At 64.7% G+C, this 56,483-nt stretch carries 51 protein-coding genes and 1 tRNA gene (1 of these 52 cut by a window edge); 25 read left to right on the top strand and 27 right to left on the bottom strand.

What is annotated here, in order from left to right:
• From M9H71_RS06495 to M9H71_RS06510, 4 genes are all read left to right on the top strand, one after another.
• Nucleotides 1-731, top strand: partial view of a glycine--tRNA ligase subunit alpha gene (locus tag M9H71_RS06495; RefSeq protein ID WP_455404251.1) — the 3' portion only. 214 nt of this gene lie to the left of the window's left edge; only the last 731 of its 945 coding nucleotides appear in the window; its start codon lies off the left edge, out of view; its stop codon occupies nt 729-731.
• A gap of 91 nt (nt 732-822) precedes the next feature.
• Complete coding sequence (locus M9H71_RS06500) at nt 823-1,257, top strand: endonuclease domain-containing protein (protein WP_455404252.1); 435 nt, start codon at nt 823-825, stop codon at nt 1,255-1,257.
• Nucleotides 1,258-1,382: 125 nt separating this feature from the next.
• Nucleotides 1,383-3,617 (top strand): glycine--tRNA ligase subunit beta, encoded by a 2,235-nt coding sequence (glyS, locus tag M9H71_RS06505; protein WP_455404253.1) that lies wholly within the window; start codon nt 1,383-1,385, stop codon nt 3,615-3,617.
• A 686-nt stretch (nt 3,618-4,303) separates the two neighbouring features.
• Nucleotides 4,304-5,407, top strand: coding sequence for a hypothetical protein (locus M9H71_RS06510; RefSeq protein WP_455404254.1), 1,104 nt, complete (start codon nt 4,304-4,306; stop codon nt 5,405-5,407).
• Nucleotides 5,408-5,422: 15 nt separating this feature from the next.
• Here M9H71_RS06510 and M9H71_RS06515 read toward each other — a convergent pair whose 3' ends face one another.
• Nucleotides 5,423-6,709, bottom strand: coding sequence for an MgtC/SapB family protein (locus M9H71_RS06515; protein ID WP_455404405.1), 1,287 nt, complete (start codon nt 6,707-6,709; stop codon nt 5,423-5,425).
• A gap of 476 nt (nt 6,710-7,185) precedes the next feature.
• Between M9H71_RS06515 and M9H71_RS06520 the strand changes: the two genes are divergently transcribed.
• The 3 genes from M9H71_RS06520 to M9H71_RS06530 all read left to right on the top strand — a co-directional run bounded on the left by M9H71_RS06520 (nt 7,186) and on the right by M9H71_RS06530 (nt 12,193).
• Complete coding sequence (locus tag M9H71_RS06520) at nt 7,186-7,341, top strand: DUF3096 domain-containing protein (RefSeq protein ID WP_110787967.1); 156 nt, start codon at nt 7,186-7,188, stop codon at nt 7,339-7,341.
• A 91-nt stretch (nt 7,342-7,432) separates the two neighbouring features.
• Nucleotides 7,433-10,438 carry a pyruvate, phosphate dikinase gene (gene ppdK / locus M9H71_RS06525; protein ID WP_455404255.1) on the top strand — a complete coding sequence of 1,002 codons (3,006 nt, stop codon included), beginning with the start codon at nt 7,433-7,435 and terminating at the stop codon, nt 10,436-10,438.
• A gap of 324 nt (nt 10,439-10,762) precedes the next feature.
• Nucleotides 10,763-12,193, top strand: a complete 1,431-nt coding sequence (locus M9H71_RS06530; protein WP_455404256.1) for a cell wall hydrolase — start codon at nt 10,763-10,765, stop codon at nt 12,191-12,193.
• A gap of 76 nt (nt 12,194-12,269) precedes the next feature.
• Here M9H71_RS06530 and M9H71_RS06535 read toward each other — a convergent pair whose 3' ends face one another.
• From M9H71_RS06535 to nadA, 4 genes are all read right to left on the bottom strand, one after another.
• Complete coding sequence (locus M9H71_RS06535; RefSeq protein ID WP_455404257.1) at nt 12,270-12,932, bottom strand: hypothetical protein; 663 nt, start codon at nt 12,930-12,932, stop codon at nt 12,270-12,272.
• A gap of 167 nt (nt 12,933-13,099) precedes the next feature.
• A complete protein-coding gene (gene nadC, locus M9H71_RS06540; protein ID WP_415219622.1) occupies nt 13,100-13,975 on the bottom strand; it encodes a carboxylating nicotinate-nucleotide diphosphorylase in 876 nt (291 codons plus the stop codon).
• A gap of 15 nt (nt 13,976-13,990) precedes the next feature.
• Nucleotides 13,991-15,607, bottom strand: coding sequence for an L-aspartate oxidase (locus M9H71_RS06545; protein WP_455404258.1), 1,617 nt, complete (start codon nt 15,605-15,607; stop codon nt 13,991-13,993).
• Nucleotides 15,608-15,700: 93 nt separating this feature from the next.
• Nucleotides 15,701-16,813: a quinolinate synthase NadA gene (nadA, locus tag M9H71_RS06550; protein ID WP_455404259.1), complete on the bottom strand. Its 1,113-nt coding sequence runs from the start codon at nt 16,811-16,813 to the stop codon at nt 15,701-15,703.
• 354 nt (nt 16,814-17,167) lie between these two features.
• Between nadA and acuI the strand changes: the two genes are divergently transcribed.
• Nucleotides 17,168-18,154 carry an acrylyl-CoA reductase (NADPH) gene (gene acuI / locus M9H71_RS06555; RefSeq protein ID WP_455404260.1) on the top strand — a complete coding sequence of 329 codons (987 nt, stop codon included), beginning with the start codon at nt 17,168-17,170 and terminating at the stop codon, nt 18,152-18,154.
• 114 nt (nt 18,155-18,268) lie between these two features.
• Nucleotides 18,269-18,877 carry a hypothetical protein gene (locus tag M9H71_RS06560; RefSeq protein WP_455404261.1) on the top strand — a complete coding sequence of 203 codons (609 nt, stop codon included), beginning with the start codon at nt 18,269-18,271 and terminating at the stop codon, nt 18,875-18,877.
• Nucleotides 18,878-18,899: 22 nt separating this feature from the next.
• On the opposite strand, the gene M9H71_RS06565 is transcribed toward M9H71_RS06560, so the two are convergent.
• Nucleotides 18,900-20,237, bottom strand: coding sequence for an aminotransferase-like domain-containing protein (locus tag M9H71_RS06565; protein WP_455404262.1), 1,338 nt, complete (start codon nt 20,235-20,237; stop codon nt 18,900-18,902).
• A 389-nt stretch (nt 20,238-20,626) separates the two neighbouring features.
• On the opposite strand from M9H71_RS06565, the gene M9H71_RS06570 reads away from it, so the two are divergent.
• Entirely contained in the window at nt 20,627-21,370 is a 744-nt protein-coding gene (locus M9H71_RS06570; protein WP_455404263.1) for an alanyl-tRNA editing protein, read from the top strand.
• A 2-nt stretch (nt 21,371-21,372) separates the two neighbouring features.
• Here M9H71_RS06570 and M9H71_RS06575 read toward each other — a convergent pair whose 3' ends face one another.
• From M9H71_RS06575 to ygfZ, 6 genes are all read right to left on the bottom strand, one after another.
• Nucleotides 21,373-24,072, bottom strand: a complete 2,700-nt coding sequence (locus M9H71_RS06575) for a DUF2339 domain-containing protein (RefSeq protein ID WP_455404264.1) — start codon at nt 24,070-24,072, stop codon at nt 21,373-21,375.
• 51 nt (nt 24,073-24,123) lie between these two features.
• Nucleotides 24,124-25,104, bottom strand: a complete 981-nt coding sequence (locus tag M9H71_RS06580) for an NUDIX hydrolase (protein WP_455404265.1) — start codon at nt 25,102-25,104, stop codon at nt 24,124-24,126.
• The gene (locus tag M9H71_RS06585) at nt 25,101-25,607 is read right to left on the bottom strand and encodes a tyrosine phosphatase family protein (protein ID WP_455404266.1); all 507 of its coding nucleotides are present in this window, start codon (nt 25,605-25,607) and stop codon (nt 25,101-25,103) included. Before M9H71_RS06585 ends, M9H71_RS06580 begins: the two co-directional genes overlap by 4 nt.
• A 65-nt stretch (nt 25,608-25,672) precedes the next feature.
• Complete coding sequence (locus M9H71_RS06590) at nt 25,673-26,290, bottom strand: YfbR-like 5'-deoxynucleotidase (RefSeq protein WP_455404267.1); 618 nt, start codon at nt 26,288-26,290, stop codon at nt 25,673-25,675.
• Between the two features lie 351 nt (nt 26,291-26,641).
• A complete protein-coding gene (locus M9H71_RS06595; RefSeq protein ID WP_455404268.1) occupies nt 26,642-27,298 on the bottom strand; it encodes a DNA-3-methyladenine glycosylase I in 657 nt (218 codons plus the stop codon).
• Complete coding sequence (gene ygfZ, locus M9H71_RS06600; RefSeq protein ID WP_455404269.1) at nt 27,295-28,176, bottom strand: CAF17-like 4Fe-4S cluster assembly/insertion protein YgfZ; 882 nt, start codon at nt 28,174-28,176, stop codon at nt 27,295-27,297. The genes M9H71_RS06595 and ygfZ overlap by 4 nt, the downstream gene beginning before the upstream one ends.
• A 147-nt stretch (nt 28,177-28,323) precedes the next feature.
• Between ygfZ and M9H71_RS06605 the strand changes: the two genes are divergently transcribed.
• The gene (locus M9H71_RS06605) at nt 28,324-29,658 is read left to right on the top strand and encodes a dihydroorotase (RefSeq protein WP_455404270.1); all 1,335 of its coding nucleotides are present in this window, start codon (nt 28,324-28,326) and stop codon (nt 29,656-29,658) included.
• A 508-nt stretch (nt 29,659-30,166) separates the two neighbouring features.
• Nucleotides 30,167-30,322 carry a hypothetical protein gene (locus tag M9H71_RS06610; protein WP_165825304.1) on the top strand — a complete coding sequence of 52 codons (156 nt, stop codon included), beginning with the start codon at nt 30,167-30,169 and terminating at the stop codon, nt 30,320-30,322.
• A gap of 25 nt (nt 30,323-30,347) precedes the next feature.
• Here M9H71_RS06610 and M9H71_RS06615 read toward each other — a convergent pair whose 3' ends face one another.
• The 4 genes from M9H71_RS06615 to M9H71_RS06630 all read right to left on the bottom strand — a co-directional run bounded on the left by M9H71_RS06615 (nt 30,348) and on the right by M9H71_RS06630 (nt 32,117).
• Complete coding sequence (locus tag M9H71_RS06615) at nt 30,348-30,611, bottom strand: hypothetical protein (protein WP_455404406.1); 264 nt, start codon at nt 30,609-30,611, stop codon at nt 30,348-30,350.
• Between the two features lie 128 nt (nt 30,612-30,739).
• A complete protein-coding gene (locus tag M9H71_RS06620) occupies nt 30,740-31,117 on the bottom strand; it encodes a TIGR02301 family protein (protein ID WP_110788207.1) in 378 nt (125 codons plus the stop codon).
• Nucleotides 31,118-31,179: 62 nt separating this feature from the next.
• Complete coding sequence (locus M9H71_RS06625) at nt 31,180-31,623, bottom strand: NUDIX hydrolase (RefSeq protein ID WP_455404271.1); 444 nt, start codon at nt 31,621-31,623, stop codon at nt 31,180-31,182.
• Nucleotides 31,620-32,117: a hypothetical protein gene (locus M9H71_RS06630; protein WP_455404272.1), complete on the bottom strand. Its 498-nt coding sequence runs from the start codon at nt 32,115-32,117 to the stop codon at nt 31,620-31,622. Before M9H71_RS06630 ends, M9H71_RS06625 begins: the two co-directional genes overlap by 4 nt.
• A 61-nt stretch (nt 32,118-32,178) precedes the next feature.
• Between M9H71_RS06630 and M9H71_RS06635 the strand changes: the two genes are divergently transcribed.
• From M9H71_RS06635 to M9H71_RS06645, 3 genes are read left to right on the top strand one after another with little or no spacing between them, the layout of a single operon-like run.
• Nucleotides 32,179-32,952 carry an SOS response-associated peptidase gene (locus tag M9H71_RS06635; RefSeq protein WP_455404273.1) on the top strand — a complete coding sequence of 258 codons (774 nt, stop codon included), beginning with the start codon at nt 32,179-32,181 and terminating at the stop codon, nt 32,950-32,952.
• A gap of 25 nt (nt 32,953-32,977) precedes the next feature.
• Complete coding sequence (locus M9H71_RS06640) at nt 32,978-33,208, top strand: hypothetical protein (RefSeq protein ID WP_455404274.1); 231 nt, start codon at nt 32,978-32,980, stop codon at nt 33,206-33,208.
• The gene (locus M9H71_RS06645) at nt 33,205-33,501 is read left to right on the top strand and encodes a type II toxin-antitoxin system RelE/ParE family toxin (RefSeq protein WP_455404275.1); all 297 of its coding nucleotides are present in this window, start codon (nt 33,205-33,207) and stop codon (nt 33,499-33,501) included. Before M9H71_RS06640 ends, M9H71_RS06645 begins: the two co-directional genes overlap by 4 nt.
• A gap of 2 nt (nt 33,502-33,503) precedes the next feature.
• On the opposite strand, the gene M9H71_RS06650 is transcribed toward M9H71_RS06645, so the two are convergent.
• A complete protein-coding gene (locus tag M9H71_RS06650) occupies nt 33,504-34,931 on the bottom strand; it encodes an FAD-binding oxidoreductase (RefSeq protein ID WP_455404276.1) in 1,428 nt (475 codons plus the stop codon).
• Between the two features lie 118 nt (nt 34,932-35,049).
• Nucleotides 35,050-36,045, bottom strand: coding sequence for an L-threonylcarbamoyladenylate synthase (locus M9H71_RS06655; RefSeq protein WP_455404277.1), 996 nt, complete (start codon nt 36,043-36,045; stop codon nt 35,050-35,052).
• A gap of 230 nt (nt 36,046-36,275) precedes the next feature.
• Here M9H71_RS06655 and M9H71_RS06660 point away from each other — a divergent pair, with 230 nt between their 5' ends.
• The 5 genes from M9H71_RS06660 (at nt 36,276) to M9H71_RS06680 (ending at nt 40,396) form a co-directional block, all read left to right on the top strand.
• Nucleotides 36,276-37,178 (top strand): helix-turn-helix domain-containing protein, encoded by a 903-nt coding sequence (locus tag M9H71_RS06660; protein WP_455404278.1) that lies wholly within the window; start codon nt 36,276-36,278, stop codon nt 37,176-37,178.
• 125 nt (nt 37,179-37,303) lie between these two features.
• A complete protein-coding gene (locus tag M9H71_RS06665) occupies nt 37,304-38,590 on the top strand; it encodes an MFS transporter (RefSeq protein WP_012494805.1) in 1,287 nt (428 codons plus the stop codon).
• Entirely contained in the window at nt 38,583-39,485 is a 903-nt protein-coding gene (locus M9H71_RS06670; protein WP_455404279.1) for an amidohydrolase family protein, read from the top strand. The genes M9H71_RS06665 and M9H71_RS06670 overlap by 8 nt, the downstream gene beginning before the upstream one ends.
• 121 nt (nt 39,486-39,606) lie before the next feature.
• Nucleotides 39,607-39,683, top strand: a tRNA-Pro gene (locus tag M9H71_RS06675).
• Between the two features lie 305 nt (nt 39,684-39,988).
• A complete protein-coding gene (locus M9H71_RS06680) occupies nt 39,989-40,396 on the top strand; it encodes a hypothetical protein (protein WP_455404280.1) in 408 nt (135 codons plus the stop codon).
• Nucleotides 40,397-40,612: 216 nt separating this feature from the next.
• On the opposite strand, the gene M9H71_RS06685 is transcribed toward M9H71_RS06680, so the two are convergent.
• The 6 genes from M9H71_RS06685 to M9H71_RS06710 all read right to left on the bottom strand — a co-directional run bounded on the left by M9H71_RS06685 (nt 40,613) and on the right by M9H71_RS06710 (nt 46,109).
• A complete protein-coding gene (locus M9H71_RS06685; protein WP_455404281.1) occupies nt 40,613-41,872 on the bottom strand; it encodes a tyrosine-type recombinase/integrase in 1,260 nt (419 codons plus the stop codon).
• Nucleotides 41,873-42,678: 806 nt separating this feature from the next.
• Nucleotides 42,679-43,860 carry a replication initiator protein A gene (locus M9H71_RS06690; RefSeq protein WP_455404282.1) on the bottom strand — a complete coding sequence of 394 codons (1,182 nt, stop codon included), beginning with the start codon at nt 43,858-43,860 and terminating at the stop codon, nt 42,679-42,681.
• Nucleotides 43,861-43,889: 29 nt separating this feature from the next.
• Nucleotides 43,890-44,156 (bottom strand): plasmid partition protein ParG, encoded by a 267-nt coding sequence (locus M9H71_RS06695; protein WP_455404283.1) that lies wholly within the window; start codon nt 44,154-44,156, stop codon nt 43,890-43,892.
• Nucleotides 44,153-44,797 carry a ParA family partition ATPase gene (gene parA / locus M9H71_RS06700; RefSeq protein ID WP_455404284.1) on the bottom strand — a complete coding sequence of 215 codons (645 nt, stop codon included), beginning with the start codon at nt 44,795-44,797 and terminating at the stop codon, nt 44,153-44,155. Before parA ends, M9H71_RS06695 begins: the two co-directional genes overlap by 4 nt.
• A 110-nt stretch (nt 44,798-44,907) precedes the next feature.
• The gene (locus tag M9H71_RS06705) at nt 44,908-45,204 is read right to left on the bottom strand and encodes a hypothetical protein (RefSeq protein WP_455404285.1); all 297 of its coding nucleotides are present in this window, start codon (nt 45,202-45,204) and stop codon (nt 44,908-44,910) included.
• A 20-nt stretch (nt 45,205-45,224) separates the two neighbouring features.
• Nucleotides 45,225-46,109 carry a phage integrase N-terminal domain-containing protein gene (locus tag M9H71_RS06710; protein WP_455404286.1) on the bottom strand — a complete coding sequence of 295 codons (885 nt, stop codon included), beginning with the start codon at nt 46,107-46,109 and terminating at the stop codon, nt 45,225-45,227.
• A 917-nt stretch (nt 46,110-47,026) separates the two neighbouring features.
• Here M9H71_RS06710 and M9H71_RS06715 point away from each other — a divergent pair.
• The 5 genes from M9H71_RS06715 (at nt 47,027) to M9H71_RS06735 (ending at nt 52,715) form a co-directional block, all read left to right on the top strand.
• Complete coding sequence (locus M9H71_RS06715) at nt 47,027-47,527, top strand: hypothetical protein (RefSeq protein WP_455404287.1); 501 nt, start codon at nt 47,027-47,029, stop codon at nt 47,525-47,527.
• A 608-nt stretch (nt 47,528-48,135) separates the two neighbouring features.
• On the top strand, nt 48,136-48,465 hold the full coding sequence (locus M9H71_RS06720) for a hypothetical protein (protein ID WP_455404288.1): 330 nt from the start codon (nt 48,136-48,138) through the stop codon (nt 48,463-48,465).
• Nucleotides 48,462-50,861 (top strand): phage major tropism determinant, encoded by a 2,400-nt coding sequence (locus tag M9H71_RS06725; RefSeq protein ID WP_455404289.1) that lies wholly within the window; start codon nt 48,462-48,464, stop codon nt 50,859-50,861. Before M9H71_RS06720 ends, M9H71_RS06725 begins: the two co-directional genes overlap by 4 nt.
• 73 nt (nt 50,862-50,934) lie before the next feature.
• Nucleotides 50,935-51,306, top strand: coding sequence for a diversity-generating retroelement protein Avd (gene avd / locus M9H71_RS06730; protein ID WP_455404290.1), 372 nt, complete (start codon nt 50,935-50,937; stop codon nt 51,304-51,306).
• A 314-nt stretch (nt 51,307-51,620) separates the two neighbouring features.
• Complete coding sequence (locus tag M9H71_RS06735) at nt 51,621-52,715, top strand: reverse transcriptase domain-containing protein (RefSeq protein WP_455404291.1); 1,095 nt, start codon at nt 51,621-51,623, stop codon at nt 52,713-52,715.
• Here M9H71_RS06735 and M9H71_RS06740 read toward each other — a convergent pair.
• From M9H71_RS06740 to M9H71_RS06750, 3 genes are all read right to left on the bottom strand, one after another.
• Entirely contained in the window at nt 52,675-53,100 is a 426-nt protein-coding gene (locus M9H71_RS06740) for a hypothetical protein (protein WP_455404292.1), read from the bottom strand. The genes M9H71_RS06735 and M9H71_RS06740 overlap by 41 nt on opposite strands.
• A 105-nt stretch (nt 53,101-53,205) precedes the next feature.
• Nucleotides 53,206-53,601 (bottom strand): GIY-YIG nuclease family protein, encoded by a 396-nt coding sequence (locus M9H71_RS06745; RefSeq protein WP_455404293.1) that lies wholly within the window; start codon nt 53,599-53,601, stop codon nt 53,206-53,208.
• Nucleotides 53,602-53,832: 231 nt separating this feature from the next.
• Entirely contained in the window at nt 53,833-56,124 is a 2,292-nt protein-coding gene (locus M9H71_RS06750) for an AAA family ATPase (protein WP_455404294.1), read from the bottom strand.
• Nucleotides 56,125-56,483 lie beyond the last annotated feature (359 nt).

Here is a 56,483-nt window from a genome sequence, read left to right on the forward strand (position 1 = left end):
ACGGCCGCTACGGCGAGAACCCGAACCGGCTGCAGCACTACTATCAGTTCCAGGTGATCCTGAAGCCGTCGCCGCCGAACATCCAGGATCTGTATCTGCAATCGCTGGCCGCGATCGGGGTCGACACCGCGCTGCACGACGTGCGCTTCGTCGAGGACGACTGGGAAAGCCCGACGCTCGGCGCCTGGGGCCTCGGCTGGGAGTGCTGGTGCGACGGCATGGAAGTCAGCCAGTTCACCTACTTCCAGCAGGTTGCCGGCGTGGAATGTTCGCCGGTCGCCGGCGAACTGACTTACGGGCTCGAGCGGCTGGCGATGTACGTGCAGGGCATCGACCGCGTCTACGACCTCAACTTCAACGGCCGCGACGGCGACGACAAGGTCACCTACGGCGACGTGTTCCTGCAGGCCGAGAAGGAATACTCGAAGCACAATTTCGAGGTCGCCGACACCGAGATGCTGTTCGAGCAGTTCAAAATGGCCGAGGCCGCCTGCAAGAAATATCTCGACGCCGGCTGGGTGATGTCTGCCGATGGCGTCAAGCGCGAAGCCCACGCCATGGCGCTGCCGGCCTACGACCAGTGCATCAAGGCCAGCCACGTATTCAACCTGCTCGACGCCCGCGGCGTGATCTCCGTCACCGAACGCCAAAGCTACATCCTCCGCGTCCGCGAACTGGCGAAGGCTTGCGGCGAGGCGTGGGTACATACGGAAGCGGGACGGGCAGATTAAAAGCGACAGCGCCTCTGCTCCCCTCCCCCTTGCGGGCGGGGGCGGGGGTGGGGGTCCACGGATGCAGACTTCAATGTTCGGATCGCCAGCGATGATCGACGATCGCCAGCGGTACTTCGCGCAGATGATGCGCCAGAATCCGACGGACGCCGAGCGGTTGCTGTGGCAGCGCTTGCGGCACGACCTCGTGCTGGCAAACTCGCATTTTCGCCGGCAAGTGGTGATCGGGCCCTTCATCGTCGATTTCGCCAGCCGCGGCGCCAAGCTGGTGATCGAACTTGATGGCGGTCAGCACGATGAGCAGCGCGCCGCGGACGAAGCGCGAAGTCGTTACATCGAGGCTCAAGGCTATCGCGTGCTTCGCTTCTGGAACAACGATGTGTTCGGCAATCTCGACGGTGTTCTCGCCGAGATTCAGTCCGCGTTGCCCCCCACCCCCGACCCCTCCCCGCAAGGGGGAGGGGAGCCAAAACCGCGCGCTCCGCGTAAGCCGCGCCGGCCGCGCAGTTGCGGGGAGGCGAGCTGATGAATTCTCTTTGCGGACTTCGCGATGGCGAAGTCAGTCTTTTTCCCAGGCACTGCGCCGTCTCCCCTCCCCCTTGCGGGGAGGGGTCGGGGGTGGGGGTGCCGCGCGCACGGAATCGAATCTAAATGCCTGACCTCCTCCTCGAACTGTTCTCCGAAGAAATCCCGGCGCGGATGCAGGGGAAGGCTGCTGATGATCTGAAGCGGCTGGTCACCGACAAGCTGGTCGCCGAAGGTCTCGTCTATGAGGGCGCCAAGGCGTTTGCGACGCCGCGGCGGCTGACATTGACGGTGCACGGCATTCCGGCGCGGCAGCCGGATCTGAAGGACGAGCGCAAGGGGCCGAAGGTCGGCGCGCCGGACGCGGCGGTGCAGGGCTTTCTGAAAGCGACCGGGCTCGCCTCGCTCGACGAGGCCAAGATCCAGCGCGATCCGAAGAAGGGCGACTTCTACGTCGCGCTGATCGAGAAGCCGGGCCGGCCGGCGATCGAGGTGATCGCCGAATTCCTGCCCGTCATCGTCCGCACCTTCCCGTGGCCGAAGTCGATGCGCTGGGGCGAGCGCTCGCGCAAACCGGGCGCGCTGCAATGGGTGCGGCCGCTGCATTCGATCGTCGCGACCTTCGGCATCGACACCGAAGAGCCCGACGTGGTGCATTTCAACGTCGACGGCATCGAGGCCGGCCAGACCACGCGCGGCCATCGCTTCATGGCGCCGGATGCGTTCGAGGTGCGCCGCTTCGAGGACTACGAGGCCAAGCTGTTCGCCGCCAAGGTCGTGCTCGATCCGGCCCGGCGCGAGGACATCATCCTGGCCGATGCCAAGACGTTGGCTCAGGCGCAGAACTACGAACTGGTCGAGGACCAGGGCCTGCTCGACGAAGTCTCCGGTCTGGTCGAATGGCCGGTGCCGCTGATGGGCTCTTTCGACAAGGACTTCCTGACGATTCCGGACGAAGTGATCCGCGCCACCATCCGCGCCAACCAGAAGTGCTTCGTGGTCGCCGATCCCGCGACCGGCAAACTCGCCAACAAGTTCATCCTGACTGCGAACATCGAAGCCAGCGACGGCGGCGCCGCCATCACCGCCGGCAACGAGCGCGTGATCCGCGCGCGGCTCTCGGACGCGAAGTTCTTCTACGAAACCGATCTGAAGACCAAGCTGGAAGACCGGCTGCCGAAGTTCGACCAGATCGTGTTCCACGAAAAGCTCGGCACCCAGGCGGAGCGCATCGCGCGCATCGAGCGCCTCGCCGCCGAGATCGCGCCGCTGGTCGGTGCCGATGTCGAAAAGACCAAGCGCGCTGCGAAGCTCTGCAAGGCGGACCTGCTGACCGAGGTCGTCGGCGAATTCCCCGAGCTGCAGGGCCTGATGGGCAAGTACTACGCGCTCGCCCAGGGCGAAGATGCGTCGGTGGCGGCTGCGTGCGAAGAGCACTACAAGCCGCAGGGCCCGAACGATCGCGTGCCGACCGATCCGGTCAGCATCGCGGTGGCGCTCGCTGATAAGCTCGACACGCTGGTCGGGTTCTGGGCGATCGACGAGAAGCCGACCGGCAGCAAGGACCCGTATGCGCTGCGACGGGCGGCGCTGGGGGTGATTAGGCTGCTGTTAGAGAGAGAACTGCGTATCAATCTTTGGCCGACTTATCTTCACGCGCTTTTGCCCATGACACGTCGATGGGTTCGCCAGCAGGCAATCGAGAATAAGCGTCCCTTTGACGAGCTTGGTGAGAAGATTGATCTTTCGCCGGTTTTGGCACATTGGGTCGAAAAGGTGCGCCAACAAGGTGAGTCGCTCGCGGACCAAGAGCGCGACAAGGCGGCCGCGCTCTGTAATGATCTCCTCTCCTTCTTTGCCGATCGCCTCAAAGTCCAGCTCCGAGATCAGGGCGCCCGCCACGACCTCGTCGACGCGGTGTTCGCGCTCGAAGGGCAGGACGACATTCTGATGATCGTTCGCCGCGTCGAGGCGCTGGCGGCGTTTCTTGCGACCGACGACGGCAAGAACCTGTTGGCCGGCACCAAGCGTGCCGCCAACATCCTGCGCATCGAGGAGAAGAAGGACGGCCGCGCCTATGATGGCGCGCCGGATGCGTCGCGGTATGCGCAGGACGAGGAGAAGGCGCTGGCCGCCGCGATTGAACGCGCCAAGGTGGACGCCGAAGCGGCCGTCGCCAAGGAGGACTTCGCCGCGGCGATGACCGCGATGGCGGGCTTGCGGCCGGCGGTCGATGCGTTCTTTGACAAGGTGACGGTCAACGCTGACGACAAGGCCGTCCGCGAGAACCGCCTGAAGCTGCTGGGCGAAATCCGCGCCGCGACGCGCGCGGTGGCGGACTTCTCGAAGATCCAGGACTAACGGCGGCTGTTGGTCCGCCGCGCCAGCCGCTTCCACGCCACGTCATTGCCGGGCTCGACCCGGCAATCCATCCTTCTTCCCAAGGTGTCTTCGCAGACGCGCTAAGCGCGCGATGGATGCGCGGGTCGAGCCCGCGCATGACGCCGGGTGTGGGGCAGCCTCCTTGCCGTGGCCGCCGTCACGTCATTCCGGGGCGCTCGCGTCAGCGAGCGAACCCGGAATCCCGATGTGGTCGTGCACGGCACCCGCCGCGCGCCTCGCTGCGTCCCCCTTTGCGATAACTGCGAGATTCCGGGTCTGCGTGCTGTCGCACGCATCCCGGAATGACGGTGCTTTTGGTGAAGGTGTCCGGCGTCTGCTCCGCCCCACCACGAGTCATTCCGGGGCGCCGCGTAGCGGCGAGCCCGGAATCCATAGCCACCGATGTTGGTGGTGGAGCAGGGCGTGTCGACGGCTATGCCTCCCGGTGAGTTCAGCGAGTATGGATTCCGGGCTCACGAGCTTTGCTCGTGTCCCGGAATGACGGAGGGGGAGGGCGTGTCCTCGAGGAAGCCCCCAGTACCCCTCAAAACCTGCACCGATCAGCAACATCGCGAAATGATTAACCGGTCGTTAACCATGTCCTGACAGGTTGGCGGTCGGTAACGGTTCCTTAACCGTACTCCTCGGCAGCGGGGCGCTACGCCATGACCAGCATCACCAACGGGCTGAACAATTACGCGCAATATGGTGCCGCCTATGCGCGGACTGCGGGCGTGCAGACCTCGCTGGCCAGCATCCTGAACGGCAGCGGCGACGACGTGCTGCCGGGCGCCAGCAACAATGCGGCGACTCAGTTGACGCTGTCGGCGGCGGCGCGGGCGCAGCTCGCCGGCGGTTCATCCAAGGACTTCTCCGCGGTGATCAGCGACAGCCGCGCCGCGGTCGACAAGCTGTACAAGGCGGCCAACGTCACCGCGCCGTACAACGACAGCGGCAAGCCGACGATCGATCTGTCGGGGCTGGATCGCCGGGCGCAGTTCGCGATCGCCTCCAACGCCGGCGGCCGGTTCACCGACGCCGAGCAGACGCTGGCGGCGACCACCCGGATCTCGCAGTTCAACGATGCGCTGTCGCCGGCGACGCAGACCGCCAACCTGATCGGCGACTACAGCACCGTCTACAAGGCCGCTGCCAGCTATCTCGACGGCGCCTCCAGCGAAGAGAAGGCGACCGCGACCTGGCAGGCCGAGCGCGCCGCGATCACCAAGGGGCTGGCGGCGACGCAGAGCGATCCGTCCAAGATCCCCTCCGGCATCAGCAACGATCCGGTCGCCGCCTATCTGGCGCGTTATCCGTCCGGCAGCACCACCACCACCCAGGATTTCGGCAGCGTCGCAAAGCAGGCCCGCGCCGCGCTCGACGATCAGGCCAAGCAGGCGACCGCCGCCGGCAAGCTGCTGGTATACGATCCGGCGCGCAAGACCGGCCAGCAGGCGGATCTGTCAGGGCTCGACAATCGTGCGCTGTCGGCGATCTCGCTCAACAAGGACGACCTGTTCTCCAAGGAAGAGGTGTTCGCCGCCAAGCGCGAGCTCGATGGCCGCAACCGCGCCAGCATTCTGACTGCGCTGAAGCAGAGCCAGACCTCCGGCAATCCGGCGGATTTCAGCCTCGGCCTGCTCAACGCCTATGCGGGCATGAGCGCCGAGGAGCGCACCGCGACCAACTGGACGCCGGCATTCCGCGACAATGCGGTGCAAAGCTACAAGGCGACCAACTCACTGCTGTCGATGCTGAAGAGCAGCTAGCGCCCCGGCCGCGGCTCAGGTCGCGACCTGCGTCAGCCATGCGGCCAGCGCGACGCCGCCGATCGCCAGAGCCACCAGCACCACCGCGCTCGGCCAGGTCCGCCGCCCGCCGAACGCCACCGCATAGGCGGCCTTCAGCACGTTGTTGGAAGAAGCCGCGATCAGCACCGCGATCACCACCGCATGTTCGCCGATGCCGGCGGTGCCGCCCTGCGCCAGGTTGAGCACGAAGGGGTCGATGTCGGAGAAGCCGACGATCGCCGCCAGCCAGTAAATACCCTGCGTGCCGAATTCGGTTTTCACCCAGGTCGAGGCCAGCGAGATCGCCACGAACAGCACCGCGAACACGGCGGCGGCGCCGAGTTCGAGCGGGTTGCCGCGCTCCGACGGCTGGGTGGCTTCGCCGGCCGGCGCCTTGACGATCAGGTATTGCACTGCTGCGATCGCCAGGGCGACCGCGGCGAGGCCCAGCATCGGTGCCGCCAGCGCGTGCGCCAGCGCCATGTTGAACACCGCGATCACCACCAGGATGCGCAGATACATGATGCCGGTGGCGAGCGTGATCCCGGCCGTCGCCTGACGGCGGAACGTCTCGCTGACGGCAGCCTGCCGCGCCAGCACCACGGTGGTGGCGGTCGAGGAATACAGCCCGCCGAGCCCGGCCATCCACAGCCCCTGCGCGGCGCGCTGCCAATAGCGCTGTGCCAGATAGCTCGCATAGGACAGCGCCGACACCAGCGTCAGCGATAGCCACACCTGCCGCGGCGTGATGCTGGTGAGCGAAGTCACCGGCTCGGCCGGCAGCAGCGGCAGCACCACACCGCTGAGGATCAGGAATTGCGCCGCCGTGGTGATCTCGCGGGTGTCGACCTTGCGCACCAGCCGGTGCAGCCAGTCGCGCCCCGTCAGCAGCATCACGGCCGCCACCGTCACGCCCACGGCGACCCAATGCGGCAACGCGAGCGCGATCGCGCCAAGCAGGTAGGCGTGGATGTTGAGCAGTAGCACCACCAGCCCGGCATTGCGTTCGCCCTGGTCGTCACGCTCGCGCAAATGCACCGTGTAGAAGATCGACAGCCAGACGCCGAGCACCAGCAGTCCGCCGGTGAAAGCGATCAGATGCGCCGGATCGAGCCAGTACAGCATACCGCCGCCGAGCGACAGCAGCGGGAAGGTTCGGACGCCGCCGGGGCGCGCAGATTTGCGCTGCTCGAAGAAATCCTCGAACGCGAAGCCGAGAAAGAAACTCAGCAGCAACAACAGCGCCAAGCTGTGAACGGAAGGTGTAGCGATCGTCGGCATCGGCAAGGGCCGCTCCTGCGCGGAACGGGTTCGGCGCGGAGGACGGCCGCGACGCCGGCGCGCGAACCGAGCCGGCCCGGAACTCTAGCAGGCGGTGCGGGGCGGGAGAAGTGATGTCGAGATGCTGCGGCGGACGTGGAAGAGCCCCGCCCGGCGGGGGAACGGGACGGGGCTCTCCGATCCGGCCGCATCGGTTGCGTCCGGACCCACGTTCAAGCGATTTGCGCATCCACCTGAACGATCAGATTGCAGCGGCCGCGAAATCGGCCGTACCGGCTCGGTGTTGTTGAGGCAATGCCGGCGCTTGCCCGATGTTCCTTGCCCGGATGTCGCACCGGCCGTGATTTTCGCGGTGCAGGGAACCTGGAGCCGGCCGGGGCGTCATCAGCCGCCGGTATCGTTCCTTGCCAGCGTCCGCTACCAATTCGCTCTGCGATTCGATCGTGATCGCTTCCCTCCGCCGGAGACCATCTGCCATGACAATCACCACTGCCCACATTCCAGCCATCGTTGCGCTGATCGCCGGTATCCTGATTCTGGTCATGCCGCGGCTGCTGAACTTCATCGTCGCGCTGTATCTGATCTGCGTTGGATTGATCGGCCTCGGAGCATTGCGTTTCTTGCATCTTTAGTCGTCTTAGGTTCCGCCGCCTTGCTTGCGACTGCCAAAACGTGGTCTAAAGCGCCCGTTTTCTGTTTCTCTTTCGCGGACCGTTGAGAGCCATGGCCAAAGCCGCTTCGAAGAAGAAGACCGCCCTGAAATCCAAGTCTTCCGGGACTGTGCGTGGAAAGGGCGCTGCCGCGTCGAGTGCACGCAAGGCAGTGGCGAAGAGCCCGCCGAAGCCGGCCAAGAAGGCTGTTAGCAAGCCGGCCGCCAAGCCCGCCGCAAAGGCACCCGCGAAGTCGAAAGCAGTGACCAAGCCGGCCGCCAAGACCGCAACCAAAGCCGCGGTGACCAAGGCCGCCGCGAAGCCCGCGACCAAGCCGGCCGCGAAGGCCGTTGCCAAGCCCGCCAAGAAGGCCGCGGCGAAAGCAGCCGCCGCGCCGAAGGCCGGAAAGTGGGTCTACACGTTCGGCGACGGCAAGGCCGAAGGCCGCGCCAACATGCGCGATCTGCTCGGCGGCAAGGGCGCCAACCTCGCCGAGATGGCCAATCTCGGCCTGCCGGTGCCTCCGGGCTTCACCATCCCGACGTCGGTCTGCACCTACTTCTACGCCAACGGCAAAACCTATCCGAAGGAGCTGCAGGTTCAGCTCGAGCGCGCGCTCGATCATGTCGGCAAGCTCACGGGCAAGAAGTTCGGCGACGCCAAAAACCCGCTCTTGGTGTCGGTCCGCTCCGGCGCCCGCGCCTCGATGCCGGGCATGATGGACACCGTCCTCAATCTCGGCCTCAATGACGAGACCGTCGAGGCGCTGGCGGAGAAGTCCGGCGATCGGCGCTTCGCCTATGACAGCTATCGCCGCTTCATCACGATGTATTCCGATGTGGTGCTCGGTTTCGAGCATCATCACTTCGAGGAGATCCTCGACGCCTACAAAGACGCCAAGGGCTTCACCCTCGACACCGATCTCGATGCCGACGACTGGGTTGAACTGGTCGGCCAGTACAAGGACGCGGTGGCGCGCGAGACCGGCGAAGACTTCCCGCAGGAGCCGCATGCGCAGCTTTGGGGCGCGATCGGCGCGGTGTTCTCATCGTGGATGAACGCCCGCGCGGTGACCTACCGCCGCCTGCACGACATTCCCGAGTCCTGGGGCACCGCCGTCAACGTCCAGGCGATGGTGTTCGGCAACATGGGTGAGACGTCGGCGACCGGCGTCGCCTTCACCCGCAATCCGTCGACCGGCGAAAGCCGGCTGTACGGCGAATTCCTGATCAACGCGCAAGGCGAGGACGTCGTCGCCGGCATCCGCACCCCGCAGGACATCACCGAGCATGCCCGCATCGAGTCCGGCTCCGACAAGCCGTCGATGGAAATGGCGATGCCCGATGCGTTCAAGGAGCTGACGCGGATCTACACCCTGCTGGAAAAGCACTACCGCGACATGCAGGACATGGAGTTCACGATCGAGCAGGGCAAGCTGTGGATGCTGCAGACCCGCGGCGGCAAGCGCACCGCCAAGGCGGCGCTCCGAATCGCGGTCGAGCTCGCCAACGAAGGCCTGATCAATCGTAAGGACGCCGTGACCCGGATCGAGCCGGGTTCGCTCGATCAGCTCCTGCATCCGACCATCGACCCCAATGCCAAGCGCGACGTCATCGCCACCGGCCTGCCGGCCTCGCCCGGCGCCGCCTCGGGTGAGATCGTGTTCTCGTCGGACGAAGCCGCCAAGCTGCACGCCGACGGCCGCAAGGTGATCCTGGTCCGGATCGAGACCAGCCCCGAAGACATCCACGGCATGCACGCTTCGGAAGGCATCCTCACCACCCGCGGCGGCATGACCTCGCACGCCGCCGTGGTGGCGCGCGGCATGGGCAAGCCCTGCGTCTCCGGCTGCGGCACGATCCGCGTCGATTACGGCCGCGGCACGATGATGATCGGCTCGCGCACCTTCAAGGCCGGCGACATCATCACCATCGACGGCGGCAACGGTCAGGTGCTGGCCGGCAAGATGCCGATGATCGAACCGGAACTGTCCGGCGACTTCAACACGCTGATGAGCTGGGCCGACGAAGTCCGCAAGCTCAAGGTGCGCGTCAACGCCGACACTCCGGCCGACGCCCGCACGTCGATCAAGTTCGGCGCCGAGGGCATCGGCCTGTGCCGCACCGAGCACATGTTCTTCGAAGAGACCCGCATCCGCACCGTGCGCGAGATGATCCTCGCCGAAGACGAGCAGTCGCGCCGCGCCGCGCTCGCCAAGCTGCTGCCGATGCAGCGCGCCGATTTCGTCGAGCTGTTCGAGATCATGAAGGGCCTGCCGGTGACGGTGCGCCTGCTCGATCCGCCGCTGCACGAATTCCTGCCGCACACCCAGGCGGAGATCGAGGAAGTGGCGCGGGCGATGAACGCCGATCCGCGCCGGCTCGCCGACCGCGCCCGCGAGCTCGCCGAGTTCAACCCGATGCTCGGCTTCCGCGGCTGCCGTCTGGCGGTCGCCTATCCGGAGATCGCCGAGATGCAGGCCCGCGCGATCTTCGAGGCCGCTGTCGAGGCCGAGAAGCGCACCGGCGAGCAGGTCGGCCTCGAAGTGATGGTGCCGCTGATCGCGACCCGCGCCGAGTTCGAGCTGGTCAAGGCCCGGATCGACGCCACCGCGCAGGCGGTGAACCGCGATACCGGCAGCGACCTGAAGTACCAGGTCGGCACCATGATCGAACTGCCGCGCGCCTGCCTGATGGCCGGCGACATTGCCGAGAGCGCCGAGTTCTTCTCGTTCGGAACCAACGATCTGACGCAGACGACGTTCGGCATCAGCCGCGACGACGCCGCCAGCTTCCTCGGCACCTACATCGAGAAGGGCATCTTCACGGTCGATCCGTTCGTCTCGGTGGACCGCGACGGCGTCGGCGAGCTGGTCCGAATCGGCGTCGAGCGCGGTCGCAAGACGCGCTCCAGCCTCAAGGTCGGCATCTGCGGCGAACACGGCGGCGATCCGGCGTCGGTGGCGTTCTGCCACGAGATCGGCCTGAACTACGTGTCGTGCTCGCCGTACCGCGTGCCGATCGCGCGGCTCGCCGCGGCGCAGGCCGCGCTCGGCAAGGGGATCGCCAGCCAGGCATAACCGCGCTTCGTACCATCGACCACGAACTTCGAACGGCCGGGCTTCGTCCCGGCCGTTGCTGTTTCGGGCCGTGTGGTATCGGTGCGCCGCCGCGATCGCAACGTCTCGTTAACGACGTCTCACAACGCGATCTTAACCAACTCCGTGAAGCTCCGATTCACTACGCCCGCAACCGGTTCCACGAACTAACAGCTTGCCGTTGCGTGTTGCGCGCGTGCATCTGTCATTAACGCACGGGCAACTTTAATCGGATAACAACGGAAACGATCAACTTGTCCGAAACCGTCGGACTTGATCGCGAGTAAGCGTTGCGTGAGCGTATCGATGTCAGTCATGCGTAACCGGTCGAAGGGCGCACGGATTGCGTCCTTCGGCCTCGGGGTCTGTGTCTTCGCGGCGCTGCCCAATGAAATCGGACACCAGGATATCGCGTCGCTGCTGGTTCGGCAGACCGGCGTCACCGAGCGCTGGCAGAAGCGGATGTTCGCCTCTTCGCTCGGTTCCGTTCAGGTCGCGACGTTCTCGTTCGGCCGGCCGATCGGCACCTGGGCGCCGCAGCTCGGCGCTACGCGACTCGTCAGCATCGAAGGGCGCAGCGGCGGTCTGGCTACGACCCGCAACCCGCTGCTGGATGCGCCGTCGCGCTATCAAGCCTCTGACTATCCGAAGGTCGACCGCACCCTGAAGGGGGATCGCCTGGCGCTCGCCAAACCGGAACAGACTCCGCATCTGGAAGTCGCTCCGGAGTCCGACGATGCAGGATCGCAGACGCCGAACGTGACCGGCGCCAAGACCAGTGAGCAACTCCCGGATACCGAACCGAACGTGGCGGTCTTCGCGGCCGACGCCGCACCCGCGCTCGATCCCGAGCTCGCCGAGGCGCTGCAGTCGGAACCATTGCCGCAATACGACGGCTCGCTACCGCCGGATGCGCAGCAGCATGCGTCCCAGCCCGCCGCGGCTGCGACGCGGCGCGATCCGTTCGCGTTCAAGACTGTCAGCCTGTTCTTCGGCACCGGCTCGCTCGGTGGCATGGAAGAGACGCTGGAGCAGTGGCAGCCCGGCCAAGAGCCGATCATCGTCTCGCCGAATGCCGCCGATCCGGACATGAAATCGCCGCAGGTGGCGTCGGTCGATCCGACCGCATCCGGCGAGACCATCGCCGGCAAGGGCCAGGTCAATTCCGATCATCACGTCAAGACCCCGGCCGAACGCCTCGGCCTCGTCGCAGGTTCGCAGCTCTGGGCCAAGCACGAGAAGTGCCTGGCGGAGGCGGTTTATTTCGAATCCCGCGGCGAGAAGGTGCGCGGCCAGATCGCGGTGGCGCAGGTGGTGCTGAACCGCGCGTTCTCCGGCTTCTACCCCAGCAACGTCTGCGGTGTCGTGTATCAGAACAAGAACCGCCGCTACGCCTGCCAGTTCACCTTCGCCTGCGACAACGTCGCCGACGTGGTCCGCGAACCGGAGATGTGGGATCGCGCCCGCAAGATCGCCCGCGCGATGCTCGACGGTAAGCTGTGGCTGCCCGAGGTCGGCAAGTCGACTCATTACCACGCGTACTGGGTGCGGCCGTCGTGGGTCCACGAGATGAAGAAGATGTACAAATTCGGCGTACACACCTTCTATCGTCCGCGCGCCTGGGGCGACGGCAGCGATGCCCCGAGCTGGGGCAGCGCGGCCGAAACCGCCTCGATCTCCGCCCGGCTCGCCGAAGCCGCCAAGAGTTCGGCCGAGATTCAAGCCAAGGGCAATTAATCCGCGCGGTGCCGGCGTCCGCCAAGCCGGACGGTCCGGCCGGCGGCTGTTGTCACTTGATCGGCGTGGCTCGTGGTCAGGCGCTGAGATCCGTCTGCCGTTCCGACGACGACGGCGATGACTGATAAGATGTTGCGCCCTGCGCCGAGGTGCGCTGGCCCGCCTCAACCATCGCGGCGAACGCAGCGTCGAGTTGCTCCCGGCTGTAGGTCGAAGACGTACTCTCGCGCGGCTTCCATTGCGACTGCGTGATCGCCGTGGATGCCTTCTCGATCGTCCCGCCGAGCCGCTTGGCGTAGTTCTCCGCTCGCCATTGTGCGAGATTCGGACCGAGCAACCCGGGTGGGTCCTGCAGGTCGCCGACTGCGCCCGCGGCGCGGTTGGACATTTCCGAGACCCCGCTGTTGTAGACGGTCGCGACCACCTTTCCGTCGACCTTGATCTGGGCGTAGGTATTCTCGGGTGCGTTGTCCGCAGGGCCGGCCGGTGGGTCGTTTGCGCGCTGCATCGTCAGCCAGGCCGTTGCCAGCATGTCGCGCAGCTCCGGAACATCCAACGCCGAGATCGGTGTTCCTCCGGTCAAACGTTTGACCTGCGAGACGTCGATCTGAAATCCGCCTGCATCGCTGCTGGATGTCGTCGTCGCCGCGTTGTCGGATGCCGTCGTGCTACGCGTCGAACCGGTGACTGCCGAGGGGCGCGCATAGGCCGAATTCTGGCCGACTCCCGTTGTGATCATCACCTGTCCTCGCGGTCTTCCCGTAAATGCCTCAAAAGATACGAGGCAAGTTCCGGGCCGCCGAGGAACGTTGAAAGTGCGAGCCTTTTTGATCGAGAAAGCGCGACCGGCCGGCAATTCCCGCCGTGCGCGGCAGAAATTTCCGAACGCCCGTCGCGCTGAGGCTGCTACGCGTCGATGTCCAGCGCCACGTCGAAGTTCGGTGCCGAGTGCGTCAGCGCACCGGAAGAAGCGTAGTCGACGCCGGTGGCGGCGATGCTGCTGATCGACTCGCGGGTGACACCGCCGGAGGCTTCGAGCACGACGCGGCCGGCACTCATCGCCACCGCCTGCTTCAAGGTGTCGAGATTCATGTTGTCGAGCAGCACGACGTCGGCGAGGCCGGTATCCAGCACCTCGCGGAGCTGATCGAGGGTGTCGACTTCGATTTCGATCTTGACCAGATGGCCGATCTTGGCGCGCGCCGCTTCCAGCACCGGGCGGATGCCGCCTGCGACCGCGATGTGATTGTCCTTGATCAGGATGGCGTCGTCGAGACCGAAACGGTGATTGAAGCCGCCGCCGCAACGCACCGCGTATTTCTCCAGCGCCCGCAGTCCGGGTGTGGTCTTGCGGGTGCAGCAGATCCGCATCTTGCTACCAGCGGTGTGGCGGACGTAATCGGCGGTCAGCGTCGCGATGCCCGACAGTCGGCCGACGAAATTCAGCGCGGTGCGCTCGCCGGTCAGCACGGCGCGGGCCGGGCCGGAGATCGTTAGCACCTGAATACCCGCCGCCACCGTGTCGCCGTCGCGCACATGCGCGGTGATGGCGACTTCGGCCGAGAGTTGCCGGAAGGTTTCGATCGCCAGCGGCAGCCCGGCGATCACGCCTGCTTGGCGCGCGACCAGGATCGCATGCGCCTGAGTCGCTTCCGGAATCGTTGCGATCGAGGTGACGTCGCCGGCGCGGCCGAGATCCTCGTCGAGCGCGCGGCGCACCGCGTCGGTAATCGCCAATGGCGACAGGAATGCATCGGGATGCAGCAGCGCAGACGGCAACATGAAAGGTGGTCCTGATCAGGCGAGCGCGGATTGCGCAGAGAGGCGAGGCGAGGGCGCGGCACCGCCTCCGAGCGCCGCGGCACGTTCGCGCGCCTCGGCGAGCGAGGTGGTCGTGCGCGTCGCCTGTGCCGGGTTCTCGGCCGGATAATCGGCGCGATAGTGCGCGCCGCGGCTTTCGGTGCGCGCCAGCGCCGCAGTGGCGACCAACAGCGCGGTGGTCGCCATATTGGCGAGCGTCGTCGAGGTCGTTTCGGCCTCCAGCGCCGCGAAGGTCCGTACCGCTTCGGCCAGCCCGTCGCGGTCGCGGATCACCCCGACCTTGCCGGCCATGGTCTGCCGCAGCAGCAGCTCCTGCGCCGGATCGATCAGCGTGGTGCCCGGTTCATGCGTCTCGAGGCGCGATTTGGTGGCGGAGAGCTCGGTGCCGGCGATGTCCTCGGCGATCCGCGCCGCATACACCACCGCTTCCAGCAGCGAGTTCGAGGCGAGCCGGTTGGCACCATGTGCGCCGGTGCAGGAGACCTCGCCTGCGGCCCACAGCCCACGCAGCGAGCTGCGGCCGTTCACGTCCACCGCGATGCCGCCCATGTGGTAGTGCGCTGCCGGCGCGATCGGAATCGGCTGTGTGGCCGGATCGATGCCGGCCGATATGCAGCTCTCGTACACGGTCGGGAAATGTTCGGCGAAATGCGCGCCGAGCGCCTTGGTGGCATCGAGATAAGCGCCCCGCCCGGAAGCCACTTCGGCGAACACGCCGCGGGCGACGATGTCGCGCGGCGCCAGCTCGGCGAGCGGATGCGCGGCCAGCATGAAGCGCTCGCCCTGGCGGTTGACCAGAATAGCGCCTTCGCCGCGCAGCGCCTCGGTGGCGAGCGGGGCGGGATCGCGGCCAACCATGATTGCGGTCGGATGGAATTGTACGAATTCCGGATCGGCGATCCGCGCGCCGGCCCGGGCCGCGATCGCCAGCCCGACGCCGCGGGCCTCGATCGGATTGGTGGTGACCGCATAGAGATGGCCGATGCCGCCGGTGGCCAGCACCACGGCGCGGGCCGGGATGTGCATCGGCGTGCCGGCGGCGTGGCCGACCTTGCGCAGCCGCAATCCGGCGACCGCATCGTCGTGCATCAGCAGCCCGTCGGCGAACCAGCCTTCGATCACCTTGATCGACGGCGTGGCGCGCACGGTCTCGGTCAGCGCGCGGATGATCGCCTGGCCGGCCATGTCGCCGCGGACGTGGACGATGCGCCGCGCCGAATGCGCTGCTTCGCGCGCCACCGCCAGCCGGCCTTCGAGGTCGCGGTCGAACGGCACGCCGTAGCTGAGCAGATCGTGGATGCGCGCGGCCGCCTCGCCGGCGAGGCGATGCGCCACCGCCTCGTCGACCAGACCGGCGCCGACCGCGATGGTGTCGGCCGCGTGCGATTCGGCGCTGTCGCCTTCGCCGACCGCGGCGGCGATGCCGCCTTGAGCCCAGGCGGTGGAGGCGCCTTCGCCGAGCGGCGCGGCGCTGATCACCGTCACCGGACGCGGCGCCAGCTTCAGCGCACAGAACAGGCCGGCGAGACCGCCGCCGACGATGACGACGTCACCATGGACGCCAAGATGTGCGAACTCGGGCGTGCTGCTCATGCGGCGATCCAACTCTCACGCGACTGTCCGCGAACGCCTTCGATGCACAGCGATGGCGGCACGGACGCCGCCATTCGTCGCGAGCCGCGAGGCTCAGTTGTTCAGGTTGATCATCCGCTCCACCGAGCGCCGGGCCGGCGCGATGATGGCGGGATCGACCGTCACTTCCTCACGCAGATACACCAGGCTGTCGAGGATCTTCGCCAGCGTGATCCGCTTCATGTGCGGGCACAGATTGCACGGCCGCACCATTTCGACGTCGCGTAGCTCGGCCTGGACGTTGTCGGCCATCGAGCACTCGGTGATCATCACCACGCGCTTGGGGTGCTTGGTCTTGACCCAGTCGATCATGTGCGCGGTCGAGCCGGTGAAGTCGGCTTCGGCCAGCACGTCCGGCGGGCATTCCGGATGAGCGATGATCTTCACGCTCGGATCGGCCTCGCGATAGACGCGCAGCTCGTCACCGGTGAAGCGCTCGTGCACTTCGCAGGCCCCCTTCCAGGCAATGATCTTCACCTTGGTCTGGGAGGCGACGTACTTCGCCAGATACTGATCCGGAACCATGATCACGCGGTCGACGCCGAGGCTTTCCACGACCCGCACGGCGTTGGACGAAGTGCAGCAGATGTCGACCTCGGCCTTCACGTCCGCGGACGTGTTGACGTAAGCCACGACCGGCACGCCGGGGAATTTTTCGCGCAGCAGACGGACGTCCGCGCCGGTGATCGACGAGGCGAGCGAGCAGCCGGCGCGAGAATCCGGGATCAGCACGCGCTTCTCCGGGTTCAGGATCTTCGAGGTCTCGGCCATGAAGTGCACGCCGCACTGCACGATGGTCGAAGCCTTCACCTTGGTGGCTTCGATCGCGAGCTGCAGCGAGTCGCCGACGATGTCGGCGACACAGTGGAAGATTTCCGGCGTCTGGTAGTTGTGCGCCAGGATCACGGCGTCGCGCTCGCGCTTCAGCTCGTTGATCGCCTTGATGTAGGGCGCCATGAACGGCCATTCGACCGGCGGGATGACGTTCTGCACCTTCGCATACAGATGCGCGGTCGCAGCCTCGACTTCCGGTGTCCAATCGAGCGACGGCATCGGCAGGGCGCGCGCTTTCTCCGCAACGCTCAGCGGGGCGCGGGACAGCGCACCCTGGCGCGCGTGCGGCGGCAGGCCGAAATTCTCGGGGCCATAGAGTTCAGCAAGCGGCATCGACGCCTCCCCTGGGTACGCGACCCGGTATATACTCAGTTTGAGCATATGCCGGGCTTGAGAAATCCGGCCACAAAGGGCCGGCATCCTTCCATCCGCTGCGCTTTGAACCGCTTCCTCGAGCTTCCTGCGCCAGCGCGCCCGCTTCCGGAACTCAAGAGGAAACGACTTATCCTCATTAAGAGCAAATCTAATATAACACGCACAGTCGGGTTCCGCCAGAGGCCGGAAGAGCTAAATCGTCACAGCAGGGTCACGCAATTGCATCGCTGCGGCGCACCGTGACCTTTACAGGCGGCCATCTGGTTCTCTAACTCACGTCGGCACTGACAACCACAATTCAAGGGGAGTGGAATGGCGACGTTCAAGGCAATCAGGATCGACAAGGCCGAGAAAGGCACGACGGCAGCGCTGACCCAGTTCGACGAAGCCGAGCTGATGGATGGCGATGTCACCGTGGCGGTCGAATGGTCGACCCTGAACTACAAGGACGGTCTCGCCGTCACCGGCAAGGCGCCTGTGGTGCGCCGCTTCCCGATGATCGCCGGCATCGATTTCGCCGGCACTGTCCTGGAATCTAGCCATCCCGACTGGAAGGCCGGCGACAAGGTGGTCTGCAACGGCTGGGGCATGGGCGAAACCCATCTCGGCGCCTATGCGGAGAAAGCCCGCGTCAAAGGCGACTGGCTGGTGCGCTTGCCGCAATCCTTGAGCGCGCGCGACGCGATGGCGATCGGCACCGCCGGCTACACCGCGATGCTGAGCGTGCTGGCGCTGGAGAAGCACGGCCTGACCCCGAAGGACGGTCCGGTGGTCGTCACCGGCGCGGCCGGCGGCGTCGGTTCGGTGGCGATCGCGCTGCTCTCCAAGCTCGGCTATCAGGTCATCGCGTCGACCGGCCGTGCGTCCGAAGAGGCTTACTTGCGCCAGCTCGGCGCCGCCGAGATCATCGACCGCAACGAATTGTCCGGCCCGGCCAAGCCGCTGGCGAAAGAACGCTGGGCCGGTGGTATCGACAGCGTTGGTTCGACCACGCTGGCCAATCTGTTGTCGATGACCAAGTATCGCGGCGCCATCGCGGCCTGCGGGCTTGCCGCCGGCATGGACCTGCCCAGCTCAGTCGCCCCGTTCATTTTGCGCGGAGTGTGTCTTTACGGCATCGACTCGGTGATGTGCCCGCTGCCCGAGCGCAAGCGCGCCTGGGAGCGGCTCGCCACCGACCTCGATCCGGCGAAACTTGCGGAAATCACGCAGGAAATCAGCCTCGACCAGGTCATCGAAGCCGGCGCCAAGGTGCTGGCCGGCCAGGTCCGCGGCCGCATCGTGGTGAAAATTACGTAGGGGATCGGTTACTTCGTTCAGACTTTACCAACCAAGCTGCGCCATTCTTGCCTCAGTTTGTATGGTAAGGATCGGGTTAAACGAGTTCCACCCGCTCCCAGTAGGAGTACAGGCATGTTTGCGCGTTTCGTATTCGGCACCGTAATCTCAGGTGCTGTAGTCCTTCCGGCGATGGCCGGTTCGATGAATGCGGACGAGGCGCGTAAATTTGTCGCCAACAAGGTGTTCGCCTTCACCTGCTTCGATGGAACACGCGGCGCAGGCCGCGTGTTCGACGACGGCGGCGCGGCCGGCCAAGTCCAGTTCTCCGGCTCCGGCCCCAACCGCTTCATGCGCCTGCCGGGCAACACGCTGCAGGTCCGCGGCGAGTCGATCTGCGCGTCGATCAAAGGCATTCCGTTCGAGCCCTGCTTCAACCTCACCAAGACGAGCGAGCGTAGCTTCCGGGGCTCGGTGTCGGGCATGGGCTTTGCGTATTGCGACTTCCGCCATTCCGGCCGGATCCAGCTCGCCCGCGCGATCTCGCATTCGCATTCCCACCCGCGGTCGCTGCACGCGCCCGGCGTGCAGCAGCGCGCCGAAGTCACCGCCAGCGTGCCGGTGCCGCGCGTCGAGTCGGCCCGGCTCGATCCGCCCAAGGTGGACAACGCCAAGGCCGAGAACGCCAAGGCCGAAACCGCCAAGGTCGAAGCCGCATCCGAGCTTCGCCGCTCGACGGACTAAATGACACCGCCTGCCGCCCGCATCACGTTTCAGAAGCCCCCGGCCATGTCACGCCGATCGCTGCGAGCCGGTCCAATGCGCGGCCGAGTTCAGCGCGCGTCTGTGCTGCTGTCAGGCTGATCCGGATCCGCGCCGGCGCCTCGCGAGTGACTGCGAAGGTCGCGGCCGAGACGACCTCGATACCGACAGCTCGGCACGCTGCCACCGGGTCCGCCATCTCCGGCGGCACCGCGAGCCACGCGTGCGGCGACGGCGTCGAATTGCTCGTTCCACCATTCGGCAGAATTCTGCGGGCGAGCCGGTGGCGAACACCCACCTCGTCGCGCTGCCATTCGGCGCGGCGCAGCGCGGTGCCGTCTTCCATCCATCGGCAGGCGATCTCCGCCATCAAGGGCGCCAATGGCCAGAGTGTCGTCTGCGGCTCGGCCGCGACGGCGCGCGCGACCGGTCCGGCCCCCGCAACTAATCCGAAGCGCAGGCCGGCGGCGACCGACTTCGAGAAACTCGTGACCAGTGTGCAGCGGTTCGGCAGCAGCGTTGCCAAAGGCGGCGTTGCTGCCAGCGTGCCGTAAATATCGTCTTCGATGATCTGCAGATCGCGCCGCTCCGCGATCTCGGCCAGCTCGGCACGCCGTGCCTCGCTCATGGTCGCACCCGTGGGATTCTGCAGCGCAGGAACCAGAACGACGACGCGCGCCGATGTCGCCCGCGCGGCGCGGTCGAGCGCCTCCGGCAAGATTCCCTGCGCGTCCATCGCGACGCCATGCAGCGGCACACCGAGCTGGCGAGCCAATGCCTTGATACCAGGGAAGGTCATCTCCTCGACCAGCACCGGTTCGCCGGCAGTGCAGACTGCGAGTAGCACCGCGAGCAGTGCCTGATGCGCGCCTGCCGTCGGCACGATGTCGGTAGGACGCAATTCGAGACCGCGCGCGGCGACCCAGCTCGCTGCGGTGGCGCGGGTGCGGGTGATCAGCGCTGGAGTCAAATAGTCGAGCGCGGCGCCCAATCCTCCATCGCGTGCGATGTCTGCCAGGGCCAGATCCAGATCGGTCGTCGACGAATCGATTGCCGGAACGTTGGTGGAGAGATCAATGAAGCGGAGAGCGGAGTCATCGATTTGGGCCTTCAACGCGAACAGAACGGCTTCGCGACTCTCGGACAGCACATAGGTGCCGCGGCCGACCTCGCCGGAGATCAGATGTCTCCGGGTCGCTTCGGCGTAAGCGCGCGACACCGTGCTGACATTGACCTCGAGGCGCCAGGCGAGCTCACGATGGGTGGGGAGCCGGTCTCCCGGCCGCAACACGCCGGTCGCGATCGCCTCGGCCAGAGCCTCGACGATGGCGACGTAGCGCACGGGATGTCTGCCGGTAATGTCGGGTATCCACATTGTTTGCCAGACAATGTTTCGATTGACCCGCACAATGCGTCTGCAGATGATGCAAATCAACCTCTGGTCGTGTTGTTAGTTCGGCCAAGAGGGACGCGTGGTGCGAGCAGATAAGCAAGAGGTCGCATGGTAACATCCCGGCCGTGTTCCTCATGAAAATCGATGCGCCGCGTTCGAGGTGTGTTCAGGGCTAGTCCCGGTCTGATCCGCCTCTGATACCAACGATCCAAACGCAACGAGATCCGGAGCGCGATTGAATCTCCGGCGGTGGCCGCGCTGCGCGCGACATCGCCAGAGCACGGCTGTCGCGTGGGCTCACCCGATCGCCCATACTGTTTGTCCGCAACCGAGGTGCCATGACCATCGTCCCCACGATCAAGCTCTTTGAAACCGATGCCTATGTTCGGGAGCTGGAGACGACGATCGTCGACCAGTCCGATACTGGCGTGTGTCTCGAGAAGACGATCTTCTATGCGGAGAGTGGCGGCCAGCCGGGTGATATCGGCGAATTGCTCCTGGACGGCGGCGAGCCGCTGCTCGTCGCCGATACGCAATATATCCCCGGCCGTCTCCGTATTGCTCATGTCCTGGCGACGCCGCCTGACCGGAGCCTGATCGGTGCCAAGGTGCTGGCCCGGATCGATTGGGAGAGGCGATACCGGCTGATGCGTCTCCACACCGCTCTGCACTTGTTGTGCAGTCTCGTCGATGCGCCGGTGACGGGATGCGCGATCTATCCCGACTACGCGCGTCTCGATTTCGATATCGAGGCGCCGCTCGATCGTCAGCTATTGACGGACCGGCTCAATGCGCTGGTCGGCAACGACCTGCCGGTCGAGATTCAGCACCTGAGCGCCGACGAGATGTCGGCCATGCCGTCGCTGGTACGAACGGTTCAGGCTACGCCGCCGCAGACTGGAAGGCAGCTTCGATTGGTGAGCATAGGCGACATCGACCGGCAGCCGTGTGGCGGCACTCATGTGGAATCGACCGGCGAGATTGCAGGCCTCGCTGTGACCAGCGTCGAGAAGAAGGGACGCCGCAACAGGCGCGTCAAGATCGCCCTTGCGGCTTCAACCGAGCCCTCGACCGCCGGCTGAGGTCAGTTGTCACTCGGTCGATTCGGCGACGACTCCGTCGACGGCGGAGGCTGAGATGGCGCAGTCGCCGCCGCTGTGCCGCGCGTCCGGAACAGAATGCGTTGATACAGCCAGCCGATCGCCACCAGCACCACGCCGAGGCCCATGAACGATAGCGCGCGGTACACGCCGGTCAGCGTCGACATGTCGATCAGGAAGGCTTTGCAGATCGTCAGCCCGATCACCAACGCCGACGCCAGCCGCGCGCGTTGCGAGTCGAACACAAGACCGGCGCCGAGCAGCAGCACGCCGCAGCCGAGCCAGGCCAGCGAGTAGGTGTACTGTTCGGCGTCGCTCGGGTCGCCGAGCGACAGCACCGGGCCTTGATACAGCCGCCGGATTTCCAGCGTCACGTAAGCGAGCCCCATGATCAGCGCCAATGCTGCGAAGCCGTTGGCGTAGGCCGGGCGCCGCACGCCCGCCACCGCGTAGGACAACAGCAGCGCCAGCACGGCCGGCAGCGCATAGCCGAGCAGCAGGCTGTTGATCACAACGCCACCGATATAGTTCGACCAGAACGCCGGGTTCTCCAGCAGCAACAGGCCGAACACGCTGCCCAGCGCCGCGAAGATCGCCAGCACGATCGCGGCGACGTTGTGCACCGGGCTGTGGCTGCGCAGCCGCAGCCGTTCGAGGCCGATCGCCATCGCCAGCGTGACGCAGACCTGCAGCGCGACCTCGGTCAATCCCGCGTTGTCGCGATAGACATCGCCGCCGTTGACGGCGTGGCGGATCTCCATGAACGCCAGCAGCACGGTGAACAGGATCGCCGCCGATTCCACCATGCGGAGCGGCTTGTCGTCGCCGCGCCGGCGCATCCAGATGCTGGCGAGCCAGAACGAGGCCGCCGGCACGCCGTAGCCCCACAGCAGCCAGTTGAACACCGGCGTGGTGCCGACCGCGTCGCCGACGATCCTTGGTTCATAGCCGATCCGCGCCACCACGATGCCGGCGAGGATCGCGGTGAGCCAGCGCAGGAACGGGATCGGGCGCTGCAGCGAGATCCACGCGGTCGCCGCAGCCATCAGCGCCAGCGCGATGGTGAGCCAACCCTTCTCCAGCGCAAAGGTCAGCGCCAGCGCCAAGGCGCCGAGCGTTCCGGTCGCGAACAGCGCGATCGAAATCTGCAGCCCGGGCCGGTTGTGGCGTTTGCTCAGCCGTTCGGTCGCCAGACCGAACACAGCCGCGAGCACAACGGCGACGATCGTGAACGGAATCGAGCGATCGAGATGTGCGATCCGCGCGTACAGCGCGATCACCAGCGCCAGCGGTGCGAACACTCCCGAGGCCGCCCAGATCACCGGTACACCGGCGTTCGGCGAACGGCCTTGCGCCAGGATGCCGAAGCCTGCAAAGCCGAGGCCGAACACGGCGGCGGCGATCAGATGGGTGGTCACTGCGCCTGCAAGCGGATCGGCGCCGATGCCCGGCAGCGCGCCGCCCGGCAGCACCAGCAGGTCGGGATTGCTGCGCACCACCCAGGACAGGAACACTAGGCCGACCAGAGCTGCAGCGGCTCCGACCGCGGCGGTCGCGGCTGCCGCGCGCCAGGCGATGGCGAGCGTCGCGGCAATCAGCACCGCAAACACCAGCAGCGCCGCATCGCTGTGCGCGCTGGCGACGACGATCAGCGCGGCGCCGAGCAGATAGGTCGCGAGCGCTGCCGACGAGACCGGTTCGATCCGGCCCGGCTCGATCGACGGTCCGAACATCAGGCCGCACACCACCAGCAGCGCGGCGAGCACGAAGCCGGTCACGACATGGAACGCATGCGGGGCAACCAGTGTCTCCAGGCCTTCGAGACCGGGCAGCGTCCACAGCAGCGCAAGTCCGACCGTCGTCACCGCCAGCCATCGCCACAGCCGGATGCGCGCAAGCCCGAACGAGGCGGCGGTCACGACGGCGAGATAGATGTACAGCGCCCAGTAATCGGGCTCGCCCGACGACACCAGCACCGGCGTCGCGAAGCCGGCGACGACGCCGAGCCCGGCGAGCGCCGGCCCGTGCAGCAGCGCTGCGGCCATCGTGCCAAGTGCGACGAGGCCGAGCAGGATGAAGGCGGTCGCGGGGACGAGGAAATCATACAGCGCGTAGGCCGCATACACGGTCGCGAACGCCACCGCGGTGCCGGCTGCGGTGAGGATCGCCGGAATGTTGGCGATCGGCAGCGCGGCGAGTTGCGCCACGCTTTCCTTGCGGCGGGTCCATTCGCCGGCGATCAGCAGCGCCAGTGCGAACAGGCCGCCGAGCAGCACGCGCACGCCGGGGCCGAGCAAGCCCTGCTCGATCGAGTAGCGCACCATGAAGAAGCCGCCGAGCGCCAGCGTCAGGCCGCCGACCCACACCACCCAACGTGTGCCGATCCGCTCCTCGAAGCCGGGCTTCTCTGGCTCGGGCGCTGTCGCGACCGGCGTCATTTTGGGCGGAGACGGTTGGGCTGCAGCGATCGTTGCAGCAAGCTCCGGCACCGGCTCGACATCCGGGGCCAGCGGCGCCTCGTTGACTGCGGCAGGCGGAGCCTTGGCGGCCTGCGGTGCTGCCGGGAGCGGTTGTCCAGCCGCAAGGGCATCGAGCCGGGCGCGCAGCTCGCGGATCTGGGTCTGTCCCTTGCGGGCGGTCACCAAGGCGACGACGGCGATCGCGAAAGCGAGTAGTTCGAACATCCAACCTCCAGGCGAGCGGCCCGGACGGTGGGGCGTTTCGCGTTGACCTTATTACCGCCGGCCGCGCACGCGCAGGCCGGGGGCGGGGCGTTCCTGCAGCACCTCGCGGCGGAAGCGGAACAGCGCGGCGGGACGCCCGCCGGTTCGTGTCGACATCTCGCCGGTCGGTTCGACCAGCGCGCCGGCTTCCACCAGGCGGCGGAAATTCTGCTTGTGCAAATGCCGGCCGGAGATCGCTTCGACGGTATGCTGCAATTCGGTGAGTGTGAACTCGGGGGGAAGAAGTTCGAAGACCACCGGGCGGTATTTCAGCTTGGCGCGCAGCCGCGCGATCGCGGTCGCGAGGATGCGGCGGTGATCGAACCGCATCGCCATGCCGAGCATCGGCATCTTGCTGCGCGACAGCGCCGCCGGGCGGCCGTCGCGGCGCGCCTCCTCGATCAGCCCCGCCTCGTACAATAGCTCGTAGCGGTCGAGCACGCGCTCCTCGTCCCACGGCGCCCCGTCGATCCCGAAGAACAGCCGGACGCGATCCTTGCGCGCCAGCGCCCGCGCCGTATCCGGCTCCTCGGCCTGCGCCGCCCAGGCGGTGAGTTCTGGGATGATGTCGCGCGCGATGATCGCGGGCTGCTGCTCGCGCCAGTCTTCCCACGGGAAGAACCGGTACCACGGCTCGAAGGTGGCGCCGGCTGCGCGTGCGGCGTTGTCGGCGGCGCGGGTCAGCGCCAGATAGCCGATCGAGGCGACGTGGACCTCGGTGTCGCCGAGCCGCGCGTGACGGCCGCGGTCGCCGAAGGTGTAGAGCTGCTCGACATAGCCGAGCCGCAGCCCGGTCTGCTCCTCCACCCAGGCCCGCAGACCGATTTCGAGGGTGCGGTGGGTGATGGCGTCGAACGGGCCGTAGGGCAGGCCGGCACCGCCGCTGCCGCCTGAGGCGGTCAGGATCATCGGCTCGTTGGCCTCGATCGCGACGATCGCCGCGGTCAGCCCGATCTCGATCGGGACCGTCGCCTTCTCGCTGACCTCGCTCATTCGAGGTCGACGCGGAACGGCACGCCCTCGATGCTGAGGTCGCCGGGCCCGATCGCCTCGAGAGCGCGCAGCATCCGTCCCTCCCGCCCCAGCGCCCGATCGGCGAGCGCCACGATCAGCCGATTCGGCGACGCGCAGGGCGAGGCGTGGCGGATCTGACGGGCGATCGTCACCTCGTCGCGGAGCGGATTGAGCGCGCAAGCGGCGGCGAACGCGCTGGCGGTGGAGCGGCTGATCCCGGCGTAGCAGTGCACCACCAGCGGGGCCGAGCGGTCCCAGCCCCGGACGAAATCGAGCACCTGGGTGATGTGAGCGAGATTCGGCGCGTTGAAGCCGTCCATCACCTCGGTGATGTCGTCCATCTCGATGCGCAGATGGTTGGCCTCCAGCACCGAGGCTGGACGCTGCACCTGGCCGACATTGGCCATCACCGAGAGCACATGGCTGGCCTCGGTCGCCGCAACGGTCGGATGCAAGGCTGCGAGCGAGCAGACGTGAATCATGGGCCTTTCCGAAGTTGGCGCAATCCTAATCCTGCGCCGCGGGCGGTGAAAGCGCGATGACGGCCTCAGTCCTGGAGGCTCTGGAACCGGGCCAGCAGCCGCTTTTCGGCCTTTCCGGCCGACCACGGCGTCAGATAGTCCTCGACCATCGCCTCCGGCAGCCCCGGATCGTTGCCGAACAGCCGCTTGGCCTCGGCCTTGGTGAAGCCGGCGAGATGGGTCGCTTCGAGGTAGGCGGAGCCGCGGTCGGCGGCCTTGATCTGGCGTTCGATCGCGTCCTCGAGCACCGCCGGCAGGCCGAAGCGGATGTGGATCGCGCCCAGCAGGCGCTTTTCCACCCGCTTGTAGGATTCGCCGATCACCGCCTTGAATGGCGAGATCATGTCGCCGATCACGTATTCCGGGGCGTCGTGGAGGAGGGCCGCGAGACGCAGCTTGGCGTCGATCCGCGGGTTCTTCTCGCGCATCACCGCCTCGACCAGCAGCGTGTGCTGCGCCACCGAGAAAATATGCGCGCCCGAGGTCTGGCCGTTCCACCGCGCCACCCGGGCAAGGCCGTGGGCGATGTCGGCGAATTCGACGTCGAGCGGCGAGGGATCGAGCAGGTCGAGTCTGCGGCCGGACAGCATCCGCTGCCAGACGCGGGGCGAAGCTTGCGGCGATTTCTTCGGCGAAGACGGCATGAGGATTCGAAACGAGACAACTTGAGCGGACGCGCCGCGGCGGCGGCGATGTGACCGCCATATAGGCAGCCTTGCCCGAACTAAGCCACCGTGTCGGCCCAGTTCTGCACGATCTTGAGAGTACGATTGATGTCCTTGTGCTGGTGGGCGTATTGCACCAATGGGGACGACACGATGGGGAGATTGGATCGCTGTGATGGGGAGCGGTTGCGGGGCAGTGACGCGGATGAACAGTCCGCAGCTGCGATGGCGCCGCGGGATCTGGAGAAGGAAAACGAGGCGCTGAAGGAACTGGTCGTCAGCCTCTCCGAACTGGTGATGAAGCGGGTGGCCGATCGGCGCTGAGATCACTCAGCGCTGACGCAAGGCAGGGCTCTTCGCCGGCGCCGCAGAACGCCGCGCCGGTTTCTTCATCGCTCCGCAGGTGGCGTGACAGTGGCAGTCCACCAGATGGTCGTTGACCATCCCGACAGCCTGCATGAAGGCGTACACGATCGTCGGGCCGACGAATTTGAAGCCGCGTCCCGACAGCTCCTTGGAGATCTTCACCGACAGCGGCGTCGAGGCCGGCACGCCCGCGGTGGTCTTGAATGTGTTCACCTTCGGCGCGCCGCCGACGAAGTCCCACAGCAGTTTCGAAAACCCCGGCCCTTCCTCCTGGATCGTCAGCCACGCCTTGGCGCTGCCGATCGCGCCTTCGATCTTGGCGCGGTTACGCACGATGCCGACGTCGTTCATCAGCGCCGCAACTTTGTCTTGGTCGTAGCGGGCGATCTTGGCGGGATCGAAATCGTCGAAGGCGCGGCGGAAATTGTCGCGCTTGCGCAGGATCGTGATCCACGACAGCCCGGCCTGGAAGCCGTCGAGAATCAGCTTCTCGTACAGCGCCCGGTCGTCGTATTCCGGGACGCCCCATTCGGTGTCGTGATAGGCGACGTAAAGCGGATCGTCGCCCGGCCACGGGCAGCGGAGGAGGCCGTCGGCACCGATGCGTGCAGAGCGCGTCATGTGCCGGTCTTCCGCTGCGCCGGCGTCAGTTCGTCGGGATTGGCGATCTGCAGGGGGATGCCGCCTGCGCTTAGCGGCAGTGACGCCTCGCGTGCCTCGGCGACGCGGTCGATCCGCAGGAGCGCCAGCCCGCGGCCCATCGCCGACGATCCCATGGTGCCGACGCTCTTGTCGCCGGCGGTGATCTCGCTGCCGGGCTGCGGCGCGGCGCCGTCGAAGGTGACGCGGACGATCCGGGTCCGCGCGGTGCCGCGATGGTGCATTCGCGACACCACTTCCTGGCCGATGTAGCAGCCCTTGCTGAAGTCGACGCCGTGCAGCCGGTCCATATTGGCTTCGTGCGGGAAAGCGTCCGCATAGCCGAAGTCGACACCGCCGGCCGGCACGCCGCAGGCGATCCGGTGCGCGTCGTAGTCGCCGGCGGTCACCATCGTGGCGCCAAGTGCCTCGGCGGTGGCCTTGGCCAGGATCTCCGGCACCACAATGCGCCAGCCGAGCTGTTCGGCCCGGGGGTCGCGGAAGCCCATCTCCGGCGGCTGCGACGGTTCGCCGCCCCACAATGCCAGCACGCCGAGTCGGTCCGACAGGTTCTCGATCAGCACCTTGGCGCGCAGCTTGTAGAATTTCAGCTTGGTGGCCAGCGCGTCGGTGAGCGTTCCTGGACAATCCAGCAAAAACCCGCCGTCATCCTCGGTGGGAAGCTCGGTGATCAGGAAATCGGTGACGACCTTGCCCTGCGGCGTCAGCAGGGCGCCGAACCGGCCGGCGCCGGGCTCCAGCTTGGTCAGATCGGTGGTGACCAGGCCGTTCAGCAAATGTCGTGCGTCGGGCCCGCTGATCTTGATAACGCCACGGTCGGCGAGGAAGGCTGCCTGCATTGATTTCTCTCGTGACGCCGGCCGGAAACATCCTTGCGTTCACGGTCCGGCCGACTAAGACATCCCAAAGTAGGCGGCCGGGCGCTGGTCAACAAGGCTTTGCAAGACTCGCGCCGTTCGGCTCCACAACGGGCAACCGAGGACGCGATGACCGGCACATTCGACACCATTCTGAAGGGCGGCACCATCGTCAACCAGGACGGCGAGGGCACCTCCGACATCGGCATCAAGGACGGCCGCATTGCTGCGCTCGGTTCGCTCGACACCGCGAAGGCGGGCGAGACGATCGATTGCCGCGGCCTGCACGTGCTGCCGGGCGTGATCGACACCCAGGTGCATTTCCGCGAGCCCGGCCTGACCCACAAGGAAGATCTCGAAACCGGCTCGCGCAGTGCCGTGATGGGCGGCGTCACCGCGGTGTTCGAAATGCCGAACACCAATCCGCTGACGATCACCGAGGAGACATTCACCGACAAGGTGAAGCGCGCCGAGCATCGCATGCACTGCGACTTCGCGTTCTTCATCGGCGGCACCCGCGACAATGTCGACGATCTGCCGCGGCTCGAGCGCTCCCGCGGCTGCGCCGGCGTCAAGGTGTTCATCGGCTCCTCGACCGGCAGCCTGCTGGTCGAGGACGATCCAAGTCTCAAGCGCATCCTGTCGGTGATCCAACGCCGCGCGGCGTTCCACGCGGAGGACGAGTATCGCCTCAACGACCGCAAGGGCGAGCGCATCGAGGGTGATCCGCGCTCGCATCCGGTGTGGCGCGACGACGTCGCCGCCTTACAGGCGACACAGCGGCTGGTGGCGATCGCGCGCGAGACCGGCAAGCGCATCCATGTGCTGCACGTCTCGACCCGGCAGGAGATGGAGTTTCTGCGTGAGCATAAGGACGTAGCGTCGGTCGAGGTCACGCCGCATCATCTGACGTTGGTGGCGCCGGAGTGCTACGAGCGCCTCGGCACCAAGGCGCAGATGAATCCGCCGGTGCGCGATGCCTGGCACCGCGACGGCATCTGGCACGGGCTGGCGCAGGGCGTCGTGGACGTGCTCGGTTCCGATCACGCGCCGCATACGCTGGAAGAAAAGGCCAAGACCTATCCGGCCTCGCCCTCGGGCATGACCGGCGTGCAGACCTTGGTCCCGACCATGCTGGACCACGTCAATGCCGGCCGTCTGTCGCTGGCGCGCTTCGTCGATCTCACCAGCGCCGGCCCGGCGCGGCTGTTTGGCATCGCCTGCAAGGGCCGCATCGCCGCGGGCTTCGATGCCGACTTCACGGTGGTCGATCTGAAGCGCAGCGAAACCATCACCAACGACTGGGTGGCCTCACGCGCCGGCTGGACTCCCTATGACGGCGTTCGCGTCACCGGCTGGCCGGTCGGCACCTTCGTGCGCGGCGCCCGGGTGATGTGGCAGGGCGAACTGACCACGCCGTCGCGCGGCGAGCCGGTGCGGTTTCTCGAGACGCTGAAGCCGTAAGTGGTCACGTCAGCCCAACAGTTTTGATTCCTGCGGCTACCGCGTCAGGTTCGGACAACTTGGCCTTGGCGAGATTGACGGCCGGACTACGCGACGTGCGAAGTACCGGGGCGGACGAAAGTTCCCGAGGCGGCCTGTAGTAATCGCCTCCCGATCCGCGCCTCGGACGAATACGTGTGAAAGCACAGAGTGCGGTGGCCGCCGATTGCGCGAATAGGCCCGCCGTCCACTCCGATCTTCCGGCCACCCGCTGCCATCGTGCTCTTCACCGATCACTTCAGTCGGCCCCGCGTCGTTTTGTCCTCGGCTCCGGGGAACTCCGGTGGGGTATTTTGCGTATCCCCTGCACGAACATCATCAGCGATGATCGGAGCCAGAATGATTCGGTTCGCGCGGAGTGCGCGGCCGGACGGCTGGTTAACAGGAAAGCAACTTAACGGGCGCAGCATTTCGCGTCGCACGATCGCCGGGATCGTCGATTGACCGATACGCCGAAGGGGGATTCCAGATGGAAGCTCAGAAGACCGCGGTCGAAGCGATCGTCGCATTGACCGGTTACGACCGTTCCGTGGTGGCCGAGTTCATTCGCCGGTTCTATCTCGCCGGCGTTCGCGATCCGAAGCGGCTGACGTTCAAGGGTCTGCAGGCGTTTGCCCGCACCTGAGCCGTCTTGCGCGCAGTGATTCGCGCTACTGCTTGGCCAAGCCGATCGAAAACTCGCCGTTGAGCACGCGGCCGGGTAGGCCTTCGACGAATTTTGCGACCGCGTCTTCGCCGTAGGTTGCGACCAGCTCGGCGAAGGCCGTGAACAGGCTGGCTTGTGCCAGACAGTCACCGTCGACCCCCTCGTGCAGGGCTTCGGCCCATGCCTCGCTGAGATAGTTCAGGGCGGTTTGCTTCTGCTCGCGGTCGGATTGGACGTCGCGGTCGATCGGGTAAGTCGTCAGGCTCATGAACTTCAGCATGCTCGGCGCGCTCCCCCAGCGAAGCGCGGTGGGGTAGTGTTAGCATGCGGGTGCCGAACGCCTAGGCAGTTCTTTAGGAAAGGTTAACGGGCCTGTTGAAACCGCGCTGCAAGCGGTCAGTTCGCGTACCGGGCGGTGAGGTCGCGGGACAGCTTGGAACCCTCCTCCAGATACCGTCGAACCGCGACGGTCGCCGCCGGGGTACAGGTCCGGTAGGTCTGCTGGAACCCGTTATAGCCTCGGTTGAAGGCCGCGATCAGGCGGGTCCGGCGCTCACCTGATGGGGTCTCGGCATCGATTAGCGCCTGCATCTCGTTGCGCCATTTCGGCCCGTCGTTGCCGCCACAGATCCCGCGCAGGTAATGCAAGGTGCCCAGAATCTCCGCGAGCCGTTGCAATTCGGCGTCGAACGGCGCCGCACCATCCTGGGCGCGCGCCGGGGCGAGCCCGCAGCAGGCCAGGATCATCAGCACGGCAAGGGAACGCTTCAGCATGGCCGGCCTGATAGGCCGTTTCATCGGCTGCAGCAAGGCATCGCCGGTGCTGGAGCGCTTCATCAGGTTCCGATCAATGCGCACGCGTCGGAGACCAGTTCAGCCAAGCCTTCGGTGGTCGCGAACGAGGCCAATTCGTCCGGGGAGATCCAGCGGGCGTCGTCCAGTTCATCGTTGAGCTGAGGGTCGCCGGCCGCCCAGCGCGCGGCGAACACCATGATCACGTAATGCCCGGCCGCATTGGCGGTGGACGGCAGCACCTCGCGTCGCCCGGCAAGTCCGACGATCTCGATCGACAGCGCGGTTTCCTCGGCGATTTCCCGCTCCACCGCCTGTTCCAGCATCTCGCCATATTCGACCCGGCCGCCGGGCAGCGAATACAGCCCTTTGGCCGGTGCCCGCGCCCGGCGGACCAGCAGCAGCCGTCCGCGCCGGAAGATCGCGGCGCTGACGGCGAGTTGCGGATGGCGCGGTTGCAACGGCACGGCTTCGGTCACGGCGGTCAATGCGCCATGATGTAGTCGACGTCGGCTTCGCTGCCCTGGCCGTTGATGATGCCGCCGGCGCGGCCGATCAGGGGCTTGATCCAGCCGACCGCGCTTTCCGCGAGCTTGGCGCGGGTGCCGTCCTGCGAGGCTTGGCGCATCGCCTCGCCGACCGCGGTGAGGATCGCCGTCATGTTGTTGGTGATGTCGTCGAAATCGGACCTTATCCCCGGATCGGCCGTGTCATAGGCTTCGATCGCGAGATCGCGTGCCTTGAAGTTCGACGCCTTGAAGTGTTCCGCGTAGGAGAGGGGATGCCACGACAGGAAGTCTTCCGAGCACTCCGGCATGTCCGGGATCATTTCGAGCAACATCACGGCTTCGTTGAAATGATTCAGATAGTCGGTCGCCAGGCCGGTCTTCGGATTGATATTGGCGGCAGCAAGCCGAGCCGCGCGCGCCTCGTCGTGTCGGGAGGGCGCAACTTGCGCGGTTGTGGATTCACTCGACGCCATCGTCGGCATTTTTGTTTACCGAAGTTAACAAGCATTGAACACGCCACCGGGTCCTGACAGCATGTGCGGACGCTTCGTGATCACCTCGGCTCCCGCCGCTATCCGACAGCTCTTTGGCTACGCCGATCAGCCTAATTTTCCGTCACGCTACAACATCGCCCCGACCCAGCCGATCCCCGTGGTGATCGTCGATCAGGGAACCCGGCGGTTCCGATTGATGCGCTGGGGGCTGATTCCGTCCTGGGTGAAGGATCCGCGGACGTTTTCGCTGCTGATCAACGCGCGCGCCGAAACGGTGCAGGACAAGCCGGCCTTCCGCAACGCGTTCAGGCGCCGGCGCTGCCTGGTTCCGGCCGATGGCTACTACGAATGGAAGGCCGGCGGTCCGCGCAAGCAGCCTTATTTCATCCATCCGGCCGGCGGCGGGCCGATCGGCTTTGCGGCGCTGTGGGAGACCTGGACCGGCCCGAACGGCGAGGAGCTCGACACCGTGGCGATCGTCACCACCGCGGCGCGCGGCGATCTCGCCGAGCTGCACGACCGCGTCCCGGTGACGATTCCGCCGCATCACTTCGCGCGCTGGCTGGAGACGGACGAAACCGACGCCGAGGCGGTGATGGCGTTGCTGCGTCCACCAGGGGAGGGCGAATTCGTCTGGCATCCGGTGTCGACCGCAGTGAACCGCACCGCCAACGACAACCCGCAGCTGATCCTGCCGATTGCCGTTGAAGAAGTCGATGCCCCTCCGCCAGTCGTTGCGGAGCCGTCGCCACCGAAGCGCACGGCGCGGGTCGAGGTCGCCGGCGACGACAGCGGGCAGGGATCGTTGTTCTGAGCGGCTAACATGGTAGGATCGGTCTATGACGGACGAGCAGGTCAAAGAGATTTTGGAACGCGTGCTCAGTTGGCCGCGCGCACGCCGCGAGGATGCGGCGCAGTTGTTGCTCGCGTTGGAAGCGCGCGAGGGCGAATTCTATCAGCCTGACGATGATGAGTGGGCCGCGATTGAAGAAGGATTGGCTCAAGCACGTCGCGGCGAATTCGCTTCTGCCGACGAAATTGCGGCGCTGCTGTCGCCGTCCCGCGCGTGACCGTCCGGTTCACCCGGCGAGCAACCGACGATCTTCGTGAAATCCTCGACTATTTGAATGCGCGCAATCCTGCTGCGGCCGATCGGGTTCGACAGTCCGTTGCGGCGACGGTCCGACTGATTGCGGACCGTCCTCATATCGGACTACGCAACTCCAGAGCGCCAGCGCTGCGAAGCTGCCTCGTCGGTCGTTATCCGTACCGCGTTCACTATTCCGTCGAGAACGCGGAGGTTTGGATCATTCACATCCGGCATTCGGCGCGCCGTCCGTTTGACCCGAACCGTTTCGACTGAAGCTACACCACCTTGCCGGGATTCATGATGCCGTGCGGGTCGAGCAGAGCCTTGATCGACCGCATCAGCTCGATCGCGGTCTTGTCCTTCACCTCGGCAAGCTCGTCACGCTTCATCACGCCGATGCCGTGTTCGGCCGAGATCGAGCCACCGAGCCGCAGCACCACCTCGAACACCACCTGGCTGACGTCGTGCCAGCGCGCCAGGAACTCGTCCTTGTCTGCGCTGACCGGCTGGCTGACGTTGTAGTGGATGTTGCCGTCGCCGAGATGGCCGAACGGCACAGGGCGCGCGCCCGGGATCAGGGCGACCACCGCGGCATTGGCTTGTTCGATGAATTGCGGCACCGCGGCGACCGGCACCGAGATGTCGTGCTTGATCGAACCGCCCTCCGGCTTCTGCGCCGGCGAGATCTCCTCGCGCAGTTTCCAGAACGCCTGCTGCTGCTGCACCGAACTTGCGATCGCCGCGTCCACGACGATGCCGTCTTCGAAGCCGCGCTCGAGGATCGTCTCCAGTGCGGCGCGGGCGTCGTCGCGCGGCGACGACAATTCGATCAGCACGTACCATGGATAGCGCGCCTCGAGCGGGTCGCGATTGTTGGCGTGGCGCACCGAGAAATCGAGCGGCGTCTCGGCGATCAGTTCGAAGCTCGTCAGATTGCCGGCGGCTTCTCCTTGCGCGATGCCGAGCAGCTTCAGTGCGTCCTCCGGCGACTGCAGCCCGACGAACGCGGTCTCGACCGCGCGCGGCTTTGGAAACAGCTTCAGGGTCGCCGCGGTGATGATGCCGAGCGTGCCTTCGGCGCCGATGAACAGATCGCGCAGATCGTAGCCGGTGTTGTCCTTCTTCAGCTTCGACAGCAGGTTCAGCACCCGGCCGTCGGCGAGCACGACCTCGATGCCGAGCGCCATGTCGCGCGCCAGCCCATAGGCGAGCGCCGCGGTGCCGCCGGCATTGGTGGAGAGGTTGCCGCCAATGGTGCAACTGCCTTGCGCGCCGAGCGACAGCGGAAACAGTCGGTCCACCTCCGCGGCCTTCTCCTGCACCCGCTGCAGGATGGCCCCCGCCTCGACCGTGATGGTGTTCGACGAGGTGTCGATTTCGCGGATCTTGTCCATCCGCTTCAGCGAAATCACCACCTCGCCATTGTGCGGCGTCTGCCCGCCGACGAGGCCAGTGTTGCCGCCTTGCGGCACCAGCGCGACACGCGCCTCGTTCGCCAGCTTGCAGATCGCCACCACCTCCTCGGTGGAGCCGGGACGCAGCACCAACGGCGAGTGGCCGCGATACAGATTGCGCTCCTCGGTGATGTAGGCTTCGAGCTCGAGAGGATCGGTCAGCGCGTGCTTGTCGCCGACGATCGCGGTGAAGCGGGCGATCAGTTCGGGCGAGAGCGTAACGGGCGAAAGCTGGCTGACGATGTTCATGGTGTTTCCTCTTCCCTGTCGTAGCGAGGCGCGAAGCGACCGATCCGAAACGCGTCTTAGACGCCTTTGGATTGCTTCGTTTCGCTTGCGACGACGTCGCGATCTGCTTGTTGGTTTGTCATGGGCGCGGTGCCGCTGCGCGGCGCAGGCGATCGTTGATCGCTTCGCCGAGTCCGTGAAACGGGATCGGCATCACGGCGATGCCGCGTGCGCCGCGATCGTCGAGCGCGCGAAGCGCGCCGAACAGATGTGCTGCGGCTTCGGTGAGGTCACCGCGCGGCGAGAGGTTGTGGACCGCGACGGCTGTCTCGGCCCCCGGCGGCAACTCAGGGCCGAACGCCAGCAGCGCTTCGCCCGGCTTCACCTCGGTCGCATTCAGCCGTACCAGCGCACGCGGCGCGTAGTGCGATGCCAGCATCCCTGGTGCGAGAGGCGCGTGATCGTCGGCGTTGTTAGTTGTCGGTGTGCCCAGCGCTTGACCGAGTACGCGCTCGATCGTTTCGCGCGGCAGGCCGCCGGGACGCAGCAGAACGCGTGCGCCGAGGCAACTGACGATCGTCGACTCGACGCCGACCATCACCGGTCCGCCGTCGACGATCACATCGATCCGGCCGTCGAGATCGGAAGCGACATGCGCCGCTGTGGTCGGCGACACGTGACCGGACCTGTTGGCGGACGGCGCCACCACGGGACCGCCGAATGCGCGCAACAGTGCCTGCGCCACCGGATGCGACGGGATGCGGATCGCGACGCTGTCCAGGCCGGCGGTGGCGAGATCGCACACCGAACAGCTTGCCGCCTTCGGCAGCACCAGCGTCAGCGGCCCTGGCCAGAACGCCTCGGCGAGGCGGAGCGCGGCTGCATCGAACCTTGCGATGGTGCGCGCAGCATCGAGATCGGCGACATGCGCGATCAGCGGGTTGAACGACGGCCGGCCCTTGGCGGCGTAGAGCCGCGCCACCGCTCCGGCATTCGATGCATCGGCGCCGAGCCCGTACACCGTCTCGGTCGGGAACGCGACCAGCCCACCGCCGCGCAGCGCGCGTGCGGCTTCGTCCGCATCCGCTGCGGTCAGCCTCTTGGTGATCAGGTCGAGCATCATTTCCGGTTTCATATCGCAATTCGTGCGGATGCGAAGTAGCAAAGTCGACGCGCTGCGCTGCATGCGCGCGGGAGCTGCGTGGCGCGGTCTTGCTCAACGGGCTCGCGCAAACCGCGAATCCTGCCGCTCCGCATGCGAAAAACCCCGTTAACCTCGCAGGTTAGGCGGCGCGGCGGCCCCGGGGCTTGCAAGCCTCTCTAATATGGAGTGAGGATAGTTCGTTCAAACAGGCGCCCTTTCCGATGCAGCTCAATCCCCTCCTTCATGCCGAACGCGTCACCGGCCGAAGGCAATCGGCCTTGATCGATCTGTGGTCGACCACAGGATTCGCCGCTGCCGTGAGCGAGGTGACGGGGCCGCATATTTACGAGTTCGGCGAGCTGCCGGTGCCGACCGTCGCGATCACGCTGTACGACGTTCGCCGTCACGTCCTGATGGAAAACGGCAAGGTGCGCCGCGACGCACCGGTGCGGTCCGGGCGGTTCCGTATCGGCCAACCCGGCCGCCGCGTGGTGGTGGATGCGGTGCCGGACACCCAGTGGGGCAAATTGCTGCTGCTGTATCTCGGCGAGCCATTGCTCAAGGAGGTCGGGACATCGCTGGGCTCTGCCGATGCGATCGCGCTGCGAGATACCGCTTGGGACGTCGATGATCCTTTGTTGGAAGTCTCCGCCAAACGCCTGGTCGAGGCCAGCAATAGCGGTGATCGGCCGAATGCGCTGCTCGCCGAACAACTGGCCTATACGCTCGCGCTGCATCTGACGGATCGCTATTCGGCGCCGCGCAGTGCGCCCGCCGAACTGTCCGCGCCGCTCGAGGCGCCGGTGCGCGATCGCATCGCCGAATTCGTTCGTTCCGATCTCGGTGCGCCGATCACCTTGGCGGCGATGGCGGAGGTCGCGGGTATGAGCCCGTCCTGCTTCATTCGCAGCTTCAAGCGCTCCACTGGGATAACGCCGCATCGATTCGTGGTCGAGCAGCGCGTCGCCGCCGCGCGCCGGCTGCTCGAAACCTCGGATTTGCCGATCGTCGAGATCGCGCTCGGCGTCGGCTTCTCGTCGCAATCACATTTCGGGGTCGCATTCCGGCAGGTGACCGGCGAGAGCCCGGCGAAGTATCGCCGGACGCAGCGCGGTCGCGAGTAATTTTTCGACAGAAAGCCGCAGGTTCGGCGAGCGGCCGGTGATTTTTCGGCAGACGTGTTCTCACGATTGCGAAATTTGTCGCCGACGAGCGGTCGCCCGGTGAAGGCGAGCGAGGGAGGACACGTATGACGACATCTTCGAGCACGGTCGCGCCGATCACGGACACCAGCCTGACCGGCTTCTACAAAGACATGACCGTCACCGAGAAGCGGACGTTCTGGGCCTGCGCAACGGGCTGGGCGCTCGACGGCATGGACTTCATGATCTACCCGCTGGTGATCGGCACGATCATCGCGCTGTGGAAGGTCGATGCCGGCTCGGCCGGGCTCGCCGGCACCGTGACGCTGCTGGCGTCGGCGGTCGGCGGCTGGGCCGCCGGTTACCTCGCAGACCGGATCGGGCGCGTCCGCACGCTGCAGCTCACCATCATCTGGTTCTCGCTGTTCTCGCTGCTGTGCGCGTTCGCGCAGAACTTCGAACAATTGCTGATCCTCCGCGCGCTGCTCGGCTTCGGCTTCGGCGGCGAGTGGGCCGCCGGCGCGGTGCTGATCGGCGAGACGATCCGTCCGCAATATCGCGGCCGCGCGGTCGGCTCGGTGCAGTCGGGCTGGGCGGTCGGCTGGGGCATGGCGGTGCTGGCGCAGGCCGCGCTGTTCTCGCTGCTGCCGCCCGAGGAGGCGTGGCGCTGGATGTTCGCGATCGGCGCGCTACCGGCGCTGCTGGTGCTGTACCTGCGCGCCTATGTGAAGGAGCCGCAGGTCGCCGTGGAAGCCCGCGCCAAAGTCAGTGCGGCGGGTGGCAGCCGCTCGATCCTGGCGATCTTCCAGGGCCGGATCCTCAAGACCACTATCCTGGCCTCGCTGGTCGCCACCGGCTGCCAGGGCGGTTACTACGCGATCACCTTCTGGGTGCCGCGTTTCCTCACAACCGAACGCAAGCTGTCGATCGTCGGCTCGACCGGCTATCTGGCGACGCTGATCGTCGGCTCGTTCGTCGGCTATCTGGTCGGTGCGTGGTTCGCCGATCGGTTCGGCCGTCGCAGCCTGTTCCTGACGTTCTCGCTGGGCGCGATGGTGGTGGTGCTCGCCTACACGCAGCTGCCGCTCTCCAACGAAATGCTCTGGGTGCTCGGCTTCCCGCTCGGCTTCTTTGCCTCGGGTTACTTCTCGGGCATGGGCGCGTTCTTGACCGAGCTGTTCCCGACCAGCCTGCGCGGCTCGGGGCAGGGCTTCTGCTACAATTTCGGCCGCGGCGTCGGTGCTCTGTTTCCGTTCCTGGTCGGCTATCTGTCGCAAGTCACCACGCTCGCCAACGCGATCTGCCTGTTCGCGGTGTTCGCTTACGTGTTGTTCTTCGCCGCCGCCTACGCGCTACCGGAGACCCGCGGCAGGGTGCTGAGCGCCGATGAGTAAGGCTGATCCTTCAAAAGGTCCGGCTCCGGCGTGTCCGGGGCCGGATCCAGCTCCGCGCCGGCCGACCCGCTACGTGGTGCCGCCGGGCGCCGTCGACACCCACGCCCACGTCATCGGACTGCCGCCGGACTATCCGTTCGTGGACGTCCGCAGCTACACGCCGCCGGCAGCGACGCCGGAGTCGTATCTGGCGATGCTCGATGCCACCGGCATGACCTACGGCGTTGTGGTCCAGGTCAGCGTGCACGGCACGGACAATCGGCTGATGCTGGAGACGCTGCAGACGCATCGCGATCGGCTCAAAGGCATCGCGGTGATCCCGCTCGGGCTACCAGACAAGGAGCTGGCGGCGCTGAAGGATGCCGGCGTCGTCGGCCTCCGCCTGAACATCCTGTATGGCGGCGGCATCGGGTTCGAGCGCGTCGGCGAATATGCGGCGATGGCCAAGGAGCTCGGCTGGCATCTGCAGTTCCTGATCGACGCCAAGGATCTGGTGCCGCTGGCGCCGCAGCTCGGCGATCTGCCGGTGCCGTTCATCGTCGATCATTGGGGGCACTTCCCGGTGTCGCGGGGGATCGACGATCCCGGCTTCCAGACGCTGGTGTCGCTGGTGCGGGACGGCGCCTGGGTCAAGTTGTCGGGCGCCTATCGGAATACGGTCGAGGGATATCCTTATCGCGACACCATTCCGTTCGCCCGCCTGCTGCACGAGACCGCGCCGGACCGCTGCGTCTGGGGCAGCGACTGGCCGCACGTCGCGACCTGGACGCACATGATGAATGTCGGCGAACTGCTCGATCTGCTCGCCGATTGGGTGCCCGACGCGGCCGCGCGCGACCGCGTCTTCACCGACAACGCACACCGTCTCTACGGATTCACGCCCACCCGGGCCTGAGTTTGTCGCGTTCAACCGCCGCCCCTGACCGGAGGGCGGCGGTTGGATAAAAATCCTGCACAATATCCCGTTGGAACGCTTGCGAAGCCGAAAGGCGGACGCTATAAGCCGGGCCTCTTGTCGGAGTGTGGCTCAGCCCGGTAGAGCACTGCGTTCGGGACGCAGGGGTCGCAGGTTCGAATCCTGCCACTCCGACCAAGAGTTTCAATACCTTAGCTTTTTCGTCTCTCTTTTGCGCAACGAAATGCGCAACGATTTAGCCGCGGCTCCGCAGCAGTCGCGTCACTGCTTTTCCATCAGCCGCACATAGAATGGTCCGCAGATTTCATAGGCAGCGACCTCGGCAAAAGAATCCGCGGCTTCCCCGCCGGCGAACAGATCGTAGCTTCACGCCTTTAGAGGAACCCGAACGTCTGACGACGAAGCTCGCCGAAGTTCGGGAATGGATAACCGTCATTGCGGCGTGCACCGCGGCGGCTGTAACTTTTTTTCAGCTCCACGAGATGCAAAAAGCTTATAAGCCTCTTCAAGAGCAGGCGGACGCGGCTACAAAGACGCTCCACATAAGTCAAAGACCTTGGCTCGCGCCCCAGCTTTCTCTTGCAAGCGACCTTCACCTGAAGAATTCCGATAACAATCTGACTATCAAGTTCAGCGTGAAGAACTTTGGCAACGCCGCTGCAACGGACGTCAAGGTCACCTATGCAACCACCGTATTTGAATTGGGGCATCCCAATCCGAAAGAGCGCGAAAATACGAAGCTGTCTTGCTCGAGAGACGTAAGCGAAATAGAGGAGTTGCTAAGGAACGCGGGAAGTCTTGAAGGGACCGCCGTCTTCCCGGGTGAAACGATCGAGGACACATTCCAGTTCACATTTCCCGAACCAGACGTTTCATATGCCCGTGCATAGGCATATGCCCTCTTTCCTGCCGTACGGATTTGTGTGCGATACAGATCCCCTTTCGATGACGAATTCCATTCCAGCTCCGCTGTATACCGGCTGGCAGGGGTCCGGGGCTATATAGGTAATTTTCTAACGGGTGGCATCAACCCGACGCAAGACATCATCCCATCGGGTTCTCTCGAACTGCGAAGGGACCAACGCGCGACAGCAAACTGATCCCCTTCACTTCTTGTTTTTGAGGAACGCAACAGCAGCCTCTTCCTGAAAGTCAGGGTGATGGTGACCGTAATTTGCCTCCAGTTGTTCGACGGTCATTCCCAGCCAGCCAGCGGCCTCCCAGAGGTCGACACCGGCCTGCATGAGCCAGGTCGCAGCCGTGTGACGTAAGGAATGCCGGACCACATCGTCACCGAGCCCGGCGTCTTCAAGAATACCTTCCCAGGCTGACCTGATCTTGCCAGCGAGCGGCTGGCCGTCGTTCATTCGATTGACGACAAATCGTATCTGTTCACCCTCCTGCAACGATCCGGATTCTCGCAGCTCTGCGGAGCGTCGCTCGTCGATCGTTCGCCAGCGCATGAGGTGTGGCCGCAGCCGGACAGCAATCTTTGCCGGAGGACGCCGTTTTTTCGTCGAGCGCTCCAGGGCCCCTTTGCCCTGGTAGACCATGGCGTCCAGATTGACCCACGGATGGGTGGTCGTCGGCACCCATTGGGTGCGCCGGATCGTTTCCTCCCGCCGGGCGCTGTACAAGCCCATCAAGCAAAATCTCGCGGCCGGATAACGGCGCCGGATGATCCAGCGTTCGCGACGCAAAAGCGTACCGTCGTGTTTACGCTTCCACGTTTCGCGTTCACTGTCCCACACATAGCCGATCGCCGCACCCACCAGTCGCGCTGCTTCGTTGCGCGTAAGCCATCGGTGCCTACCCTCCGCCTTGGGCGGAAGCGTAATCTTCGGCACGAAGTTGAGCGTGTGTTCGGCGTGATACCGGTTGACGGCTGCCCGCAGGTCTTCCAACCGACGTCGTGCGGTTTGGTCGGAGACGGCAGTTTGACGTGGCTTGATCCCGGCAAGCCGGTTGTTCTCATTCGGCACGCCCGTCGACCAGTCGACGAAATCGCGGCATAGCTGGGCCTTGAGCTTGCCGACCGTTTTGTCACCAAAGAAGTTGTTCAGGTCGAGAAGCCTGATGACCAGCAGATCATGCTGCGCCCATGCCCGCGCATCCGACGCGTCCTTCGGCCTTTTTGAGATTTCGTAAGCGGTGAGTACGTCCGCTATCGCAAGGACGTTCGGATCGGTTGCGCCGATGGTCGTTGTGTGTCGCCCGCCGATGTAGGCTTCGAGCGCCTTCGCTGCGCCGTCAATCTCATCGCGGCCGCAGCCTGTGCGGATTTGCCGTCCTCGGTCGAGGATGATCCAGGCCTGGTCATCCTTTCTGAACCAGAGGCGCGGCGGTTTTGCTTTGCGGCCCGGCATGACGGCGTCACCAGTTTTCTGATTGCGCGTGGCGTGGTCAGAATCTTACCGGCCACCTGGGCAACTTCAAGAGTCCCGGCCGAAACAGCGGTTCGAAGAGACGATAGCGTAAGCGGTCCGTTGGGGAAAAACACTTCGACCGCCTCTGGCAGCGTCATCGCCTCGTCTTCCTGCCAATCCGCAGGACGAGGCCGGAGCCTTGCGCGGACGAGCTTGTCGCGCTTGGGCGCGCGCGCCGACCGACCAGTCATGACGAGACCCCTCAGCCAAATCCGATGGACTTCCCGCCACCAGCAAGCGGGTAATTTTCACATCAAGGCGGGCTGTATCGGGATTTGAACGCTTTTTACGGCCGGAGATGCGGGGTGATTACACCGGGTGGCCAAAGCAGCTTTTAATGCGCTTCTGTGGAGCCTTGCGCCCGATAAAATTAGGGTGCCCAGCTCCGCTTTTCAATGCGACCCCACCAGCGACACGACCTTTGCTGGGGATTCCCGCGCGGGGGCACCCGGCCCCTCTTCGAGGCCGGGCTGCACCACGCGCAGCGCCCTGGCGCGGAAAGAAGGATATCTAAGGATATAAGGATAGGCCCGCTGATCGTGAGGCCTTTCAAAGGTTTAGCCATTCATCGGGTGAGGTCTGACTCAGCGTCGGGTGAGGTCTCACTCAGCGGAGGGTGAGGTCCCACTCAGCGGCGGGTGAGGTCTGACTCAGTTCAGGGTGAGGTCTCACTCAGCAGAGCGCTGGTGCCGTTCTTTCCCGGTGAGGTCTCACTCAGTCGTTGAAAATCCGAACGGCCAGTGCAGCTAATCGAGCATCAGGGGCCGCCAGGCACGCAGTATCCTGTCGTCCCCCTTGCCAACCAGCTCCAGCCGGTATTCCAGCAAACGTCCGTCCGGACATCCACCGATGGCTTTTTTCACATCGCGGTTGAAATACTTCTGCTGCTGCTTGGTCTGAAAGCGCTGCGCCAGCTCCATCAACGACACTTCAAACGGTCGTCCGTCCTTGGGCACCTTGAGCGACAGAAAGCGGTAAAGTGCCCGGTGCATCGGTTGCGTCAGGATCATGTAGTCCCGATTGAACGTCCGCAGCATCGGGACAGCGCGCTCGACGATGCCTTCGTAAATCCAGTCGGGCACCGCGATCCTGACACGCGTTGCCTTGCCGTTGTCGGTCTCCGACAGCTTCTCGTAGGCGCTGCCCACCAGCCTAAATTTGCCTCCCCGGTACTTGGTCCCCTTGATGGGGTCGACAACCACCTCTGTATTCCAAAGGCGGTCGAGGCTGCCCAGCACGTCGTCGCTGATTGTGCCGCCCCACTTCTGCCGCTTGAATTTGACGACTTCGCTGATGCTCACGTCAAACATGCGCGGCGGCGCCTTGGGCGTGATTGGCGAACGCCCGGCCTTCTTTTCGGCTTCGTAGCGTTCGAGCTGGCCCCGGTACTGGTTGGCCAGGTCGGCCAGCCAGGTCTGCATCATCAGCACCAGGTCGTAGTCGTCGATCGTTGGCAGCCCCGGGTCGCCCACCGTTCTGACCCGGATGGTTACGCCCTGAGGGGTCGTATAGACCAGTTCGCGCCGGTCTTCCTTGCGGCGATCCAGGGTGAACGGCGTCATCTCCATCAGGTGGACGTCATCCTTGAGCGCCAGCTCCGATAGCTCAGGGATGAAAAAATCGCGCTGGGCATCATCCGGGGCGACCGCGCGGAGGATTTTCTCGATCGGCGCGACGTCAGCAGGATGCGTTTGCCCGCTTACTACGATCGCCACGGGAATCTCTTTGCCCGTCACAGAGGCGGCAACTGCTTTCACGTGGTCGGAGAAGTTGCGCCCAATCAGGTCGGCAGCAAAGGCGGTACCGACCGTTACGGTCAGCTGGTTGGCCGACAGTTCAAATGTGCAGGGTTCGAACCACGACCGGAAGGCCTCCTCGCCCAATCGGGCCCTCAGGCGTTCGGCAATCAGCTGTCCAGGCGCTTGCATCGTAATTGCGGTTTATCGCATTTGCGGTTTTACGATTTGGCCGGAAATTCGTCTTCTAGCAGGCGCCGGATTTCATCGGCCATCACCCTTCCGCGCTGGACGCAGGCGATCTTGATGCGCGTATGCAATTCGACCGGCACATCGATGGTGAACCGCTTCATAGCAACCGGCTGCGCAGCCGCTGCCGGGGCGGGTTCTTCCTTCTTCAGATGCGGTTCAACACCGTTTTCGATCCAGGCATCTGCGCCCTGCGTCCTGGCGGGCGCGGGCATTTTGAACGCAACCGTCTTGCTCATGCTGCGGCTTTCTTTTCGTTTTGTTCGGACAGGCTGAGGGCCAGTCCGCTGATCTCCCGGGCTGCGGCGCCGTCAGGCTCGGCCTCGACCACGGCCAGGCCTCGCGCAGCGCTCTCGGCATAAATCACGCGCTGGCACAGCGCCTGCCTGCACACTGGGAAATGGAAGTCTTCAAGAGCAGTCGCGACGTCGCGGCCAATCGCCGTATTTACGATTTTACGATTGATCACAAAGGCGGCTTGCAGGTTTTCCTTGAACTGCCGTGCTTCATTGATCAGCTGCACCGTGTCCGCAGTCGCCCACACGTCATAGGGTGATGGCTGGACAGGAATGAGCACAAGGTCGCTTGCCATGATCGCGGCGCGGCCCAGCTCGCTCACCCGGGGCGAGCCGTCGATGATCACCGCGTCGTAATCGGCAGCCATGCTCGGCATATCCTTGTGCAGCGTCGGCTTGGGCATGCCGACGACCGTGAACAGGGGCTCACCTTCTCTTGCCGACGACCAGGCGAGCGAACTCCCTTGCGGGTCGGCATCCACCAGCAGCACACGCTGACCCTGCTTGGCGTAGACGGCCGCAAGGTTGACGGCGATGGTGGTTTTCCCCACACCGCCCTTTTGGTTCAGCACGCCGATAATCATGACAATCGTTCCTTATTTACGATTGCACGATTACACGCGTTGCCGGTTTTGCGGAGCGGGTTGCCCGTTTAATCAGCAGCTGATGTGGCCGCTTTGTCGCAAGTACGCATTTACGATTTTGCGGCCCAGCTGATTTCAGGCTCCCAGACGGTCGCCCGCCGACCATCCGGCAGGTCCGCCTCCCGGCTTTCCCAGCTCAGCGCCAGCCCTTCACCTTTGCACCACTCGGTCAAGGTGGCGGAGGCCTTGGTCCCGCGTACATCGAGATTGCTCGGCATTTTGACCCGCAGCGCGGTTTGCCCCTCGCGGGCCGCATTCATGATCGCCATGCGGATGTTGCTGGTGTTCAGCTCAACCTCAGCCCGCTCTTCGAGCGCCGCGCGGGTTTCCTTCTGCAGCACCGGCAACAGTTTCGCCAGTCCAGGTTTCATCGGTCACCTCCCGTTGCCGCAAAGCGGCTGCCGAGGTAGGTGTCCGTTACTTCGAGGCGGCCATGTCCAAGCTCTGCGCTGATCTGCATGCGCGCTCGGTAGTCCGCCGCCCGTTGCGCGCGGCTCAATTGCTCATACGTGGCGCCACCGGCAGCGGGACAGAGGCGCCCGGTGAGGGTTTGATAGCGCCATTGCGCGTACCAGTGCCGGTGTCCGTGTAGGTTGCGGATGCCGGTGCGCGCGGCGGCGTGTTCGACCTCCTGCCTGAAGGCGATATAGGTTTTGCCTTCCGGAATCAGCGAGCCGGTGCCGCAGAACGCGCGCACTTCATCCAGTAGCGCGCGCTGGCGCGGGTGGGTGAGCGGAATCTCCCGCGCCCGTCCGCCTTTGCACCAGCTCGCCTGCAGTTCAATTCTGTTGCCCTGGTCCGCCTGACCGGCCCGGAATTTAAGGCTCTCTTCAAGCCTCAGCCCAAATGCCATTTGCAGGCGGATGACCAGCTGCATGCGCCGGGGCAGGGCGGCCAGCATCTCGCCGGGCGTGATGCGGGCACGATTGCCCTTGAAGGCATGGCGATCCTCAATGCCCAGCTCGGCATTCGCCTTGGGCAATACGCTGGTCTTGCGAATGCGTCCCGCCCACCAGCGTACCCAGCCCAGCCGGTTCTTCATCGTGCCGGAGGTGAGGCCCGCCGTCTTCCATTTGGATATCAGCGCTTCAATATGCTTGGGCTTCAACGAAGCCGCACCAGGGAGCCTGTAGCCCAGGCCGCGCAGTTCGCGTGCCACCAGCTGCAAGCCCCTGTGCCGCTGGACGCGGGTCAGATGCGATCCGTCCCCCTTGAGGGTCAGATTTTTGAGGTCGTATTCCAGTGCGTCCACATCGTTGGCTTTCCTTGGTTAGTGCTTATGACCTGCCGCGTGGGCATCTAGCGCCACCACGGCCCGCCATCCCTGGCGGATTGGTCGACGTCCGATTAGCTAGATCGGCTGTTCTCCTCTCAGTCCGCGACCCGTTCGCCCCTCGGGGACGGTTGGGCTGTCGCATGGCCTCATCTTCATCTCCGTACTCGTTGCGCTACTCATGTCGCTTCCTCTTGTCGGTTGCCGCTGGCGTGCCCGTGGGGCTTTCACAGTCGGCCTGGTTGCCGGAAGGCGTCCGGCTCGCGTCTTTGTCATACAAAGTTATCAACATCGGTTCTCTCCGTTGAAGTGTGCGTGGCCCGAAGGCCAAGTGTGTCTCTCTTTCCCGGCCTTGGAAGCCCGGCGGCGTGTGACCGGTCAGGGGCCTGACTACCCCTGACGAAATCTTCTGGCACTCGTCGCCACTCGTTTCTGACAGTCGCGCGCCACACGTGTTGAACGGCTGGGAATTCGCGGAAATGTGCGGAATTCAAGTTCGGCGGGTTCACGTTCGGCTCGCCCTGTCACTACGGGTAGTGACAGGGCTGTTCGCCGGTGTTGCCGACCTGTCGGCATCGGGCAGGGGGCCTTCCCGACCCCTTCCCGTGGCCCGCTTGGGGCTTGTGCCTTCCAGCGTGCCAGCGGGGCGCTGCCGCCCCCGCACCCCAGGCAGGGAGCTTAGGGCTGGTGCCTTCCAGCTCCCTCGGGTTGCACCCCAGCCCCGCCAACGGCCTTGCGGCCGTGGAAGGACTCCGGCTCTCTACGGCGCTATGTGGGAGCGCGTTCGCCTCCGTCCTTCCAGAGGCCCGCGCCACCCATCGAGGGTGTCCTGGGCCTGTCCGTTCGGACAGGTGCAGCGCGTCAGGAGCTGCTTTTGCGTGCCTCCATGAGTCCGCATGCCGAAACACCGGCCCGCCCAACGCATCACCGCCGCAGACGCGGCCAAGGGCGCTGCTGCCGAGCGCACTTTCCAGGCATGGCTGGATGGCTCGGTTCTGCCCCACCTCTACATCGAGCAGTCGCCGCTGACCGTGCCCGCCCCCCTGCGCGGCCAGATCAAGCGGCCGGATTATCTGGTCGGCATTCCACGCCTCGGGCTGGTCGCCTTCGACGTCAAAGCCAAGACCATCTATGCCGGGGATCTGATCTTCGATGTCGGCGAGGTGCAGAAGCTCCGCAATTTCGCGCGCCTGTTTCATCTCACCGTGTACTTCGCCTGCCTTGACCCTGAGGGCGGCCAGGACGGCTACTGGGTGCGTCTGGACCAGCTGGATGAAGTTCCGGCCATTCGGCGCAACGGAAAGCTCACGCTGGCGCTCTCCGTCGGTCTGGCACAGCCGGTTTCGCTGACGGAGCCGTTCTATACGGCTTTCGTTCGGGCGGTGACATTGAAGTAAGCGCGCGCCGTTCAGGCCGGGCTCTAGGCTATGCCCGGAGTCTTGGTCTCCGCCATACGGTGACGATCCCTCGCGCAAGGCCATATTGAACGCTCGGCCGGGGGCGGTCGGTCCCGCATCTCCAAACGATGCTCCTGCGGCAGCCCTGCTAACCGGTCCTCGCGTCGCAGTCGGTCCCGCATCCCGCTAATGCGGCGCTATGCTGATGCTCCTGCGGCTGCATGTCTCCCCTTCAGGCAATGAGATAGGGAAGGGGCCTCACCATCCGTCTGCCTCAAGGCCAGGCCCTGCGGGCGCTACGCGGCCTTGACCCGACCGCTACGTGTGAGGCGTTTGGCTGCCATCGGCCTAAGCCGAAATCCGGCTTGGCCGTTTCAAATCAGCAACATGGTTGGCGCGCCTTTGGGCACGTCGATTGCCCGGCCCGGAGGGCCGGTCGCATAGTGCTAAGGGCGCAAGGGGAATCTCATGCGCTGGGGCTATCAACCCCATCAGTAACTGGCGGGCACCACCATTTGGTGCTGTTTGTGTACGGACGCACAAGCGCTCGCCCCATACGGCCGGGTGGTGGTGTCCTGTCCAGGGTCAGGCCTAAAGGCATCGCGCCGTTGTTACTGACGGTTGATAACACCCGGCCACCTCATTGGTGGCCGCTCAACCCGGTGACGAAAGGGACGGTGGTGTTGGCGATCGCAAAAGTAAGGCTCGGGCAGGCAACCGTACTTCTCTGCGCCATAGGTACGCCGTCGTTTGCCGAGGTTCAGGCGTCGGCCGCAAAGGAATACACCCCCCGCATTATCCGCGTCAGCGATATTCGCGAAGTTTCGGGCGTTGTGCCCGCCAACGATTTTGCCGCAAGAACCGTCTGGGAGATCGACCAGCTCAAGGCCCGCGTCGACGCCCTTGAAAAGACCGTAACGAAGCTGCGCGACAAATGAAGCTTCGGCTGACGCTCGCTCTCTTGTCAGGACTGGTCGCCGGAAGCGTCCACGCCGCCTGTACAACCCCGCCCGGCAATCGGGGCGACCAGGTCTACGCCATCGACCAGAACATGATGGTGTACTGCGACGGCACCAACTGGGTGAGCATGGCCGGTGGGGTCAGCGTCACTTTGGGCGGGGGCGCCGACCCCCGCATTGGCACTCTTGGCAGTTCGGGGCAGTGGTGCACCACCAACGGCAGCCAGATCAACTGTGCCAGCGCGGCACCGCCCGTTAACGGCGGGACAGGCGCCAACACCTACCTGGCTTACTGGAGCAGCGGCAACCAGCTCGAAGGCAACAGCGGCCTTACCTACAACAGCGCGTCCGGCCTGCTGGCGGCAACGAACATTTCGGCCACCAATCTGACGGCAAGCGGGATGATTTCGACCAGCGCGCTGTACGTCAACGGCGTGGCGGTGACCGGCGGGGCGAGCGGAGACAGCATTGTCAGCACATCGGCCAACGTGGTGGCTGGGAATGGCGGTACGGTGAGTATTTCCACCGGCGGGGTAAGCGGTACGGCTTACTTTGATACGACCGGGCGGCTGGTGGTGCCGGGGATTAGCGTGACCACCGCTCAGGCCAGTTTTACGACGCTGACGGCGGGGATTGTTTCGTCGACCGCCGTGCAGATGACCAGCGACACCACCGTGTGCGGCGCCAGCACCGCCGGGCGTGTGACCTACGCCAGCGGCAGCCTGATGCTGTGCAACGGCACCAGCTGGAGCAACGTGGGCATTGGCGTGCCCGCTGGCACCATTGCGGCGTTTGCCAGCGCCAGCTGCCCGGCAGGGTGGACGGAATACACCGCTGCGCGCGGGGCCTTTCTGCGCGGCATTGATAACGGGGCGGGGTTAGACCCGGATGGCACGCGCGCAGCGGGGGCTTATCAGGCGGATGCGTTTCAGGGACATACACATAGCGGGGACTATGCCTCATATAATGGGCAAGGAACTGCGTCTGGTTCAAATCTAGGGGCTTCGGCATGGTACTTGAAGCCGGCAGCACCCAGTGGCTTTTCTACTTATGGCAGTTATGGCTCACCGCGTGTTTCGTCCGAAACCCGCCCCAAAAACGTTGCCGTCACCTTTTGCCAATACAGCGGCGTGGGGGGCACCTACAGCACCGTAAGCAGCAGCCTGGTGGCGGGCAGCGATACGCAGGTGCAGTACAACAGCAATGGCGGCTTTGCGGGCAGCCCCAACTTTACGTACAACGCCGGGCTGTTGACGCTGACCGGGACTGTTACGGCCACCAATGTTTATGCGAACGCCATCAGCGCTTCGACGGCGTCGCTGGGTAGCGTTGGGGCGGGGAACATCAATGCCAGCGGCGTGGTGAGTGCCACGGGCGTTACCGCCAATGGCGTGCCAGTGATGGCGGGGATGTTCTACAAGGCCGACCCGGACAGCGTGGCCTTTACCAAAACCGGCGCGGGGACGGTGAGCATCAAGGCGGGCACCGTGGTGCAGGTTGGCACCTATACGGTCAACTACGCGGGCGCCACAGCGGTGAGCATGCCCAGCCTGACGGCTGGCACCGACTATGCCATTTACGCCTGCGGCAACGGCACGGCGGTGGCCGACAGCAACTGGACAAGCACCACAAGCTGCACGGGCGGTTACCGCAAGATCGGCGGCTTCCACTACGCCCCCGGCGGCAACGCCACCGCGCAATCGGGGGGCGACAGCACGCCCGCCATCAACGCCTACAGCTTGTGGGATTTGCACTGGCGCCCCAAATGCGACCCGCGCGGCATGACGCTGGTGGCCAACAGCTTTTGGGTGGATATTTATTTGCTGAACACCGACCCGGACACCAATGGCACCAGCGCCTACAACAAAACCATCGCCGACAGCGGCAACCCGCCCAAGGTGCCCGCGATGTTCGGCGGCAACGGCAGCACGGCCTACAGTACTCTGGATTGGTACGCCGCCGCCGAGATCATGAAAAGCCAGGGCAAGGAACTGCTGAGCCAGAGCGAATTCATGACCGCCGCGTACGGTACGACGGAGAACAGCTCTTCGGGCGCAGACCCGGTGACCACCGGCCTGAGCGCCACCTACACCAGCAAATGGGGCCTGATGCAAAGCACAGGGCAGATGTGGGTTTGGAGCAGAGACCAGAGCTACAGGTACGACAGCAGCACCTGGGCATGGAACAACGTGAACGGTGGTCGTGGTCAGGTCTACATTCAAGGCGGCCACGGGATTGTATACGGGCTCTTTGGCGGCACCTGGTACGACGCGGGCCTCTCCGGTTCGCGCGCGTCCGCCTGGTACGACTATCCATGGAGCTCCAGCGTCAACTTCGGGGCCCGGGGCCGCTGTGACCACCTGCGACTTGAATAGGGGGCGCGATAGCGCTCCCCGCAGAAATTGTGAGCCATTTGTAATACAAAGCATTGAAATAAAAGACTTCGACATGACGATCGTCAAGGACGAAACCGCCACATATGATCAAATGGCGATTGTTGAGAAGTACGAACAGGTGATCAACTACTGCTACCCGATTTTCCAGAACATCCCGCGCAAGCACGGGGTGGCGCGCGACATGATGCTGCGCACGCTGTTCGGGCAGATTGAGCTGTTCGTGCTCGCGGGAAAATCCGGTCAAGTCTCCCGCCTCTATTCCGCGGACGCCAACTTGGGCGTGCTGCGTTACTGGCTACACTTTGCGGCCGAAAACAGCCGCAGGCTCATCACCACCAACCAGCACCGGACGGCTCAAGCCCTGGTGGCCGAGGTGGGGGCGATGCTTGGGGCGTGGATCAAGTCCACGAAGGGTAGGGGGTGACCGGGGCCAATGTGCCACGGGCTCTTTGGCGGCAACTGGAACAACGCGGGCAACTCCGGTTCGCGCGCGTCCAACTGGAACAACTATCCATGGAACTCCAACGTCAACATCGGGGCCCGGGGCCGCTGTGACGACCCGTTTTCCGCTCCACGCTGGTCAAGGCCGCGTGGGCCGACCATAGTCAATGAAGGTGGTCAGCCTGGTTATCCCGCTTCGGCGAATACATCGAGAGGTCCGGTACAGCGGGGAGTAGACCCTCGAAACCCGCGACCGGCTTGCGCCGTCCGCTGATGGGCCGCAAGTATCGTCACCTCATGGAGAAGATCGTTTCCGACGCCAACATGCGCGAAGCCTACCGGCGGACGCTGAAAGGTCACCGGCACACCTACGGCTACCTTCAATTCAAGGAATACGCCGATGTCAATTTGAAAGAGTTGGCCGACGATGTTGCCGCTGGCACCTACCGCCCCGGCCCGGTGCGCCAGTTTATGGTGTACGAGCCCAAGCCGCGCCCGATCGCGGCGCTGGGATTCCGGGACCGGGTTGCCCAGCACGCACTTTGCAACGTCATCGGCCCCATCTTTGAAAAGGTCCTGTTGCCGCGCACCTACGCCTGCCGCGTGGGCAGGGGCACCCATGGGGGCGTAAAGAACCTGCAAGCGACCCTGCGCCGGCTGGGGACGCCGTGTTACGCGTTGAAGACCGATTTCTCGAAGTACTTTGCCTCGATAGACAGGGCCGTTCTGCATCGGCTCATCCGCCGCAAGATAAGCTGCCAGCGTACCTTGCGGATGATCGAGGCCATCACTCCGGACACCGGCTGCGGCGTCCCTATCGGCAGCCTCACCAGCCAGCTGTGGGCAAATGTTTATGGCAATGAAGTGGATCGATACCTGCAATGCCACCTGCGCGAAAAGCACTGGTTCCGCTACATGGATGACGTGGTGGTGCTGGGCGCCGACCCTGCGCACTTGAGGCATGTGAAGGAAGAGATTGAGTGGTTTGCCCGCGACCGACTGCACCTGCGGCTAAGCAAATGGAGCGTGGCCAGTGTTTCGCGCGGCGTCAACTTTCTCGGATTTCGGGTGTGGGCCTCTCACAAGCTGCTGCGCAAGCAAAGCGTGGTAAGGGCGCGCAGGCGCCTGCTACGCTTCAGGCAACGCGGCCAGAGCGCCGAGAAGTTCTTGGCGGCATGGATGGGCCATTTGAGCTGGGCCGACAGCTTCAACCTCAAATGCCGCCTGCTGCTGGCCTCCCGCCAGGTGGAATCGTCTCATTATACGAAGCCACCCATACCATTCGCCGTTTTGGAGCGGCAACTAGCGCTTCCGGATTTCAGCTGGTGGCGCGAAAGCATGGCGGATGTACCTAGCGCTCGTCGCCGGGGTGATCCCAGCGATACGGCGTGATTTCCTGCCGTTCGGTCAGCTTCACCAGCCGCACCGGCGGGCGATAGCGCCGCGTGCTGCAGGCCCGGCAGCGAAGTGAGGCTTCGAGTTTCCAGATGGGGGTGTCACGCGGGCGGCGGATGGCGTCGAGGGGAAGGCTGGCGCGCGTTTCGCACCGCAGGCATTTCACCTCAAGCCAGCCCATTCCGCCGTTCAGGCACTGAGCGATGGTGGGCGATGGCTGGGCCGGGCCGCCATAACCCTCCATGCGGATTGACCACGCGGCGGCTTCCGCCTGGTCGGCATCACGCACGGCTTGCGTTGCGCGTTCACGCGCGGCCTGGGCGCGCATCTGCGCGCCGCGGATGCGGCTGCCGAAAATGACCTCTCTGGATTTCGTGCCCACGGCCGCAATACAGCGGGCGAATCGGCCCGCGGCAATGCCACTAGGAATAGATACGTAGCGCAGGGGAGCCGCCCACGGGTCGTGTCAACCCGATCAAGCCTCTTTCTAGGGTTCAAACTCGTAGGTGCTCGTGCGCCTGTGGGCCTTCCAGGGGACACCCAGCCGCTGGTCTCTCGAAGCCTCAATGAGGGCTGCTTCCGCCTGGCTGTATGAGCACCTCAACAGCTCGATGCCGGTTTGTAGCAGGCCGTTTTTCCAATAGTCGGCGGCAACCCGGTGAGGTGCAAGCAACGCACGCGCCGCTTCCTCGACGGCGCCTGCCCGCCGAACGTGGACGCAGTACAAGATTTCCCAGTCGCGGGCGCCGCCATACCGTTCGCTCCTGATCTGGTTTTCCCGCTGGTTGGTGTCGCGGCAGTTGCCGATTTTGATGAGCTGGGCAGAGGCTGAGCCTGCGATATAGACGTACCTGTCCTCGGCGTAGTGTGCCTGGTAGCCCAATTTGCTGGTGTCGCATTGGACGCAATGTCCACGGCGTGACCGTAGACGATGCCCGGCCACTCTACACGGACTACCAAGAGCCACGGTTTTACCCGCCTCATCGATTTGTCTAAACCAAAGCTGCTGAGGTAGGCCCCTCACATCCATTACATCTTCAGGTCCCAACCCTTGGCTGGCGAGGAAGGTTCGTTCGGAGTCGGTCAGCAAGTGGCCCATCGCCATCGATCGTGATTATCGGCGTTGCGTAAACGCTAATACCCGCTCGCAGAAATGCGTAAGCTCTTGATCGTTGATAGCCTCGGTCTCCCAGGCAGCATTGGTATCGTGGTGAAACTTGTTGGCATAATCGAGCAGGGAGCGAAGTTCGGCCGCGTCTGCAGCAGACAAAATCTGGTCAGCCCGGCCGACTCGCTGAGCGCAGAGGTTATGAAAAGGGCCTAACAGCATGCCGGGAGTGAAGTTGGCTGGATACGCAACCCGCATATAGACCTCAAGGATGGGCCGTAGGGCAGCTGCAACAGAGCGTTCGCGTGCCGGATCAGCAGAAAGCAAATGCGCTCTTACCAGTTCATGGCGCCGGTCATGCTCTGTGATGCAATCTTGGTTGACGTCCCAGAGGGTCAGGGTCGACCCCGAGCCGTCCCGCGCGATCCTCATTGCGCACCGTGTCGTGCGGTCGGCGCCCTCCCACAGGGCGCAAAGAAACGGCTTCGAGTGGGAAAGCACGATCATCTGAGAAACACGGTCACTCAAGCGGCGCATCTCCTGCACCGTCGTCAAAGAACGGTGCTCGTCGAGGCTGGTCATGGGATCGTCGATGACGACGATCTTGTCCGCCAGTTGCGCCTCCTGGTCTAGCGAGGCAAAGAAAAACGCCAATGCCAGCGTATTCCGGTCGCCTGCGCTCATAGTGTTGCGGAAGCAGGGGCCGGTGTCTGCCGTCAGAGCAACGGCGACGTTATTGATCAACACATTATACGTGGCCGATGAGCCGCCGCGATTGTTAACCGAAGTCACGGCGCCAAGACGAAAACCCGCGTTGAAGCGCTGTAGGTAGACATTGATCGCCGCTTCGTAAGCCGGAAAGATAGTCTGACGATATCGGTCTAATTGGGAGCGAGCTGCAACGCGAAGGCGTTCTGTGGCAGCCTTCGCTGTCTTCTCTGCAAGGTAATCGTCGCAGAGGGCCGCGGTTGCTGGCTCGTGGCGGGCCTTAGCTGTGTTTAACCGTGCCAGGTCTGCGACAAGGGTGGCAACATTTGCGACAGCAGCCTGTTCTTTGACGACGGCGAGCGGCTGGTTGCAGGCTTGCAGAGCCGTAGAGAGGCGCTCAACGAGCGTCCGTTGGGTGTCGTACTCCTCAATTGCCGCCAGAACGTCCGCAGGGAGCTGGGCCGTTTCGAGAGGAGAGGCAGCTTTGGCGCGAAGGACAGTCAGCACAGCCTCACGAGCGGCCGTCCAGGTTCGGGCAATTTCCGCTGTATCAAGATCAATCTCCGGCACATCCGTGAACTCTGACCAGAATTCCCGATTTTGCACGGCTACACGGACCGCTCTTTCGAAGGCTGCAGGAATATCGCCTCCGTGAGCCGCATGTATGCCTCGACCGGCGGCGGTGATTGCCGCCTTCAAAGCTTCGTACTCTTCGCTGAAATAGGCCTGATAGTGCCGAATCAGCTGAGAGCCACGCAAGTCCTGCTCGCAGAAGGGGCAAACCTCGTTAGCTCGTCCGTCGGAGGCCCTTGAAATGCGCGGCATGCCATTGGCAACCCAGTCTTCACCACCCTCGCCCAAACGACGCAGATGCTCCTTTACGCGTGCGGCAGCGGCTGCCTCCAGATCAGCCAAATCTCGTCCTAATACGGTGTTTAGGGCGGCAGTGTCGAACGAGGGCAGCGAGAGTTTAGTGAAAAGCGGCCTTTGCCTAATCGTGTCGCTTGATCTCGCCGCGGCGAGATTTCGCTCGGCCTCCTGAATCTTTTGGTCGACATTGGCGTCTGCGGCCAATGCACAGAATGCATCGACCGTTAGTGCTCCACGAACAGCGGCCGGAATGGCCTCCTGCTTGAGGCGCAGTTGTCGGTTATGCTCCTCAATAGCCGCAACATGTCTCTGTAGTGCCGTGTTGAGAGCAACTCCCTGCGCCCCCAGAATCAGCTCATGAAGGTTTTGGCGATGCGCCGCCTCAATCTCAATCCCAGAACATACGTTCGCCGCAACAAACGCATCATCAAAGACGGCAATGCTTGGAAGCGGCGCTGGCCATGCACCCTGCTGGAAAACAGTCGGCGCTCCATTTATCGTCAGCACGACGTGTGGCGGATGTTGCGCTCCCAGGCGCTGCCGTTCATTAATGAGTTGAGCTGCGCCCTCACTTAGCGAACGAAGAATAGCTGCAATCGTGGTCTTACCGCGCCCATTCTCAGCATAGATAAATGTTTGCTTGGAGAGTGGGATCTGAGCGCCGGAGTTTACGGAGTCGAACTGCCCCACGTTTCTCAGCAGCGATATGCGTTCCAACATAAATCGTCCCCAAATCCTTCATCAAATGGCGGGGGAGTGCATCCAGATTCCCCGGGTTTTAATATCGCCGATATGAAGCAAGTGCGCTATGGCAAAATCGATCTAGACGAGTGCGAGCTTCGAGTTGAGCTGCGCCGATGCCCTGGTAGTCGAGCGTGCCCTGTGGCGGCCGGGCTCTAGCCCGGTCTGCACCGGGTTGGAGCTTGCCGTCTTGCCCATCCAGTAATGATCCCTCACGCAGGGCAAACAGGACGCCCAACCGGCCCCGGTACCTGGTACATCTTGAGCATAAACGCCGTGACCCCGCGCGTGGCCCGCAAATATCGATGCTACTGAGCAGGCCGAATTTGTGCTAAGTG

This window comes from Rhodopseudomonas parapalustris (assembly GCF_053772255.1).

What these genes read in the sequence shown, in the direction of transcription:
- M9H71_RS06500 (WP_455404252.1), top strand. Translation starts at nt 823, where the DNA reads ATGATCGACGATCGCCAGCGGTACTTCGCGCAGATGATGCGCCAGAAT.
- glyS (WP_455404253.1), top strand. Translation starts at nt 1,383, where the DNA reads ATGCCTGACCTCCTCCTCGAACTGTTCTCCGAAGAAATCCCGGCGCGG.
- M9H71_RS06510 (WP_455404254.1), top strand. Translation starts at nt 4,304, where the DNA reads ATGACCAGCATCACCAACGGGCTGAACAATTACGCGCAATATGGTGCC.
- M9H71_RS06515 (WP_455404405.1), bottom strand. Translation starts at nt 6,709, where the DNA reads ATGCCGACGATCGCTACACCTTCCGTTCACAGCTTGGCGCTGTTGTTG.
- M9H71_RS06520 (WP_110787967.1), top strand. Translation starts at nt 7,186, where the DNA reads ATGACAATCACCACTGCCCACATTCCAGCCATCGTTGCGCTGATCGCC.
- ppdK (WP_455404255.1), top strand. Translation starts at nt 7,433, where the DNA reads ATGGCCAAAGCCGCTTCGAAGAAGAAGACCGCCCTGAAATCCAAGTCT.
- M9H71_RS06530 (WP_455404256.1), top strand. Translation starts at nt 10,763, where the DNA reads ATGTCAGTCATGCGTAACCGGTCGAAGGGCGCACGGATTGCGTCCTTC.
- M9H71_RS06535 (WP_455404257.1), bottom strand. Translation starts at nt 12,932, where the DNA reads ATGATCACAACGGGAGTCGGCCAGAATTCGGCCTATGCGCGCCCCTCG.
- nadC (WP_415219622.1), bottom strand. Translation starts at nt 13,975, where the DNA reads ATGTTGCCGTCTGCGCTGCTGCATCCCGATGCATTCCTGTCGCCATTG.
- M9H71_RS06545 (WP_455404258.1), bottom strand. Translation starts at nt 15,607, where the DNA reads ATGAGCAGCACGCCCGAGTTCGCACATCTTGGCGTCCATGGTGACGTC.
- nadA (WP_455404259.1), bottom strand. Translation starts at nt 16,813, where the DNA reads ATGCCGCTTGCTGAACTCTATGGCCCCGAGAATTTCGGCCTGCCGCCG.
- acuI (WP_455404260.1), top strand. Translation starts at nt 17,168, where the DNA reads ATGGCGACGTTCAAGGCAATCAGGATCGACAAGGCCGAGAAAGGCACG.
- M9H71_RS06560 (WP_455404261.1), top strand. Translation starts at nt 18,269, where the DNA reads ATGTTTGCGCGTTTCGTATTCGGCACCGTAATCTCAGGTGCTGTAGTC.
- M9H71_RS06570 (WP_455404263.1), top strand. Translation starts at nt 20,627, where the DNA reads ATGACCATCGTCCCCACGATCAAGCTCTTTGAAACCGATGCCTATGTT.
- M9H71_RS06575 (WP_455404264.1), bottom strand. Translation starts at nt 24,072, where the DNA reads ATGTTCGAACTACTCGCTTTCGCGATCGCCGTCGTCGCCTTGGTGACC.
- M9H71_RS06580 (WP_455404265.1), bottom strand. Translation starts at nt 25,104, where the DNA reads ATGAGCGAGGTCAGCGAGAAGGCGACGGTCCCGATCGAGATCGGGCTG.
- M9H71_RS06585 (WP_455404266.1), bottom strand. Translation starts at nt 25,607, where the DNA reads ATGATTCACGTCTGCTCGCTCGCAGCCTTGCATCCGACCGTTGCGGCG.
- M9H71_RS06590 (WP_455404267.1), bottom strand. Translation starts at nt 26,290, where the DNA reads ATGCCGTCTTCGCCGAAGAAATCGCCGCAAGCTTCGCCCCGCGTCTGG.
- M9H71_RS06595 (WP_455404268.1), bottom strand. Translation starts at nt 27,298, where the DNA reads ATGACGCGCTCTGCACGCATCGGTGCCGACGGCCTCCTCCGCTGCCCG.
- ygfZ (WP_455404269.1), bottom strand. Translation starts at nt 28,176, where the DNA reads ATGCAGGCAGCCTTCCTCGCCGACCGTGGCGTTATCAAGATCAGCGGG.
- M9H71_RS06605 (WP_455404270.1), top strand. Translation starts at nt 28,324, where the DNA reads ATGACCGGCACATTCGACACCATTCTGAAGGGCGGCACCATCGTCAAC.
- M9H71_RS06610 (WP_165825304.1), top strand. Translation starts at nt 30,167, where the DNA reads ATGGAAGCTCAGAAGACCGCGGTCGAAGCGATCGTCGCATTGACCGGT.
- M9H71_RS06615 (WP_455404406.1), bottom strand. Translation starts at nt 30,611, where the DNA reads ATGAGCCTGACGACTTACCCGATCGACCGCGACGTCCAATCCGACCGC.
- M9H71_RS06620 (WP_110788207.1), bottom strand. Translation starts at nt 31,117, where the DNA reads ATGCTGAAGCGTTCCCTTGCCGTGCTGATGATCCTGGCCTGCTGCGGG.
- M9H71_RS06630 (WP_455404272.1), bottom strand. Translation starts at nt 32,117, where the DNA reads ATGGCGTCGAGTGAATCCACAACCGCGCAAGTTGCGCCCTCCCGACAC.
- M9H71_RS06635 (WP_455404273.1), top strand. Translation starts at nt 32,179, where the DNA reads ATGTGCGGACGCTTCGTGATCACCTCGGCTCCCGCCGCTATCCGACAG.
- M9H71_RS06640 (WP_455404274.1), top strand. Translation starts at nt 32,978, where the DNA reads ATGACGGACGAGCAGGTCAAAGAGATTTTGGAACGCGTGCTCAGTTGG.
- M9H71_RS06650 (WP_455404276.1), bottom strand. Translation starts at nt 34,931, where the DNA reads ATGAACATCGTCAGCCAGCTTTCGCCCGTTACGCTCTCGCCCGAACTG.
- M9H71_RS06655 (WP_455404277.1), bottom strand. Translation starts at nt 36,045, where the DNA reads ATGAAACCGGAAATGATGCTCGACCTGATCACCAAGAGGCTGACCGCA.
- M9H71_RS06660 (WP_455404278.1), top strand. Translation starts at nt 36,276, where the DNA reads ATGCAGCTCAATCCCCTCCTTCATGCCGAACGCGTCACCGGCCGAAGG.
- M9H71_RS06665 (WP_012494805.1), top strand. Translation starts at nt 37,304, where the DNA reads ATGACGACATCTTCGAGCACGGTCGCGCCGATCACGGACACCAGCCTG.
- M9H71_RS06670 (WP_455404279.1), top strand. Translation starts at nt 38,583, where the DNA reads ATGAGTAAGGCTGATCCTTCAAAAGGTCCGGCTCCGGCGTGTCCGGGG.
- M9H71_RS06680 (WP_455404280.1), top strand. Translation starts at nt 39,989, where the DNA reads ATGCAAAAAGCTTATAAGCCTCTTCAAGAGCAGGCGGACGCGGCTACA.
- M9H71_RS06685 (WP_455404281.1), bottom strand. Translation starts at nt 41,872, where the DNA reads ATGCCGGGCCGCAAAGCAAAACCGCCGCGCCTCTGGTTCAGAAAGGAT.
- M9H71_RS06690 (WP_455404282.1), bottom strand. Translation starts at nt 43,860, where the DNA reads ATGCAAGCGCCTGGACAGCTGATTGCCGAACGCCTGAGGGCCCGATTG.
- M9H71_RS06695 (WP_455404283.1), bottom strand. Translation starts at nt 44,156, where the DNA reads ATGAGCAAGACGGTTGCGTTCAAAATGCCCGCGCCCGCCAGGACGCAG.
- parA (WP_455404284.1), bottom strand. Translation starts at nt 44,797, where the DNA reads ATGATTATCGGCGTGCTGAACCAAAAGGGCGGTGTGGGGAAAACCACC.
- M9H71_RS06715 (WP_455404287.1), top strand. Translation starts at nt 47,027, where the DNA reads ATGCCGAAACACCGGCCCGCCCAACGCATCACCGCCGCAGACGCGGCC.
- M9H71_RS06725 (WP_455404289.1), top strand. Translation starts at nt 48,462, where the DNA reads ATGAAGCTTCGGCTGACGCTCGCTCTCTTGTCAGGACTGGTCGCCGGA.
- avd (WP_455404290.1), top strand. Translation starts at nt 50,935, where the DNA reads ATGACGATCGTCAAGGACGAAACCGCCACATATGATCAAATGGCGATT.
- M9H71_RS06735 (WP_455404291.1), top strand. Translation starts at nt 51,621, where the DNA reads ATGGAGAAGATCGTTTCCGACGCCAACATGCGCGAAGCCTACCGGCGG.
- M9H71_RS06750 (WP_455404294.1), bottom strand. Translation starts at nt 56,124, where the DNA reads ATGTTGGAACGCATATCGCTGCTGAGAAACGTGGGGCAGTTCGACTCC.